The 57,377-nt window shown below is 60.6% G+C and carries 49 protein-coding genes (1 of these 49 running past the window's edge); 22 read left to right on the forward strand and 27 right to left on the reverse strand.

Annotation, left to right across the window (positions count from 1 at the left end):
* The first annotated feature begins 204 nt into the window (after positions 1-204).
* Positions 205-759, forward strand: a complete 555-nt coding sequence (locus CFE428DRAFT_RS16685; RefSeq protein WP_006980775.1) for a cob(I)yrinic acid a,c-diamide adenosyltransferase — start codon at positions 205-207, stop codon at positions 757-759.
* A 168-nt stretch (positions 760-927) separates the two neighbouring features.
* Entirely contained in the window at positions 928-1,650 is a 723-nt protein-coding gene (gene secG, locus CFE428DRAFT_RS16690; protein WP_006980776.1) for a preprotein translocase subunit SecG, read from the forward strand.
* 249 nt (positions 1,651-1,899) lie between these two features.
* On the opposite strand, the gene CFE428DRAFT_RS16700 is transcribed toward secG, so the two are convergent.
* Positions 1,900-3,384, reverse strand: coding sequence for an MFS transporter (locus tag CFE428DRAFT_RS16700; RefSeq protein WP_006980777.1), 1,485 nt, complete (start codon positions 3,382-3,384; stop codon positions 1,900-1,902).
* Between the two features lie 145 nt (positions 3,385-3,529).
* Between CFE428DRAFT_RS16700 and CFE428DRAFT_RS16705 the strand changes: the two genes are divergently transcribed.
* From CFE428DRAFT_RS16705 to CFE428DRAFT_RS16750, 11 genes are read left to right on the forward strand one after another with little or no spacing between them, the layout of a single operon-like run.
* Positions 3,530-4,876 (forward strand): peptide ABC transporter substrate-binding protein, encoded by a 1,347-nt coding sequence (locus CFE428DRAFT_RS16705; RefSeq protein ID WP_237705513.1) that lies wholly within the window; start codon positions 3,530-3,532, stop codon positions 4,874-4,876.
* Positions 4,848-5,120 (forward strand): hypothetical protein, encoded by a 273-nt coding sequence (locus CFE428DRAFT_RS35785; RefSeq protein WP_049975666.1) that lies wholly within the window; start codon positions 4,848-4,850, stop codon positions 5,118-5,120. The genes CFE428DRAFT_RS16705 and CFE428DRAFT_RS35785 overlap by 29 nt, the downstream gene beginning before the upstream one ends.
* Entirely contained in the window at positions 5,120-7,021 is a 1,902-nt protein-coding gene (gene waaF, locus CFE428DRAFT_RS35790; RefSeq protein WP_006980780.1) for a lipopolysaccharide heptosyltransferase II, read from the forward strand. The genes CFE428DRAFT_RS35785 and waaF overlap by 1 nt, the downstream gene beginning before the upstream one ends.
* 44 nt (positions 7,022-7,065) lie before the next feature.
* Positions 7,066-8,052, forward strand: a complete 987-nt coding sequence (locus tag CFE428DRAFT_RS16715) for an AAA family ATPase (protein ID WP_006980781.1) — start codon at positions 7,066-7,068, stop codon at positions 8,050-8,052.
* Positions 8,053-8,059: 7 nt separating this feature from the next.
* Entirely contained in the window at positions 8,060-8,959 is a 900-nt protein-coding gene (locus CFE428DRAFT_RS16720; RefSeq protein WP_006980782.1) for a DUF58 domain-containing protein, read from the forward strand.
* Positions 8,956-9,546, forward strand: coding sequence for a DUF4381 family protein (locus tag CFE428DRAFT_RS16725; RefSeq protein WP_006980783.1), 591 nt, complete (start codon positions 8,956-8,958; stop codon positions 9,544-9,546). Before CFE428DRAFT_RS16720 ends, CFE428DRAFT_RS16725 begins: the two co-directional genes overlap by 4 nt.
* On the forward strand, positions 9,543-10,568 hold the full coding sequence (locus CFE428DRAFT_RS16730) for a VWA domain-containing protein (RefSeq protein ID WP_006980784.1): 1,026 nt from the start codon (positions 9,543-9,545) through the stop codon (positions 10,566-10,568). The genes CFE428DRAFT_RS16725 and CFE428DRAFT_RS16730 overlap by 4 nt, the downstream gene beginning before the upstream one ends.
* Entirely contained in the window at positions 10,565-12,742 is a 2,178-nt protein-coding gene (locus CFE428DRAFT_RS16735; RefSeq protein ID WP_006980785.1) for a VWA domain-containing protein, read from the forward strand. The genes CFE428DRAFT_RS16730 and CFE428DRAFT_RS16735 overlap by 4 nt, the downstream gene beginning before the upstream one ends.
* Before the next feature lie 5 nt (positions 12,743-12,747).
* A complete protein-coding gene (locus tag CFE428DRAFT_RS16740; protein WP_006980786.1) occupies positions 12,748-14,571 on the forward strand; it encodes a BatD family protein in 1,824 nt (607 codons plus the stop codon).
* 13 nt (positions 14,572-14,584) lie between these two features.
* On the forward strand, positions 14,585-15,337 hold the full coding sequence (locus CFE428DRAFT_RS16745; RefSeq protein ID WP_131989285.1) for an SH3 domain-containing protein: 753 nt from the start codon (positions 14,585-14,587) through the stop codon (positions 15,335-15,337).
* Positions 15,334-16,122, forward strand: coding sequence for a DUF3108 domain-containing protein (locus CFE428DRAFT_RS16750; protein ID WP_006980788.1), 789 nt, complete (start codon positions 15,334-15,336; stop codon positions 16,120-16,122). The genes CFE428DRAFT_RS16745 and CFE428DRAFT_RS16750 overlap by 4 nt, the downstream gene beginning before the upstream one ends.
* A 102-nt stretch (positions 16,123-16,224) precedes the next feature.
* Here the strand turns inward: CFE428DRAFT_RS16750 and CFE428DRAFT_RS16755 are convergent, their stop codons facing one another.
* From CFE428DRAFT_RS16755 to CFE428DRAFT_RS37450, 5 genes are all read right to left on the reverse strand, one after another.
* Complete coding sequence (locus CFE428DRAFT_RS16755; protein WP_006980789.1) at positions 16,225-17,082, reverse strand: peptidoglycan-binding protein; 858 nt, start codon at positions 17,080-17,082, stop codon at positions 16,225-16,227.
* A 190-nt stretch (positions 17,083-17,272) separates the two neighbouring features.
* Positions 17,273-18,034 carry an N-acetylmuramoyl-L-alanine amidase family protein gene (locus tag CFE428DRAFT_RS16760; protein WP_006980790.1) on the reverse strand — a complete coding sequence of 254 codons (762 nt, stop codon included), beginning with the start codon at positions 18,032-18,034 and terminating at the stop codon, positions 17,273-17,275.
* A 70-nt stretch (positions 18,035-18,104) separates the two neighbouring features.
* A complete protein-coding gene (locus CFE428DRAFT_RS16765; protein WP_006980791.1) occupies positions 18,105-18,887 on the reverse strand; it encodes a 20S proteasome A and B subunits in 783 nt (260 codons plus the stop codon).
* Between the two features lie 184 nt (positions 18,888-19,071).
* Positions 19,072-19,881, reverse strand: coding sequence for a 20S proteasome subunit alpha (locus CFE428DRAFT_RS16775; protein WP_006980792.1), 810 nt, complete (start codon positions 19,879-19,881; stop codon positions 19,072-19,074).
* Complete coding sequence (locus tag CFE428DRAFT_RS37450; RefSeq protein ID WP_006980793.1) at positions 19,881-20,057, reverse strand: ubiquitin-like protein UBact; 177 nt, start codon at positions 20,055-20,057, stop codon at positions 19,881-19,883. Before CFE428DRAFT_RS37450 ends, CFE428DRAFT_RS16775 begins: the two co-directional genes overlap by 1 nt.
* Positions 20,058-20,167: 110 nt before the next feature.
* Between CFE428DRAFT_RS37450 and CFE428DRAFT_RS16780 the strand changes: the two genes are divergently transcribed.
* Both CFE428DRAFT_RS16780 and CFE428DRAFT_RS16785 read left to right on the forward strand, forming a co-directional pair.
* On the forward strand, positions 20,168-20,713 hold the full coding sequence (locus CFE428DRAFT_RS16780) for a LysM peptidoglycan-binding domain-containing protein (RefSeq protein WP_006980794.1): 546 nt from the start codon (positions 20,168-20,170) through the stop codon (positions 20,711-20,713).
* Between the two features lie 3 nt (positions 20,714-20,716).
* The gene (locus CFE428DRAFT_RS16785; RefSeq protein WP_006980795.1) at positions 20,717-21,241 is read left to right on the forward strand and encodes a GYF domain-containing protein; all 525 of its coding nucleotides are present in this window, start codon (positions 20,717-20,719) and stop codon (positions 21,239-21,241) included.
* A gap of 407 nt (positions 21,242-21,648) precedes the next feature.
* Here CFE428DRAFT_RS16785 and CFE428DRAFT_RS16790 read toward each other — a convergent pair whose 3' ends face one another.
* From CFE428DRAFT_RS16790 to CFE428DRAFT_RS37455, 9 genes are all read right to left on the reverse strand, one after another.
* Complete coding sequence (locus tag CFE428DRAFT_RS16790; RefSeq protein WP_006980796.1) at positions 21,649-23,061, reverse strand: proteasome accessory factor PafA2 family protein; 1,413 nt, start codon at positions 23,059-23,061, stop codon at positions 21,649-21,651.
* Between the two features lie 69 nt (positions 23,062-23,130).
* Positions 23,131-23,832: a zinc ribbon domain-containing protein gene (locus CFE428DRAFT_RS16795; RefSeq protein ID WP_006980797.1), complete on the reverse strand. Its 702-nt coding sequence runs from the start codon at positions 23,830-23,832 to the stop codon at positions 23,131-23,133.
* 343 nt (positions 23,833-24,175) lie between these two features.
* Positions 24,176-25,111, reverse strand: a complete 936-nt coding sequence (locus CFE428DRAFT_RS16800; protein WP_006980798.1) for a TIGR03943 family putative permease subunit — start codon at positions 25,109-25,111, stop codon at positions 24,176-24,178.
* Between the two features lie 36 nt (positions 25,112-25,147).
* Positions 25,148-26,131 carry a permease gene (locus CFE428DRAFT_RS16805; RefSeq protein ID WP_006980799.1) on the reverse strand — a complete coding sequence of 328 codons (984 nt, stop codon included), beginning with the start codon at positions 26,129-26,131 and terminating at the stop codon, positions 25,148-25,150.
* Between the two features lie 48 nt (positions 26,132-26,179).
* On the reverse strand, positions 26,180-26,962 hold the full coding sequence (locus CFE428DRAFT_RS16810) for an ABC transporter substrate-binding protein (protein WP_006980800.1): 783 nt from the start codon (positions 26,960-26,962) through the stop codon (positions 26,180-26,182).
* A 9-nt stretch (positions 26,963-26,971) separates the two neighbouring features.
* Positions 26,972-28,333, reverse strand: a complete 1,362-nt coding sequence (locus CFE428DRAFT_RS16815) for a tetratricopeptide repeat protein (protein ID WP_157447549.1) — start codon at positions 28,331-28,333, stop codon at positions 26,972-26,974.
* Between the two features lie 151 nt (positions 28,334-28,484).
* Positions 28,485-28,685, reverse strand: a complete 201-nt coding sequence (locus CFE428DRAFT_RS16820) for a hypothetical protein (RefSeq protein ID WP_006980802.1) — start codon at positions 28,683-28,685, stop codon at positions 28,485-28,487.
* Between the two features lie 117 nt (positions 28,686-28,802).
* Positions 28,803-29,519, reverse strand: a complete 717-nt coding sequence (locus tag CFE428DRAFT_RS16825; RefSeq protein ID WP_006980803.1) for a DUF1361 domain-containing protein — start codon at positions 29,517-29,519, stop codon at positions 28,803-28,805.
* A 7-nt stretch (positions 29,520-29,526) separates the two neighbouring features.
* Positions 29,527-30,150: a Cif family virulence factor gene (locus CFE428DRAFT_RS37455; RefSeq protein WP_006980804.1), complete on the reverse strand. Its 624-nt coding sequence runs from the start codon at positions 30,148-30,150 to the stop codon at positions 29,527-29,529.
* A gap of 117 nt (positions 30,151-30,267) precedes the next feature.
* On the opposite strand from CFE428DRAFT_RS37455, the gene CFE428DRAFT_RS16835 reads away from it, so the two are divergent.
* Complete coding sequence (locus CFE428DRAFT_RS16835) at positions 30,268-30,837, forward strand: hypothetical protein (RefSeq protein ID WP_006980805.1); 570 nt, start codon at positions 30,268-30,270, stop codon at positions 30,835-30,837.
* A gap of 36 nt (positions 30,838-30,873) precedes the next feature.
* Positions 30,874-32,733: a molecular chaperone DnaK gene (dnaK, locus tag CFE428DRAFT_RS16840; RefSeq protein ID WP_006980806.1), complete on the forward strand. Its 1,860-nt coding sequence runs from the start codon at positions 30,874-30,876 to the stop codon at positions 32,731-32,733.
* Between the two features lie 124 nt (positions 32,734-32,857).
* On the opposite strand, the gene CFE428DRAFT_RS16845 is transcribed toward dnaK, so the two are convergent.
* The 4 genes from CFE428DRAFT_RS16845 to CFE428DRAFT_RS16860 all read right to left on the reverse strand — a co-directional run bounded on the left by CFE428DRAFT_RS16845 (position 32,858) and on the right by CFE428DRAFT_RS16860 (position 35,621).
* A complete protein-coding gene (locus tag CFE428DRAFT_RS16845) occupies positions 32,858-33,328 on the reverse strand; it encodes a hypothetical protein (protein ID WP_006980807.1) in 471 nt (156 codons plus the stop codon).
* 31 nt (positions 33,329-33,359) lie between these two features.
* Positions 33,360-33,932 (reverse strand): tRNA isopentenyl-2-thiomethyl-A-37 hydroxylase MiaE, encoded by a 573-nt coding sequence (gene miaE, locus CFE428DRAFT_RS16850; RefSeq protein ID WP_006980808.1) that lies wholly within the window; start codon positions 33,930-33,932, stop codon positions 33,360-33,362.
* A 54-nt stretch (positions 33,933-33,986) separates the two neighbouring features.
* The gene (locus tag CFE428DRAFT_RS16855; RefSeq protein ID WP_006980809.1) at positions 33,987-34,238 is read right to left on the reverse strand and encodes a GlsB/YeaQ/YmgE family stress response membrane protein; all 252 of its coding nucleotides are present in this window, start codon (positions 34,236-34,238) and stop codon (positions 33,987-33,989) included.
* A 225-nt stretch (positions 34,239-34,463) separates the two neighbouring features.
* A complete protein-coding gene (locus CFE428DRAFT_RS16860; RefSeq protein ID WP_006980810.1) occupies positions 34,464-35,621 on the reverse strand; it encodes a Gfo/Idh/MocA family protein in 1,158 nt (385 codons plus the stop codon).
* A gap of 185 nt (positions 35,622-35,806) precedes the next feature.
* Here CFE428DRAFT_RS16860 and CFE428DRAFT_RS16865 point away from each other — a divergent pair, with 185 nt between their 5' ends.
* The gene (locus CFE428DRAFT_RS16865) at positions 35,807-39,274 is read left to right on the forward strand and encodes a pyruvate carboxylase (RefSeq protein ID WP_006980811.1); all 3,468 of its coding nucleotides are present in this window, start codon (positions 35,807-35,809) and stop codon (positions 39,272-39,274) included.
* Positions 39,275-39,534: 260 nt separating this feature from the next.
* Positions 39,535-42,342: a PAS domain S-box protein gene (locus CFE428DRAFT_RS33870; RefSeq protein WP_049975668.1), complete on the forward strand. Its 2,808-nt coding sequence runs from the start codon at positions 39,535-39,537 to the stop codon at positions 42,340-42,342.
* Between the two features lie 389 nt (positions 42,343-42,731).
* On the opposite strand, the gene CFE428DRAFT_RS16875 is transcribed toward CFE428DRAFT_RS33870, so the two are convergent.
* Entirely contained in the window at positions 42,732-43,304 is a 573-nt protein-coding gene (locus CFE428DRAFT_RS16875; protein WP_006980813.1) for a transglutaminase-like domain-containing protein, read from the reverse strand.
* 817 nt (positions 43,305-44,121) lie between these two features.
* On the opposite strand from CFE428DRAFT_RS16875, the gene CFE428DRAFT_RS16880 reads away from it, so the two are divergent.
* Positions 44,122-45,333, forward strand: coding sequence for an alkaline phosphatase (locus tag CFE428DRAFT_RS16880; protein WP_006980814.1), 1,212 nt, complete (start codon positions 44,122-44,124; stop codon positions 45,331-45,333).
* A 108-nt stretch (positions 45,334-45,441) separates the two neighbouring features.
* On the opposite strand, the gene CFE428DRAFT_RS16885 is transcribed toward CFE428DRAFT_RS16880, so the two are convergent.
* From CFE428DRAFT_RS16885 to ftsH, 7 genes are all read right to left on the reverse strand, one after another.
* Positions 45,442-46,290 (reverse strand): ABC transporter ATP-binding protein, encoded by an 849-nt coding sequence (locus CFE428DRAFT_RS16885; protein ID WP_006980815.1) that lies wholly within the window; start codon positions 46,288-46,290, stop codon positions 45,442-45,444.
* A 3-nt stretch (positions 46,291-46,293) separates the two neighbouring features.
* Entirely contained in the window at positions 46,294-47,331 is a 1,038-nt protein-coding gene (locus CFE428DRAFT_RS16890) for an ABC transporter permease (RefSeq protein ID WP_006980816.1), read from the reverse strand.
* A gap of 4 nt (positions 47,332-47,335) precedes the next feature.
* Positions 47,336-48,310: an ABC transporter permease gene (locus CFE428DRAFT_RS16895; protein WP_006980817.1), complete on the reverse strand. Its 975-nt coding sequence runs from the start codon at positions 48,308-48,310 to the stop codon at positions 47,336-47,338.
* A complete protein-coding gene (locus tag CFE428DRAFT_RS16900) occupies positions 48,303-50,246 on the reverse strand; it encodes an ABC transporter substrate-binding protein (RefSeq protein WP_157447550.1) in 1,944 nt (647 codons plus the stop codon). The genes CFE428DRAFT_RS16895 and CFE428DRAFT_RS16900 overlap by 8 nt, the downstream gene beginning before the upstream one ends.
* A gap of 44 nt (positions 50,247-50,290) precedes the next feature.
* Positions 50,291-51,043 (reverse strand): UvrB/UvrC motif-containing protein, encoded by a 753-nt coding sequence (locus CFE428DRAFT_RS16905; RefSeq protein ID WP_006980819.1) that lies wholly within the window; start codon positions 51,041-51,043, stop codon positions 50,291-50,293.
* A gap of 616 nt (positions 51,044-51,659) precedes the next feature.
* The gene (locus tag CFE428DRAFT_RS16910; RefSeq protein ID WP_006980821.1) at positions 51,660-52,112 is read right to left on the reverse strand and encodes a pyridoxamine 5'-phosphate oxidase family protein; all 453 of its coding nucleotides are present in this window, start codon (positions 52,110-52,112) and stop codon (positions 51,660-51,662) included.
* 363 nt (positions 52,113-52,475) lie between these two features.
* Positions 52,476-54,308: an ATP-dependent zinc metalloprotease FtsH gene (gene ftsH / locus CFE428DRAFT_RS16915; protein WP_006980822.1), complete on the reverse strand. Its 1,833-nt coding sequence runs from the start codon at positions 54,306-54,308 to the stop codon at positions 52,476-52,478.
* A 436-nt stretch (positions 54,309-54,744) separates the two neighbouring features.
* Between ftsH and CFE428DRAFT_RS39865 the strand changes: the two genes are divergently transcribed.
* Both CFE428DRAFT_RS39865 and CFE428DRAFT_RS16925 read left to right on the forward strand, forming a co-directional pair.
* Positions 54,745-56,247 (forward strand): hypothetical protein, encoded by a 1,503-nt coding sequence (locus tag CFE428DRAFT_RS39865; RefSeq protein ID WP_006980823.1) that lies wholly within the window; start codon positions 54,745-54,747, stop codon positions 56,245-56,247.
* On the forward strand, positions 56,225-57,377 hold the 5' portion of the coding sequence (locus CFE428DRAFT_RS16925; RefSeq protein ID WP_237705518.1) for an ATP-binding cassette domain-containing protein. It continues 1,004 nt past the right edge of the window; only the first 1,153 of its 2,157 coding nucleotides appear in the window; the start codon lies at positions 56,225-56,227; its stop codon lies off the right edge, out of view. The genes CFE428DRAFT_RS39865 and CFE428DRAFT_RS16925 overlap by 23 nt, the downstream gene beginning before the upstream one ends.

Raw genomic sequence — 57,377 nt, forward strand, 5'->3', positions numbered from 1 at the left:
GCTACGCCGTATTACCCCTGGTCCTAAATCCGAGAAAAGATGTGGGTAATGCTGAGAGACGCCTACCGCCTTCCAAAACGCAAGCGGCGGCCTCACCCTTCACCTTTTCGAAAGGACAATTCCGATCCGAACCCAGTCACGTTCTCGCCCCGGGAAAATTGGATGTTGGATGTTGGGTGTTGGATATTGGATGTTCTTCTCCCCATGAGCATCGCAACCAAAACCGGCGACGACGGTAGCACCGCCCTAATGTATGGCCGCCGCGTTTCCAAGACGGACGTGCGCGTCACCGCCTACGGCACGGTCGATGAATTCAACGCCGCCCTCGGCATGGTCCGCGCCACCGTCGTCGACTCTTTCGTCACCGACGCCGTGCTGGTCATCCAAAAGGAATTGGTCATCCTCATGGGCGAACTCGCCGTGGCGGATGAAGACCGCGAGCGTTACGCCAAGGGTGGTTTCAAATTCGTCGAAGCGCCGATGGTCGACGCCCTCACGAAGATCATCGACGACATCGAGCAGAACCATCAGGTCACCTACGACGGTTGGGCCACCCCTGGAGCCACCGTCGGCTCCGCCGCCCTCGACGTGGCCCGTACCACCTGCCGCCGCGCCGAACGAAACGTCATCGCCCTGCGCGAAGCCGGCGCCGCGGTAAACCCCGAAATCATCCGCTACCTCAACCGCCTCTCCGATCTCTGCTGGCTCTGGGCCCGCTGGGTGGAAACCAAGAGCGCGCCGCCTTCTGAGCCCTCTTGAGCACTTCCAGACATTCACCGAGACGGTAATCTCCGGAGAACGCGTATCCCCGCCGGGCATTTCACAGGGCTTCCTGACTTCGCTGCGCGCCCTCTGGGATGACAAATAATTGCCCCAAAACTTCCATTTACAGGTAGGGCTCTTTCCTCCATATTCCGCGCCCCTGCCATGCTTTCCATAGTGATCAATGTCCTTTTGGTGATCCACGTTATCGTGTCACTGCTCATCATTTTGCTGACGCTCATGCAGCGTCCGAAGAATGAAGGTCTCGGCGCGGCTTTCGGTGGCGGCATGACGGAAAATCTTTTCGGTGCGCAAACCACCAACGTGCTGGCCACGGCGACGCGCTACCTCGGCGGCATCTTTTTCGTGCTGACCGTCCTGCTCTCCTGGCTCTACGTGAAGGAGACGAATCAGCGGAGCACGCTGCAGAAGCGGCTCATGTCGGTGCCGAAACTCGCGGCCCCGGCGACTCCCGCTCCGGCTGCTGGTACGGCCACGCCTGCTCCGACGGATAAGAACCTTCCCGCACCCGTGACCACGCCGGCTTCAGAGAAACCCGCTGCGGCCACGCCCGCCCCGACGACGGAAAAACCGGCCACGGAAAACAAACCCGCAGCCGCCACGCCTGCACCGGAAAACAAGCCGGCTGCTGCCGCCCCGGCACCCGCGCCCGCTCCGGCGACCCCAGCCCCCGAAGCCAAGCCCGCTGCAACGCCAGCTCCCGAAGCGAAGCCTGCTGCGACGCCGAATCCCGCTCCTGCTCCTGCTCCGGCGACGGATGCGAAGCCCGCTCCGGCTCCCGCTCCTCAACCGGAATCCGCTACGCCGTCCAAACCTGAGTCGACGACTCCTGCCACGCCGAAGCCGGAAGACAAGCCGAGTAATTAAGTTCTCCTTTCGGAAAGCGGAAATGGAGGGAAGCGCGCCGGCGCTTCCTTGTTCACGCTTTTCACCAGCACCGACGAAGCGGTGCCCTCCGTCTCTCGTTCGATTCGAGAGCGATTCCTGAAAGCGGTGACTTTCCAGTCGCCGGCCGAAAAATCGGAGCGCGAAGCGCCTCTTTTTATGGGCATCGCTACGCGGTGCAGGGCGACTGGAAAGTCGCCCCTCCCAGTTGGGTCTGCTTAATGACCACGCCTATTCCTTCGTGTCCGAATCCGGCCGCCCGGCCTCTTGCACGCGGATGAATCGTTGGAACGCCACCAACCCGACCGGTGCGACGGTTGCGGTGAGCGCGATCATCAGCCAGAGCATCGCGGAATTGCGCGGACCATGTTCCGGGCAGTATTTCGCGAGCAGATTTCCCGCGATCATGGTGGCGAAGATCTTGCTCCCCAAGGACGGGATGTAGGAAAGCGCGCCATAAGATGCCTCCTGGCCTTTCGGTGCAATCGCGGCCGCATACTCATAAACCCGCGGTGAATAAAGGGCTTCGCCAAACGACAGGATGATAATGAAGAAGGCGATCATCACGTAATAGGGGTGAACTGCGCCGGTTAAGCTGAGGTAGAAGTGGCCGATCCAATCGCCGACCCATCCGTGGGCGATGGGGGCAAACCAAGCGGGTGGGAGGGCCATGAAGAATACGGACGCGGCGGTAATGCATCCGCCCACCACCACCATCCAGTAGGCCGGCGAGCGACGAGTGAGGGCGCCGATGATCGGGACGAGAAAAATGATGAACCAGTTATTGATCGCCAAAAGGCGCCCCACCGGGGCACCAGGCCCGAGCTCACGCACGCCCCAGGTCGGGAAGACATAGTACAACTGCGTGAACACGATTTTGATGAGGGCGATCAGCAACAGAAAACTCAGCAGTTGATAAAAGCCCGCCTGCTTGACCAACCGAACGAAGAAGCCCGCCGTCTCGCTGGCGCTTTGTCGGATCATCTCCCAGCCGGCAATTAAGATCGGCTGGGAATTCGTGGAATACTTCTCGCGAGGGGTGATCGTTACGCCCTCGTCGGTTACGTTGACGCCATCCCGCAAAAACCAGATGGCGGGCAGAATCAGCAATTCGATCACCCAGCTGACGAGGAACAGCGTGCGGTAGGTGGTGATGTGCCAGCCGAAGAACGGCACGGTCCAATATCCGTATTCTCCGAGGCCTTGCCGGACCCAGTCGTAGACATAATTTGCGGCGAGGAAGCCGAGATTCATCACGACATAAATCAGCGAAAACGCCATCGAGCGCTGCTGGGTGTTGGAATACTTGCGCGTCGCCGCGACGAGCACAGGCGTGCCCAGCGCTTCGCCGATGGCTAACAGGAACAATCCGACACTCACCGACACCCATTTGACGGGAGATAGTGCCATGACCGCGCGGGCGATCAGGCAGATCCAGACGCCGAGAAAAAAGGTCCGACGCAACCCCAACGCATCGGTGAGCGAGCCCACCAGTAGCGTGACCACGATCATGGTGATGGCCCAGGCCATGACTGTCCCTTGCGCTTCTCGATCGCTCATGCCGAGGTCGCTGGAAAGCCAGCGGACGAGGGTGACCACCGAGATTTGGAAGGCGGCCACAATGAGGAATTTGATGAGGAAGGTCAGCCACAGCTCCGGGGCCGCCCCTTTGAAGACGGTGAATGAACCAAAAAATGCGGTGAGCTTCTTCGACATCGGCGGGATAGTGGTGCAATCCGCCCTGGACGGAAAGCGGAACCGGCCAGAGATCGCCGCGCATGGACCGGCCAGCGTTTTCGCCAAGCGCCGTGGAGAACAGCTTGGAATCCCATCCGCATCCATGCCAAGCTTCCCGCCCTCTGTGACCAGTCCTTTGCCTCGCCTCATCGCTGTTTTTGCCGCTTTGGCCCTGTGTGCTTGCGGGCGTTTGGGTAATCGTGCCGATCTGGTCTGCCTCAATGGCGCGGAATCCGAAGTGCTCGACCCGCCGTTGATGACGGCCCAGGCAACCAGCCGCGTAGCCTATGCGCTCTTCGAGGGGCTCACCGCTTTTGGCGTGAAGGGTGAAGCGGAACCCGGCGTGGCCGAGCGTTGGGAGATCTCGCCGGATGGGTTGCACTACACCTTCCACCTGCGCCACAACGCGAGTTGGAGCAATGGCGACCCCGTTACGGCGGAGGATTTTCTCTACTCCTGGCGGCGTGCCCTTCTTCCCAAGACGGCTGCCGAATACGCCTACCAGCTCTACTACATTCGCGGGGCGAAGGATTTCAACGAAGGCAAAACTCAGGATTTCAGCACCGTGGCCGTCCGAGCGCCGGATCCCTATACGCTGGAAGTGACGCTGGCCAATCCGACGCCGTTTTTCCTCGATCTGTGCGCCTTTACCGCTTTGTTGCCGGTGCATCGGGCTACGGCGGAAAAGTATAACGATTGGGCGTCAAAGCCGGATCACTTCATCGGCAACGGCCCGTTCGTGCTGCACGAATGGATGCCTTTCGATCACATGCGCTTGCTGAAAAATCCGCGCTACTGGGACGCGGCGAACGTCAAGCTGAACAGCGTGGACATCCTGCCTACCGCGCAGCCCAACACCGCCTACAATTTTTACGCTACCGGTATCGCCGATCTCATGATCGACAAAAGCCTCACGCCAACCCCCCTCATTCCCTACCTGAAGAAGCGGTCGGACTTTCACGCCGCGCCCTTTCTCGGCGCCTATTTTTTTCGCTTTAACGTGAAGCGAAAACCTTTCGACGACGTTCGCGTGCGCAAGGCCTTCGCGCTGGTCGTGGACAAGCAATATCTCGTCGACCACATCACGCGCGCGGGCGAACTTCCGGCGGAGAGCTTCGTGCCGCCGGGGGCGGGCTCGGGCTATCAGCCCCCGCCGATGTATCGACGCGACCCGGAAAAAGCGCGGCAGCTTCTCGCCGAGGCCGGTTATCCCGGCGGCAAAGGTTTTCCGGTGGTGTATTATCTTTACCGGACGGGTTTGGATCTCGACCAGGATATTGCCGTCGAATTACAAAGCGTTTTCCAGCGTGAGCTCGGCGTGACCATCCAGCTAAGCCGGCAGGAGTGGACGGTCTTCCTGGAGACGCAACAGCGCATTGATTATGATATCAGCCGCTCTACCTGGGTGGGCGATTACAACGATCCCAATACCTTTCATGGACATGTTTGTGACCGATGGCGGGAACAATGAGACCGGCTGGAGCAACAAGCGATATGACGAACTCATCGCCGCCGCCGCGCGGGAAAATAATGCGGAGAAACGCTTCGCCCTGTTTCGCGAGGCGGAAAAAATCCTGGTGACCGACGAGGCGCCGATCTGCCCGCTCTATTACTACGTCGGCATTCAGTTCTACGACGCGAACAAGCTCGGCGGCATCGAGGCCAATCTCCTCGACGAGCATCCTTTGAAAGCCATGTACTGGAAGAAACGTTGATGGATCGCCTGGTCTTCGCGATTTATCGGCTCGCCTCGGCCGCAATCTGTCTACTACCGCTGACAGGAATATTCCGTCTTGGATGGCTCCTCGGGTCGCTGGCTTATTACGTCGCCAGTTCGTATCGGCAGCTCGTGCTGCGCAATTTGCTCATCGCCTTCCACGAGGAAAAATCGAGGGCGGAAATTCGCGCGCTGGCCCGGCGGCACTTCGCCACGCTGGGCGCCAATCTCCTTTGCAGCATCAAGATTCCCCGACTCCCGCGGGAGGAGATCCGGTCGCTGGTGACCATCGAGGGGCTCGAGGAGATGAAGGCGGATGGGATTGACGGCGCGGGATTCGTCTTCGTTATCAGCCATCTCGGCAGTTGGGAGCTGTTTGCCCAGCTCACGCCGATCATTTTCGAGTGCAAAGTCGGCACCATCTTTCAGGCGTTGGGAAATCCTTACATCGACGCCGAGGTGCGCCGCGATCGCGCGCGGTTGGGCCTGGAACTCTTCGAGCGCAAGGAAGGTATCGTGCACGCCTCGCAGTTCATCCGCGCGGGCGGAGGAGTGGGAATTCTTATCGATCAACATGCCGGTGACGCCGGTCTTTGGTGCCCCTTTTTCAACCGCCTCGCTTCCACGACCACCCTTCCGGCCATGCTGGCCTTGCGGACCAGCGGTTGGCTCGTGCCGGCGGCCGTTTACACCGACGGCGTGGCGCGGTGGCGTTGCGTGATCAGCAAAGGCCTGCGGGCGGAGGGGCAGAGCGTGGAAGCGGCGACGGTGAGTATCAACCGTCTGCTCGAGCAGCAAATCCGGCGTCAGCCCGAGGATTGGTTCTGGGTGCATAATCGCTGGAAGACGCCCAAGCCGAAATTCCTGCTCCAAGGTTACAAGCGTGGCGTCGCCCTTGCGCCGGGAACCACGGCGAAGGACTTGCAACCCTTCCGCATTTTGATTCGCGGCAGCAACTGGCTCGGCGATGCGATCATGAGCGTGCCTGCAGTGCGCGCGATCAAGCGCGGGCGCATCGATGCGCACGTCACGATCCTGACCCCGGCCAAGCTCGCCGACGTGTGGAAGAGCGTGGAGGAAGTCGACGAGGTCCTGACGATCGAGCGCGACGACAGCATCCGTTCCGTGGCGAAGCGGCTTCGCTGGACCTACGACGTGGCGATCCTGTTTCCGAATTCACTGCGCGTCGCGCTGGAAGTATGGCTGGCGGAGATTCCGCGGCGCGTCGGTTATCCCGGGCATCAGCGCCGCTCGTTGCTCAATCAGGTATTCGCGCCGAAGAAAAAGAAAAAGGACCTGAAACGCCCGGAGCATCAGGTGCATCACTATCTCGCGCTGGCGGAGTTCGTCGGGGCGGACATCAAGGGGGCGCTGAAGAATCTGCCGGCGAATCCTCCGGTGAAGCGGGAGCGTCCGGTCATCGGGCTCTGCCCGGGAGCGGAGTATGGACCGGCCAAACGCTGGCTGCCGGAGCGCTTCGCCCAAGTCGTGCGGATCGTGCAGGAATGCACCGGCGCGGAATGGAAAATCTTCGGCGTCGAAAAGGACCGGCCGATCGTGGATACCATCCTCACCGCCGCGAAGGTGCCGTGCACGGACCTGGTCGGCAAAACCACCCTGGAAGAGCTGATGGCGCAATTGCAGACCTGCGATCTGCTGCTGACGAACGACACCGGCACCATGCACCTCGCGTCCTTCCTCGGCGTGCCCACGGTTTCCATCTTCGGCTCCACGGAACCGACGCTCACCGGCCCGCTTGGCGTGCAGCATCGAGTGCTGCGGCATCATGTGGCCTGCAGTCCGTGTTTTCTTCGCGAATGTCCGATCGATTTCCGTTGCATGACCGCCATCGGTGTGACCGAGGTGGTTGAGGCCGTGCTAACCGCCCTGCCAGACTGAACGAAACGCCCTTGAAACTGTCTTAACAAGTTCTGCATTTATCCATGAGTACGACCCAGGAAATCACCGAGCAAGTCAAGCAAGCCAGCCAGTGGATCAAACCACTCCAGGACGAAATCGCCCGCGTCCTCGTCGGCCAAAAATATCTCGTGGACGGCCTGCTCGTCGGCCTGCTGACCAACGGCCACATCCTGCTCGAAGGCGTGCCCGGCCTGGCGAAGACGCTCGCCGTCAAGACCCTGGCCTCGTGCATTCACACCGGTTTCCAGCGCCTGCAATTCACGCCGGACCTCCTGCCCGCCGACCTCATCGGCACGCTCATTTACAATCCGCGCACGGGCGAGTTCACCACCAAGCATGGCCCGCTTTTTTCCAATCTCATCCTGGCCGACGAAATCAACCGCGCCCCGGCCAAGGTGCAGAGCGCGTTGCTCGAAGCGATGCAGGAACGGCAGGTGACGATTGGCGACACGACCTATCCGCTGCCCGATCCCTTCCTTGTTCTTGCCACGCAAAACCCGTTGGAACAGGAAGGCACCTATCAGCTCCCCGAGGCGCAGCTCGACCGCTTCATGCTCAAGCTGAAGGTCGGTTATCCGAGCAAGGAGGAGGAGCGCAAGATTCTTGATCTCATGGCGACGAGCACGCCGGATTTGAAAGTGCTCACCATCACCGAACCGGCCGACATCATTCGTTCGCGCGAGATCGTGAACAACATCTACATCGACAGCCGGGTGAAGGATTACATCGTCGATGTCGTCTTTGCGACGCGCAAGCCGGCCGACTACAAGCTGAAGCTCGATGGGCTCATCCGCTACGGCGCCAGTCCGCGCGCGACCATCGCGCTGACCCTCGCCGCGCGGGCCAGGGCATTCATCGCCGGCCGCGGCTACGTTACGCCGCAAGACGTGAAGAGCGTCGGCCCCGATGTGCTGCGCCACCGCATCATCGTGAGCTACGAGGCCGAAGCCGAGGAGAAGACCAGCGAACAGATCATTGACACCATTTTCGCTGGATTGGCCGTGCCGTAATTTGCGAATGGAATCCGCAGACGCCATTCTCAAGAAAATCCGCCGTCTCGAGTTGAAGACTCGCGGGCTTGTGTCCGCGACGTTCTCCGGGCAGTATCGCAGCGTGTTCAAGGGGCGCGGGATGAACTTCGAGGAAGTGCGCCAGTATCAGCCGGGCGACGAAGTGCGTTCGATCGACTGGAACGTGACCGCAAAATTCAGCGAAGTACACGGCGATGCCTTCGTGAAAAAATTCACCGAGGAACGCGAACTGACGGTGATGCTCATGGTCGATGTCAGCGCCTCGGGCGATTTCGGCAGCGTGGAGTTGAGCAAGCGTGAACTCGCGGCGGAGGTGGCGTGTCTCTTCGCCTTCAGCGCCATTCGCAACAACGACAAGGTGGGGCTCATTCTGTTTTCCGATCACGTGGAGCTCTTCATCACGCCGAAGAAAGGCCGGTTGCACATTCTGCGGCTGATCCGCGAGATCGTCTATTTCGAGCCGAAGGGCCGCGGCACCCAGCCCGCCGTGGCGCTCAACTACCTGAACCAGGTGTTACACCGTCGCTCGGTGGTGTTCCTCATTTCAGATTTTCAAGCGCCCGATTTTTCGCGCGAACTATCCGTCACCAGTCGACGGCACGATTTGATAGCCGTCCCGATCATCGATCCACGCGAAGAGGAATTGCCCGATGTGGGATTGCTCACGCTGGAAGACGCCGAGACCGGCGAGCAGATCGAGATCGATACTTCCGATCGCAACGTCCGCAAAAAATTCCTCGATGCGGCGGAACAGCGCATCCAGGCCCGGCTGCGGGACTTTCGCAAAAAGCAGGTGGATGCGATTTCGCTGCGCACCGACCAGGACTACGTCCCGGCGTTGCAAACCTTTTTCCGCACGCGCGAGCGGCGACTGCAACTTCGATGAGCGCCGCCCTGTTGCTTTCGCCCATTTTTGCCGTGCTTTCGACTCCGCCTCCCACGGCAGGGATTAGCCCGGCCGCCGCGCCCGACGTGACGCCTTCGCCGGTGCAGATTCACGATATTGCCCCGCCGATCGATGTCTTTCCGTATCCACCATGGATGGTCGCCACGGCCATCGCGGTGGCGGTGATCCTGCTCGGCTTGGTCATCTGGTTCATCGTGAGCCTGATTCGGCGCCGCCCGCCACCTCCACCGCCGAGCGCCTCGGAGATCGCCCTGCGCGAACTCGAAAAGCTCCGCACCAAAGTGGGCGAGATCGAGCCCTACGCCTTCAGCGTCGTGGTGTCAGATGTCCTGCGGACCTTCATTGCCAACGCGAAGTTCAGCCTGCCGGCCACCCGGCAGACCTCACCGGAATTCCTCGCCGCGATTTCCGGTTCCAAGTTGTTCAACGAGAGCGATCGCTCGCTGCTCGGGCACTTTCTCGAAAAGTGCGACATGATCAAATTCGCGCGCATGGATGCGACGAGCGCCGATAACAGCGAACTCGTCGAGAGCGCACTCGCCTTTGTGCAAGGAGGACAGGCATGAATTTTCTCCAGGACAGTCCGCTGACCTTTGCTCATCCGTGGTTGCTCTTGCTCCTGCTCGTGGTGCCGGTGGTGGCGTTGTTTGAGGGCGGCCGGGGTGCGGCGCCGGCGGTGATTTATTCCTCCTTGCTTCCCATCCGCGCCCTCGGCAAGCCACGCCGTTCTCGCATCGGCGGGTTGTTGATGAGCCTGCTGCTGCTCGCGTTGGCGATTCTCATCGTCGCCCTGGCGCGGCCGCAATTGGGCCGCACGTTCAGTCAGGTGCAGGCGAGTGGCATCGACATCATGCTCGCGCTGGACGTTTCCGGATCGATGATTGCGGAGGATTTCACCATCGGTGGTGAACGGGCCAGCCGCGTCGACGTCGTAAAACAGGTGACGCAGAAGTTCATCGAGGCGCGCCCGAACGATCGGATTGGCATGATTGCTTTCGCTGCCCGGCCATATCTCGTGAGTCCGCTCACGCTTGACCATGGCTGGCTCATCCAGAATCTCGACCGGGTGAAGCTGGGCCTGGTCGAGGACGGCACCGCCATCGGCTCGGCGATCGCCTCGTGCACCACCCGCCTCATCGAGCGCAAGGATTCGAAGAGCCGCATCGTGGTGCTGCTCACCGACGGCGATAACAATGCCGGCAAGGTGTCGCCGCTCACGGCCGCCGAAGCCGCCTCCGCGCTGGGCGTGAAAGTCTACACCATTGGTGCGGGCACCAAGGGATTTGCGCCGATGCCCGTCGGGCGGGACGTTTTCGGTCGCAAGGTCTACCAGAACGTGAAGGTCGACGTGGATGAAGATACGCTTAAGAAGATCGCCGACATGACGAAGGCGAAATTCTATCGCGCGACCGATACCAAGTCGTTGACTCAAATTTACGAGGAGATTGACCAGTTGGAAAAAACCAAGGTCGAGATGAAGCAATTCACCCAGTACCGGGATTTGTTCCCGTGGTTTCTGGGCGCCGGTCTGGGCCTGCTCGCCTTGCAGGCCATCCTGGCGCAAACCGTGGGGAACCGCCTGCCATGAGTTTCGGTCAACCACTGTGGTTTTGGGGTTTCGCGCTGTTGCCGCTCCTCATCGTGCTCTATGCGCGCAACGAAAGCCGGCGCAGCAAATTGCTGCAGCAGTTGGTGGCGACGCGTTTGCTTGATCGCCTGGCCGGGACGGTGAGCCTCAATCTTCGCCGGTTGCGCTTTACGCTCTTCCTTCTCGGCCTCGCGGCCTTGCTGGTCAGCCTGGCCGAGCCACGCTACGGCTACACGTGGGAACAGAGCAAGCGCCAGGGGCGGGACATCCTCATCGCCATCGATTGCTCCCGCAGCATGCTGTCCACCGATCTCGCGCCGAGCCGTCTCGGCCGGGCGAAGCTCGCCACGCAGGATCTCATCTCGCAATTGACCGGTGACCGCGTGGGCCTCATTGCCTTTGCCGGCACGGCGTTCCTCCAGGCGCCGCTGACGATTGACTACGGCGCGGTGCTGGATTCCGTCTCCGAACTCGATACCAACATCATCCCGCGCGGCGGCACCAATATCGCCGCCGCGATCACCGAAGCGGATGCTGCCTTCGGTAAGGGCGAGAGCGACAATCGCTGCCTCATCATCTTCACCGACGGTGAGGAATTGGAATCCGACGCCGTGGCCGCGGCCGCCGCGGAAAAGGACCACATGCGCATCTTTACGGTGGGGCTCGGGTCGGCCGATGGATCGCTGATTCCGGTTCCCGGAGAGAATGGGGGCACGGAATTCGTCAAGGACGAGAACGGCCAGAATGTCAAATCCAAGCTGGATGAAGACCGGCTACGAAAAATTGCAGAATCGACCGGTGGCTTCTACGTTCACCTGCAGAGCGGGCCGGCTGAGATGAAACAAATCATCGACGACGGCCTGGGCAAAATGAAAGAAAAAGAAATCGATGCCCGTATGTCGCGCCGTCCGATCGAGCGTTACCAATGGCCGCTCTCGGCGGCGCTGGCGCTGCTGGTGACGTCTTCGCTCCTGGGCGAGCGCAAGCGATCGAGGCGGCGCGTGCTGCCTTCGCCGATTCCGGTGCGGGTGGCGGCCCTGCTGCTCCTGCTGCCGCTGCTGGCGCAGGCGAAGAACAGCGGCCTCGAGGCTTACGATCGTCGGGATTACAAGGGTGCCATCTCGGAGTTTGATCGCCAGTTGCAGCAGCAGCGCGATTCGGCGGCGCTGAATTTCGATCTCGGCGCGGCGGCTTACAAGACGGGCGATTTCGCGAAGGCGCTGGATGCCTTTGCCAAGGCGGTGACTTCGCCGGATCCGAATCTACGCGCGGCGGCAGAGTACAATCTCGGCAACACGCTTTTCGAACAGGGCCGGGCGACGGAGGAGAAGGAGAAGCGCGTGAAGCAATGGAAGGACGCGCTGCAGCATTACGACCAGGCATTGAAAGTCACCCCGGGAAACAAGGACGCGGAATACAATCGCGACGTGGTGCGCAAGCTTCTCGGGGAGATGCAAAAGCAGCCGCCAAAATCCGAGCAGCAAAAGCAGCAGGACAAGAAGGACGAACAGAAGAAGGATCAGCAGAACCAGCAGCAACAACAGCCGCAGCAAAACAAGGGTTCGCAGAACAAGGACCAGAAGGACCAGAAGGACCAGAAGGATCAACAGCAACAGCAGCAACAGAAGTCCGGCGGTTCGCAGAAACAGGACCAAAACCAGCAACAGAATTCGCAGCAGCAGCAACAACAGCAGCAGTCCCAGAACCAGCAATCGCAGGGCTCCTCAGGGCAACAGCAGCAGCCACAGAACCAGCAGGGGAAAGAGCAACAGGACAAGGATCAGAGCGGCAAGGGAGACCAGCAGAACCAGCAACCTCCGCAGCAGAACGGCGACAAAGGTGACGAGAAACGGGATGCGCAGTCGAATCCCTCGCAGGGTAACCAGCAATCACCGCAGCAAAACAAGGAGGGGCAGGACCAGCAGCCGCAGTCGGCGCCGGATGAACCCGCCAAGAAGCGCGAGGGCCAAATCCAGGCGCAGGGCAATCCGCAGCAGAATGGCGAAAAAGCGGATGCGCAGCAGGAGGCCGCCGCCGAGGCCCAGGCTGCACAGGAAGGCAAGATGACTCCCTCTCAGGCGAGGAGCCTGCTCGAATCCTTGAAAGGGGAGGATCAGCGCGTTCAACTTCGCAAACCCGGCAAACCGCAGGGGCGCAATTTCCGGGATTGGTAAACCGCATGTCACTCTCTCGTCTCCATTTCCTTCCTCATCATCTGCGTGGCCTCGCTACGCTGTTCCTGCTTTTGCTTGTGGCCACGGTGGCTCACGCGGCGGAGGTCTCTGTGCGCGCGCATTTGAATCGGAGCATTTCGGTCGTCGGGGATCCGGTGATTTTTCAACTCAAGATCAGCGGGTCGCACCACGTTCCCGACGCGCCTGATATTTCGCCGGTCGACGGCCTGGATATCCAATATGGCGGGGCCAGCGAGCAGTCGGTCATCCGCATTGACAATGGCAACTTTGTCACCGAGCACACGAAGACCTACTCGTATCAAATCACGCCGCAGAAGAATGGTAAGTTCACCATTCCGGCGATAACGATCCAGGTGGATGGGAAAGACTACACCACGCAGCCAGCCGCTCTGACCGTGCAGCCGAGCAGCGCGACGGATGAGGACAACCAGAAGCGGGCCTTTGCCGAGTTCGTGATGCCGAAGAAGACGCTCTATCTCGGGGAGTCGATCCCCGTGGAGTTTCGTCTGTATGTCGATTCCCGGATTCGCTGGCAGTTGGAGGAAATGCCGGAGATCGGCGGTGAAGGCTGGACCAAGCAGAAGGTGCCCGAACCGCGCAGCGACCAGGTAGAGCGGAACGGCCGTGATTACGATTATGTGGTTTTCAAAACGCTGGTGACGCCGATTCGCGCCGGCAAGCTCACCCTCGGGCCGGGCAACATTCAGTTTCACGCCCGCATTCCGCGCGCGGAACGCAGCAGCAGTCCGCTCGATCCTTTCGGCAGTATTTTCAACGATCCGTTTTTCTCCGCCCTACAGGAGGTGAAGGTGAAAGCGCCGGAGGTGGAATTTACGGTCAAGTCGCTGCCGCAGGCCGGCAAGCCGGCAGACTTTTCGGGCGCGGTGGGGAACTTCACATTTAGCGCCGAGGGAAGTCCGAAGCAGGTCAAGATCGGTGATCCGGTTACGATGAAATTGCGCGTGTCGGGTAAGGGGAGCTTCGATCGCGTGACCGCGCCGGAGATCAATGATCCCACGGGTTGGCGAACGTATCCGCCCTCGAACACCTTCCAGGCGGACGACCCGATCAGCTTTACCGGCACGAAGACTTTCGAAATGCAGGTCATCCCGGAAGCGAAGAAGACGGCGATGCCGGAGTTTCATTTTTCGTACTTCGATCCGGGGGCGGAGAAATACGTTACGCTGAATTCGGAGCCCGCGTCGCTGGTGGTCGAAGGAGACGCATTGCCCGCGCCGAAGCCGGTGGCGTCCGCGGCGGATAACAACGCGCCGCCCGCGCCGAAAAAGCCGGCGGCAGCGCCGCGTCCCGACGACATCCTCGGTTTGCGTTATGACTCGGAAGAGCCGCAGCGTTTCGCGCCGCTCTACGAGCGCCGTGAGTTTTGGTATGTGCAGGGCGCCCTCGGCGCCATCTTGCTTGGCTTGATCGCTTTCAAGTTGCGCCGGCCGCCCGATTTGGCGGTGCGCCAAAGGGCGGCGTTGCAGCAGGAAAAAGAGGCCGTGTGGCGCCGCTTGCGGGGCTCCGATCTCGGCTATGTGGATTTCTTCGATGCCGCCGCGCGCTTCGCGCAATTGGAAACGGCCCTCAAGACGAACCGCCCCGTCGCGGGCATCGATGCCTCGGTGGTCCGCTCTGCGGCGGAGCTCGACGAGCAGGCCGCGGGAACAATCGAGGAGATTTTCAGCGCTCGCGCCGAAGTGCATTACGCGGGTGGCGGTGGTGGCGGCGGGCCGGTTTCCGCCGCTGAACGCGAACGCGTGATGGGCGCATTGAAACAACTGGAGAAGGGCCATGCAAAAAGCTGAACGACACCCATCTTTGCCATGCTGGAAATTCCCGCGCTGGCTCGCCGCGCTGGCGGTGCTCTTGCTCGCGCTGCTCCCGATCCGCGGTTGGGCCAGCGATTTCGATACGGCTAATCAAGCCTACGACCAGGGCAAATTTGCCGACGCGAAGGCTGGCTATGAAAAGGTGATCGAGAGTGGCGCGGGGAGCGCGAATGTTTACTACAATCTGGGGAACACGGAATTCCGGTTGGACGACGCAGGGCACGCGATCTTGAGCTACGAGCGCGCGCTGGCGTTGACCCCGCGCCATCCCGAGGCGCTGGCGAATCTCCGACTGCTGCGCGAGAAAAATGGCTCGAGACTGTTGCCGGTCTCGTGGAATAGCCGGCTGGCTCATTTGCTGACGACGAACATCTGGACGGTGCTCGTTGCGGTCTCCGGTTGGATTGTGTTGTTCGGTTTGGTGATCATTTTCACGAGCCGCCAGGCGGATCATTTTGGATTGTGGCTGCTGACCCTGCTGAGCGTTGTCGTCTGTGCGGTGGCGAGCGTTTCCTTGTGGAGTATGACCAGGGATCAAGCGTTGGCGGTGATCACGGCGAAGGAAACGGAGGCCCGGTTGGCGCCGGCGGAGAGCGCAGGCGTGGCGGAGGCCTTGCCCGCTGGCAGCCAGGTGCGGGTGCTCAGCGAGCGCGGCGAATGGATTTATTGCGAATTGCCGGGTCTTGGCCGGGGTTGGGTTCCGGAAGGCGCTCTGCAGCATGTGCGACCGGTGAAGTCATGATCCGCTGGTTGCTTCCACTGCTTTGTTTGCTGCTGGTGGTGCCGGCCCGCGCGAGTGACTGGCGTGACACGCTCACGTCGCCACAGCCGGGAAAATTTGCGCCGTTCCGGCCCCAGAAAGCGGTTTACCGGTTTGGCTGGGGAGCGATCACTGCGGCCCAGGCGACCTTCGACTTTTCGAAAGCGCACGGAGAGTATCAGTTGGACATGAACACGCAGACCACCGGGTTCGTGCGGACCTTGTGGAAGATGGATTCGCAACACATAGCGACCTGCAACGCCACGACCCTGCGGCCGATCCGGCTGCAGCAGACCGAGGTCTATAAATCGGAAACGCAGACGACGAAGACGGAGTTTTCGCCTGAGGGCGCGCGCCGCACCACGCAAGTGACGCCCTCGAAAGAGCCGCCGGACAAGGAACACAAATTCAAGTGTCCCAATGTTTTTGACCTCCTGAGCGCGCTGCTGTTTGTGCGCAGCCAACCACTGCAGCAGGGCGACAAATATCGCATGGTGGTTTTCCCGTCGAAGGCGGGATATCTGGCGGATATCGAGGTGCTCGGCCGCGAGAAGCTGAAAGTACCCGCCGGGAATTACAATGCAATCAAGTGCCAGTTGCGCCTTCAAGGGATCACCAAGCACATGGAGCTGGAGCCGCACCGGAAATTCAAACGCGCCTTCGCTTGGGTGTCGGACGATCGCGACCGCGTCCTGCTGAAGATCGAGGCGGAGATTTTCGTCGGCAGCGTGTGGACGGAATTGCAGTCGGTGGAGTTTACGCCATAAGCGGCCACCGACCGGAAAAGAGGGGCGGCGGTATCTCGCTGCCGCTGATGGGTTGATTTACGAAAAGCGGCAGGATGCCGCATCCACTGTTCGCAGACCGCTTTACCGCCGGTCCACCCAAACGCCGCGGAAGACGTGGTTGGGGATGTGCAATTCAAAGCCGAAGCGGACGCCGCTGTCCCGGTTGTCCCGCGGGAGCAGGCGCAAATCATTGAGCGTGTCCATGTCAAGACGTCCGGTGAGCGTCAAGCGCTCGGAGCGTTGGTAACCGAGCAGCGCTTCCTCCGTGGCCGGGCCGGGCAGGCCGTCGATGACGTCGCGATAATAGCCGCGTTCGGCGAGCACTCCCTGGGCCCGGCGCAGGGTGTCGCGTTGCACGGTGACCGGCGCATTGGCGAAGGGTGTGCCGGCGAAGAGCACGGGAAAATCGGCACTCGGGGCATCGAGAGGCGCCGGCGGAGCCACGACCGCGGGACTACGCGGAGGCGGCGGAGGAGCCGAAGGCTGCGGACCCGGGTCACTATAATCCGCTGCGGTGCGGTCCCGGTTCCGCACCTTGTTTTCTTCGCGCTGCAGAAAGTCCTTGTCGCTTTGTTCCACCGACGGGTCGCGTCGAAGATCCGTCGGCGGCTGGGCCTTGGTCGTATTGGCTGGCTTGGGCGGCGCCACGTCTTCCATGTTGGGCGGGGGCGGCGCGGATTTCTTTGGCTTGTTGTTGGCCGCGACCATGCCCAGAGCGGCAAGCGTTTCGTGGTTTAGGGCGCCCGTCACCTCCAGGCCATTCCGGATCTGGTAACGGCGGATGGCAAAGGCCCACTCGGCGCTGCTCTGGCCATTCGCCTCGCCGTAGTAAAAGCCCAGGCTCTTCAGTTCCGTCTGGGCATTGCGCACCTGGTCATCTGCCGAGGCGGAAACGACAAGAGCCAGAGTGGCCAGGACGCAAACAAGCTTCGTTTTCATGAATGGTGGCAATTTGGACGGAGGGCGCACCGGCTTATTCAAAGCGGAATTCGAAAGGTTGCAACTGCCGGTTGGGGGGCTTCGCCCGGAATCATAATCGTTAATCCTTAATCCTTAATCCCCCTGCCGCGCGGGAGGATTAACGATTAAGGATTAAAAATTGAGGATTAAGGATTATGAGGACCTTCGGCTACAACCCGGCCCTGGCCAGTTTGCTCGGGGTCTGGATGGGCTGCGGACGGGTCTTCTGGTAGCTCATGATCCCCTCGGCGATGGCGCTGGCCAATCGCTGGCGGTATTCGCCGTTCGAGATCAGGGCTGCCTCCAGGGGATTATTGATGAATCCGCCCTCGACGAGGACGGCCGGACAGCGGGTGTGCCGCACGACATACAGTTCGCGGCTCTTGATGCCCCGGTTCACCGCATCGGTGCGCAAGACAAGCGCCGCCTGGATGAAGCCGGCCAGCGTCTCGCCGTTGTCCAGCGGAGGGGCATCCGGCTTGTTGAAAAAGCCGACCCACGTCCAGGAGCCATCGGGCGGCACCTTGGCCGGGGCGTAAAAGGTTTCCACGCCCGTCGAGACACGGTCCTTGGCATGATTGAAGTGGATGCTCACGAAGACGGCGTTATCCAGCCGATTGGCGATCGCCGCGCGCTCTTCCAAGGGGATGAAAGTGTCGTCGCGGCGAGTCAGCACCACCGGGAAATTGAACGGCTTGAGGATCTTCTCGACCCGGAGGGCGACATCGAGGCTGAGCGTTTTTTCCACCAAACCGTTGCCGCTGGCACCCTCGTCCTTGCCGCCATGACCGGGGTCGATCACCACAGTGGGAAAGGAATTGAGCGCCGATTCGATTTTCGCTTCCGTGGATGGCCCTTCATCCGGAGCGACGATAAAGGTCAGACAACCCGCAAGAACGACGAGGCCCACACATGGCATGGCGTTCTTCATACGGAAACCCTTGCACAAAACTGCCGCGAAGCCAAACACGCTTTTGGAAAGGGGCGTCTTCACAAAGAGCTTATCGCTTTTCGAGTTGGGGGCGGATTTCTGTATCGCGCAGGGAGCGCCAGGTCACAGTCTGGGCGCCGGTATCGGTCAGGATTGCAGCTTCGATGGAAGAGGCGGCCAGTTGCTCCTCACGGGCCTTGGCGATGGCCTCGGCGGAAGGCAATTCATCGGACGGTTCCTCGGACTGCGTCAGGTGGCCCACGGTCCAGGCGTCGAGGGCGATTTCGAGGGCCTTTTCCAAGGTCGAGGCAGGCAGGCTTTGCTCGCGCAAAAACCGCTCCATTTTGGCCGTGGACGCGGCCGTCCCGGAGATGACCCCGAACTCCTCGGGCGCCCGGCCGAAAGCGCCGCCACTGGTGAAGATCGCTCCGTCATAGTCGAGGCGCAGGAAGGTATTCGACGCGCCACCGCGGCCAAGTTCGGCGAAAAGCATGCGGGCGAGATAGGGCGCGCCGTAGACCTGCTCGAAGGCCGTCTTCAGCGCGGGTGAGAGCGAGTAATTGGCCAGGCGGCGCAGCGACACATCGTGCGCCGAGCGGGCGAAACCTTCCGCGCTGGTGATCTCGATGGCGGTCATGCGCAGCCGCTCGATGTCGCCCGGATGCCCGATCGTCCCGAGCCCGATGCGATCATAAATCTCGAACAGCTTCTGCCGCTCGCGCCCGAGCGTGAAAAGCAGAATGCCCTCCTTGTAACTCAACCCCGCGATGGGGCTGCCGCCGGAGAGTTGGTGCTCGATGTATTCACGCCGATTGGCGATGGCTTCGACCCAGCGATACGGTTCCTCGATCATAAGTGGGAAATGAATTTGGCAAGGTCCACCAGCCAAAGCCCCAGCCAAAAGATGCCGGCGACGATTTGCCCGAACCTCAGGAACGCGCGAAGTCCGAGCGGCTTAACCACCCTGCCTTCTGGAAAATTTTCCCGCGACTCCCTGGCGACCTCAAGCGTTGGCTGGCTCGGCATCATGGCACACTTCACGTCACCTTCTGCTTGAAGACACGGGCGAGGTCTTTTTCCGCGAGGGTGCGGATGCCGGTCTCGGAGATGATCTTGATGATCGGATAGACCTTGCCGCGCCGATCCACGCCGCCGGTGGCAGTGTCGTTTTCCGCGGCGGTGTCGAGGGCGCGCAGGGCGAGCACCACGGCTTCGGCTTCGCGGCGTTTGGTGAGCGGTTTGCTGCCCCAGGTGTTTTCGTAATAGAGGACGCTGCGCACGGCGGGGGAGCCGGAGCCGGTCGCGGCGAAATCGGCGGCCTCGAATTGTGCGCCCATGGCGTCGTAGAAATAAAGCCGCGCGAGTTGGGCCTCCGCGTCGTAGGCGGCGAAGATTGGGACGACCACGCCGACGCCTTGCAGGACGAAGCTGAGGTTGTCGCGCAGCAATTTTGAAAGCGCGCGCACCTTGCCCTCCAGACTCATTTCCTGGAGCTGGCTGCGGCGGTAGAATTGGAACGAATGCTCGAGCACACGGGCCATTTCCCAAGCGGTGGCGGGCACGCCGGCGATGGCCATGAGCGAGTGCGAATCGATCTCCAGCACTTTGTCCGCGCGATCGTATACGATCGAGTTGCCCGCCGTGGCGCGGCGATCACCGGCCACGAGCACACCACCCGCGAACTTGAACGCGAGGATGGTGGTGGCCTGCGTCTGCACGCCGGGCGCAGGATGGCTCGCGGCAGAAATCGCCGTAGGCACTTGCGGATAAAGGCCACGTTCACGCAGCAGTGCCGCGAAATCTCCCGCCTCCGGCGAGAGCGATGGCCGCGCGGGATCGAGCTCCATTACTGCCCGGTGCGCTGGCGATAGCGCTTCGATTGGTTGGGATCCACCCGGCGCATGCGCTGGAGCAAATCCTTGGTGTCGGGCTTGGAGATGTCGGGCGACTTGGGCCCGCCTCCATCACCCTGCTGCGGACCCCACGGAGCGGGGCCGACGGGTCGTTGCGTCCTGTCAGGCATATACCCAGCTTAATGGAGCGGCGCGAAAAGAGCAAGGTCGAGGCGGCGAATCGCGCAAGATTGGGCTGAAAATTGGCGCCACGCTTGCCAGCGGCAGCTTTAAGTGAGAAATGATTTTCATGCGTCGTTTCCTCCCTTTGATCATGGCTTTGGGCCTATCCCTCGCCACCGTCCCGGGCCTGCACGCGGAAGATGCAGTGGCCACTCAGAAACTGGATGAGTTGCGGCAGGCCGTGGAGGCGCAGTCCAGGCAGATCTCCATTCTCGCCGAGCAAGTGGGGAAATTGACGAAGGCGCTGGAAACGCAGAAAGTCCCCGAACCGACGGTGAAGATCAATGAAGTCCCGCCAACGGCCGCGCCGGCGCCCTCACCGGTGCCGGCGGCTTCCGCCGAAGGGACAAAGCCCACCTCGGAAACCGCTCCAGAAGCACCTAAAGGCGAGGCAATTCCGAAAGCCGAGGCTGTTCCGGGCACGAAACATGTTGTAACCAAGGGTGAAACACTCACTTCGATCGCCAAACACTACAACATTTCAATTGCGGACTTGAAAAACGCCAACAAGATCGATAACGAACGCAAGCTGCAAATCGGTCAAATCCTTTCAGTTCCTACCGCCAAAACCCCTGAACCGACCGATAAGAAAGAGAACCCATAGACTATGGAATCCGCTCCTACCTGGTATCTGATGAAGAACGATGACGGCACGATTTTCGGGCCGATTACCTTCGATCAACTGCACGAATGGGCTTCAGACGCACAGGTATCCCCCCTGGATAAAGTCTCCAGCGACGAGAAGACCTGGATGAAGGCGCCGATGGTGCCGGAACTGGGGATGGATTACTTGATCGAAGTGAGCCCGGATCAATTTTATGGCCCGACCACGCTGGGCGCGGTGCGCGAGTTTTTGATGCTCGGCGAGGTCGGTGGGGAGACGCCGGTGACCAATTGCCGCGACGGTTCCGTGACGATGATCCGGGACATCCCCGGTCTGGAGGTCGAAGTCCAGGAAGACGACGGTATCCAGCAACCGGTGCGCACGAGTATTCGCGTCAATCTGCAACAGCGGGTGCGTGAACTCGAGGAGACGCTGATGGAAGAACGGCGCGCCCGCGAACAGGCCGAGCATCTCGTGGAACGTCTCGAAGCGAAGCTGAACGAGATCACGCGCGCGGCGTCGTTGTAAGCTTTGGGAAGCCAAGGTCGCCCGTGAGTGGCGAAGCGGAACAACGGAGGGATACGCTTCTGCGTGTTCTCCGATATCGACTGCAGGAAGAGAACTGGGCTGCGAGTTAAATCGCGTAGCGATGCCGTGCCGGTAGCCGTGGCTTTCAAGCCACGGAACCGTCCCAAGCATGTGATCGTCGCGTAGCGACGTTTGCCTTCAAGTTGGCGTATGGGTGTCGAACACAGGGGACCAACACCCTCCTTCGCCGTCGAGTACGACGAGTATATCTCTCTGGTTGAGGCAAACGTCGCTACGCGACGACCGAGCTTTCGTCGCCTACCGTGGCTTGAAAGCCACGGCTACCGGCACGGCATCGCTACGCGATTTCCTCCGCGGGACCATACTGGGATGGAATATTGATTCTCCTATCCCAACGGATCGAACTGGTCTTCCAGCAGGGTGTGGACGTGCCCGGCGTAAGTCTCGAATGGGTCGGGCATCGGGAGATACGGCGTGTTGTCGAGTGAGATGGAATCCCAGTTGATGACGTAGGGCAGCTTGCGGTCCTGAAAGATGGAAACCGCCAGGCCGCGGCCGCAGGCGCGGGTGTCGGTAGGGGGATGATTTGTCGCAGCGGGGCGACGCATGCGTTGATTGAATTCCCCGATGCCCTTTGCGGCGGTGAGGGCGAAGAAGAGTCCCTTGGCGGGATTGATGTTGTGATACTCGAGGTCGAGGCTTTGCAGCCAAGGGTCCTGCCAGGTCAGGCCTTCGCTTTCACGGAAGGTTTCGAGCAGCCATTTCTTGGAAACCCAATCGACGCCACCGAGGAGCAGCTCCGGTTTGTTGGCCAGGGCGTCGAGCGTGAATTCCCACGTGTCCATGATCCAGTCGGTCTCCGTGTCGCGACCGGACTGGGTGCGGCGCGCGTGGGCGAGAAACTCGCGCTGGATATCGAGCGCGGAGCGGGTACGGCCGTCCTCGAGTTGCACCACGGCGTGGCCGGTGCCTTCGTGCGAGATTTGCCGGGTGGCGAGCACCGCATCGAGCAGGATGACATCATCCGGCAGGCTGCCTTCCTCGAGCATGGTGAGGACGAGCGCGGTGGTGCCGATCTTCAACGCGGTGGCGAAGGGCGACATATTCGAATCGCCGACGAGCAAGTGCAACCGGCGATACTTGCGATAATCCGCGAGCGGTTCGTCGCGCGCGTTGATGATCGCGCGATTGAATTGCACCCACTGGTAGATGTCGTTGACGATGTGATCGGCGCGTTGGCTGAGCTGAAACGACACCGGGCCGGTATTGGGCATGGGCTCGAAATCAAAGGCCAGCGGGCTCGCCTGGCCCACGCGTCCGGCGCCGGTGAAGAGCTGTCGGGTGGCGAGAAAGGAGAGCAGCGTGCCGAGCAGGCGCGGGCTGAATTGCAGCTCGCGCTTCATGAGATAGTTCTCGTGGCAGCCGAAAGTCGCGCCGGTGTGGTGATCGACGTTGTTCTTGATGAAGGCGACCTCTTCGCTCACGCCGAGCGCTTCGAGCGCGGATTGCAGCAACTGATCTCCCGCGAGGTCGTAAGCGACAGAGTCCTCCACCATGCGGCATTCCGGCGAGGAATACTCGAGGTGCCCCATGTCGATGTAGAGCCGACCGCCATTCAGCAAAAAGCCGCCATTTCCCGGCGGCTCTTCGTAATCGCGATAGTGCAGGTCGATGACGCCCGCCCTGGCCTTTTTGAAAAGGTAGTTTTTCACCCGCGCGGGCCAGGCGTCGGGTCCATGCGGCGCCTCGCCGCTGACGAGGCAGCCGTATTCAGTTTCGATGCCGACGACGCGGTTCATGAAAAGTGAGGTGTGAGGATGACTGCGGTCAATGTCGTCGAGCGCAGGTCATTTTTCACGCTCACTTTATCATTCGCCCGGATAGAGAATCCGGCCGCATTGCTCGCAGTGCACGATCTCGCGGTTGCCTTTCACACGCACTACTGTCTGCGTGGTAACCTTCATATGGCAACCCATGCAGACGTCGTGCTCGAGCGCGACGACGGCTTCGTTCTTGCTGCTGAAAAGACGGTTGTAAATATCGAGCAGGTCTTCGTCGACGTCCGCGGCGAGCTTGGTGCGCTCGGCTTCGATCTCCTTGAGTTGTGAACCGACGGCATCGATCTTCGAGGTGATATGGGCGAGCTGCCGCTCGACCTGCGCCTTCACGGCCTGCGTTTCCTTGTCGGTCTCGGCGACCTGGACCTTCATCTTGTCCGCGTTCTCCATGAGCTCCAGTTCGCGATCTTCGATCGTCTGGATCTCGCCTTCGTAGCGCTTGATCTCATTGTTCAGCGCCTGGAATTCCTCGTTCTTACGGGTCTGAAATTTTTGGGTCTGGTACTTGGCGATGGTGTCCTTCTTGGACTGCACTTCGTTCTCCAGCTTCTTGCGCTCCACCTCGATTTCCTTGGCCTTGAGCTTTTCCGCTTCGAGCTTTTTCATCGCATCCACCTGCTTGTCTTCGAACTCCTTCCGTTCCAGCGGCGCGAGCTTCAACTCTTGTTTCAGCGCGCGAATTTTTCGGTCACGATCTTGGAGGACGAGCAGCTTTTCGATTTCCGGGAGCATTGGGGGTCAAATACTGCGGGAAGATGCGGAAGCCGTCAATGGGTGGGGAGGGGAAAAGTTGAGAGTTGATAGTTGAGGGTTGAGAGTCCGGAAAAGTTGATAGTGGGTGGTTGATAGTTGATAGTCCGCCACTTGGCCGCTGGCGTGACCGCTCCGCGGTGTAGTGGTGGGAGCCCTGGCCTCAGCGCGCCAGGACGGGGCGATGAATTTACTCCAAAGCAATGTATCCACCCAATGACGGCTGCGACCAGCCGTCCCCATCTAATCCGGCGCGGAGCGCCGCTAGAAAGAGGTCCCGCGGCGGACTCTCAACTCTCAACTCTCAACTCTCAACCTTCCGCGCTCAGTACAGCATCGTCTCTTCCGGCGGATTGCACTTCTCCACTTTGTCCGCCTTGAGGATAGCGATGCGCTTGCCGTTTTCGACGGGGAAGGTTGCGGTGCCGGTGATCTTGATCCAGGTCATCTCGGGCAGGGACGGCTTGTCGCCGCTTTCGGCAAGCACGGCCACCGGACGGGCGTCCGCGGCGCAGCAGGTCATGAACATGCGCACGGCCTTGAAGCGCTTGCCGTCGGGGTTGTTCGTCGCGTCGGGCATGAGCTGGCCGATGAGTTCGACGGGCTTGCCTTCGAAATCCTTGCGCAAGGCGTTGTCCTGCGCGGCGTAGAGCAGGTCGAGCACTTCGGCGACGATGTGGCCATCGGGCGTGCGCTGAAGATAATCCTGCGGGGCCGGCGGTTGCTGGGAAGCTTGCGCGGTTTGAGCCGGAGTTTGCGGCTGGGCAGCGGGAGGCGTTTGCGCAGTGGATGTGGTCTGGGCCGCGGCCGGAGCGGGCCCCTGCGCGCTATTCGGATCGTTCTTCGTCGGCAACGGCATATCGACCGGCGTGATCGGAGTATTCCGCGGCTTGAAACCGAGCTGCGTCGCATCAGTCACCGCGATGGTATTCTTGATGACGTTGGCACTGTAGCTGTCCTTGTTGAACATTGCCGCCGCGGTGATCGGGAGGAGCAGGATGAGGAAGGTGATGACCTTGCCGGCGGAGCTCTTAAAAAAACTATGGCCGCATTCCGCCGCGGAGCAGCAGGCGGCGTCGGCCGGAAAGAGCAGGAAGACCAGGGCCATGATGCCCATGACGATGCCAGCGGCGACCGCGCCAATGCGGAAATCGGGGGTCAGGAGGCTGCGCATGTGGCCGGTTGCCCAAGAGATGAGGAGAATCGCGCTCCACGCGGCGAGAGTGATGCAGGGGAGCCAGCGGCGAAAGGCAGCGTTCATAGGTGGTGCGTTAGACTAGCGGATGGTGGGGAAAATTCAAAAGGGCTTTTGCGCCATGAAAAACGGGGCGATACGCCAGCAGATGAGAAAAATGCCGATGAAGAGCCCGATGCCGAGGGCGATGACCGCGCGTTTCTTGAAAAGCATGCTGTAGAGCCAGAAGAGCTTGAAGTCGAAGAGGGGGCCGAAGACCAAGGCCGCCAGCTTGGCGGCGAAAGGGAAGGTCCGGAAGGTGGCGATGATGAAGGCGTCGGTGGTACTGCAAATCGAGAGCGCGGAACGCAGGATCATCAGGGCGACAATGGCGACAGGGGTATTGGTCGCGAAGGGGAGAATGGACGATTGATTGATGGCCGTCTTAAAAGCGGCGGCGATGACCGTGCCGATGATGAGGAAAAAGGTGACGTCGAGGAAATCCGCCGTAGCCGATTGGGTGGCGAGCAGCATTTTCTGGCCGAAACTGGCGGACTGCGCCATGCCGGAGAAATCGACCGTGCCGCTCGGCGGAGCCGCGGCCACGCTCAGGCCGGCGCGACGGCGCCCGGTCGCTTCGCCCATGGTACCGGCGACCAGGATCGAGGAAGCGGGGAGGCGCTGGACGATGAAACCGATGATGACCGCGACACCGAAGCCGAAGCAGAGCCGGAGGATGGTCATTTCCCACGCCTGCTGGCCCTTGAAGGCGGCAAATGTGCTGAGGGCCACGATGGGGCTGACGATCGGCGTGGAAAGCATGTAGGTCACTGCACTGGAAAGCGGCAGTCCTTTTTTGATGAAGCGGCGGATGACCACCACGCTGCCGCATTCGCACATCGGGAAAATCATTCCGAGCCAGCCGCAAATGAGGATCGAGAGAGTCTCATTTTTCGGCAGCAGCCTGGCAATGCGTTCGGAGGAAATAAAGACGTCGACAAAGCCCGAGATGAGCGAGCCCAGCAGGAGAAAGGGAATGCCCTCGAACAGAACGCTGAGAAACGTGTGGGCGAAATCGGGGAGCCAGATGGGAAGGTCGGCTAGCATGTGCAGGGAGAATCGACGGGAAGGGCGAAATCTTGGGAAAAGAGTGCGCTACGGTGAATTGGGGGGGACGAGGAGGCAAGCACGCCACGCGTTCAGAATGCGGCAAAATTCGCGCGCTCCCTCGAGGACACGTGGGCCGGGTTGGAGCAGGAGATCGGAGTCGATGGCGTGAATCTGCTTGTCTTGGACCGCGCGGATTTTCGCGAAACCGGGGCGGGAGCGGATCGCATCGATATCGACCCGTTTGCCGCACCAACTGGCGATGATAATGTCTGGATTGGCGGCGATGACCTCTGCCGGGGTGACCCTTCGTTCCGTGGAAGCCCGGCCGCGACGGGTGGCGAAGACGTCCACGCCGCCGCAGCGTTCGATCAGTTCGCCGACCCAGGCGATTCCGCTGATCAAGGGGTCTGGCCATTCCTCGAAGTAGACGCGGGGTTTTGAGGCGGGGTCCGTTTCCTCCAACGCTTCCAGTTCTTCGAGGAATTCTGCAGCCAACCGCTCGGCGTCTGCCACGTGGCCGATTGCCCGGCCGATGAGTCGGATGGCCTCAGCGATCTCTGCGAGGGTTCGCTGATTAGTCGTGAGCACCGTGCAGCCGCGCCGGATCAATTGCGCGGCGATCTCCGCCTGCACGTCGGAAAAGCAAATCACCAAATCCGGTCGCAAGGCTGCGACACGATCGCAATCGGTGGTCGAAAAACCACCGATTACTGGGCGCGGCGCCAGCCCCGCTTGCGAGGCAAACGCGCTAACGGCCAAGACATCGTCCCAAGCGCCGAGGCGTGCACACACGTCCGCCGCTTCCGCGCTGAGGCAGACGATGCGCACGTGGACGGTTTACGAGCCGTAGGATTGTTCCACCCGCTGGGCGACATCCAGATAGCCGTAGTCGACTTCGTAGATGTCCTTCATGCACTTGAGCGATTCGTCCTTCTTGCCCATGCGTTCGAAGACGAGGCCGAGCTTGTAGAGGATCTCCTTCTTGGTGGCGTCCATGGCCAGCATCTCGGAGGCGGCTTCCTGAAACTGCTTCACCGCGAGGTCGAGCATGTTCTTTTCCGTGTAGCACTGGCCGAGAAGATTCATCGCCTTGAGGCGGGCATTCGGGTTCTGCTTCGCACGCTGCAGTTCCTGAATGGCCTCGGTGTATTGGGCGGCACGCACGAGTTGCTCGCCGAGTTCGAAGCGGAGTTGCAGGTCCGTGGGGTTGCGCTCGACGCGCTTCTTGGCTTCGGTGATGAGCAGTTCGGCCTTGTGCCGCTTCAATTCGGCCAGTTCGTTCCGGTAGGCTTCGGCCTCATCGTGTCCTTCGCCACCTTGCGCGAGCCAGTCCTCGAGAGCTTTTACGCGCATGTCGATGCGCTGAAGCTGCAGGGTGCTCAACTTGCGCGCAACGGCCGGATCGGAGCCACCCACCAACTCATTCGTGTGGTGATAGTAGTAGTAGGCGCCATCGAGACTCTCATCGTCCTGGCGCTGCTCGAAACGATCTTCCCACAGCTTCGCGATGCGGCGGGTGAGGTCGACATTCGTCTGGGCCTCTTCCCACTGCGGGGTGAGTTCGCCGAGCTGTTCGTCGATCATTTCCACGCTCTTCACCACGCGGCTCTTCTGTTCGAGCGAGATCGCCTCGTCCTTGTTCTTCATCAAGTCGCGATAGCTCTGCGCCGTGTCCCAGCCGCCCTTCTTCATCGACGCCGTGGCCGCCGCATCCTTGCTGCGCTTCACGGCGGTGAGATCGCCGGGATTGATCTCCGCGATCTTGCTGTAAACGTTCACCGCTTCGTCGGCGCGGCCCATGGTGAGGTAATGCTCGCCGAGCTCGTGCATCGTCTTCGTGTCGGTCGGGTTCGCTTCCACGATCGTCTCCAGAGCGAAGGCGGCGATCTCGGGATAGCCGGCCGCCTTGGAAGCTTCCTTCAACAGATGATTGATCTGCACATTCGTGGGGTCGGACTCGAGGGTCTTTTCCGCCAACTCCATCGCCGCGACCGGATCCTTCTTCACCATGCCCGCTCCTTTCAGCGAGGCGGTGGAAAGACCGCTGAGAAAACTCTTCTTTCCCCTGGTGGCGATGATCTCGACCTTGCGAAGCGTTTTGCGCGCGTCAAGAAACCCGGGAGCCTCCTTCAGGATGTTTTGGATCAGCGAGATGGCGTAACCAAAGTTTTTCAGCTCAACCGCGTGGGCGGCTTTCAACCAAAGAGCGCGTGAATTTTCCGAAAGATCCTTCTCTGTAGTAATGGGCATAAATCTGGGGCCGGACAAAGTAACATCGACTTCCCAAATTTGACAATGCCTCGTGCGGCAAAAAACGCACTTCTCCTTTTCCCCTCTGAAAAACGATGACCTATCGGGGCAGCGGAGGCGTCAGCTTGTCGCTGTCATCCTTGCGACGCTCCGGTTTGGCGCCCATCATCTGCTTCAGCACGTCGGCTTCCTTTTTGGCATTCTGGACGAAATCCGTCGGACCATGCTCGAAAAGGACGGTGAAAGCGAAAGTCGACGCGAGGAAGACTGCGATCCAAAAGATATTGCGAATAAGGGCCATTGGATGGGGTATCGGAAAAACACCTAGTGCATAGTCCATGCCGCGGCAATGGACAAATCTTTCACCCTGGCACACCGTGTTTTCTTTGGAGGGACAGCTGGCGGTGCGGTCTCGAGCCTAAATGTCCGCCGATGGCTCGGGCGGCAGGGGCGGGGATGGCGGCTCGTGATGGCGCAGGTGGGTAAGGGAATAAAGCGTGGCGTAAGAGAGCAGGGAAAAGCAGAGGAACGTGACCATAAAGGCGGCCATCTCCGGGTTCGGCTTCAAGGCGGGGTGATGATTGACCTGCCCGAGTAAGCCGTCGGGCCGCAAAAGCACATCCCAGCTATTCCAGCGGGCGAAACGGCCCAGATAAATTCCGAGAGTGCCCAGCATCAGCATCAGCAGCGCGAAAGCCCAGCCCCAGCGCGAGCCGCGGCGGGCGCGGACGGTTTCCTGCATGAGCATCAGCGAGAGGTAGCCCAGGAGCAGCCCCGTCCAGGCAAAGGACATCATCATCACGATATCGAACCACTGCGGCACTGGCTGCCGGCCGAACAAGTGGAGGAAATCCGTGACCATATAGGGCGCATTCGGGAAAAACAGAAACCACAGGATCGCGCAGATTCCCAGCGACCACCAACGCGCCGGACGCTCGCCCACGAGCTGATAGACCCGAAGGGCGAAGATCAGCGGCAGCCACGCGAGAAGGAGATTCCAGACGTAGAAGCCCATGCTCAGGCGGTGGCTAAACACGATTCGACCGGCCAGCATGACGAGGCTGAGCACCGAGGCAAAAATGAGCGCCTTCACCGCGACACGCACGCGGTGGTCAGGAATCAGACGTCCATCCATCGGGGGACTATTGCGCCGGCTTTTCCACCGGTGAGGCCGGCTTGGGAGCCTCGGGCGTGGCTGAAGAAGGGGATGTTGCGGATGCCGGTGCAGGCGCGGGTGCGGGTGCGGGTGCCGTTTCCGGAGCGGGAGCCGGCGCCGGAGCTGCCGCCGCTGCGGGGGCGGCGTTTTCCGAGCCTTCGCCTGGCTTTTGGTCGAGGCGAGTGACGTTGGTATTCACCGTCCCGAAAATCTTCCATTTCCCATCGTCCGGACGCAAGGTGTGAACGCCTTCCACGACGTTCAGCGGCACGGTCCCCGCATCGGTTATTTTATCCGTCGTCTGTTTGAAACTCACCCGCGCCTCTTCCGGCGAGGAAGTCACCACTTTCAAATCGCTCACTGCCACCTTCAGGGTCACGGCCTTGAACGTCTGCGCGATGAAATCCTTCAGGTCGGCGAAATGCTCCATCTTCGGATGAATGGTCGCCATCACGCCATCGACGTCCTTGTTGTTGAAGGCCCTGGCATTGTCCTCGATCACTTGGGAAAGCACCTTGGGATCCGGTCCCTGCGCAGCAGGTTTCTCGCAGCCTCCCATGACGAAGGGGAGTAGCAGGGCGGCAAACAAAGGGACGAAAAAGAACTTCATAAAAGGAGTGCGCTCCGTCCATAGCGCAAAGGGAGCTTGTGGGCAAAGGGCGTTTACGACGTGTTGCCTCGAAATATCCTTGCCTGTGGCGAGGCGGCCTGCTCGCACTCGGGGCGCATGTCCGATCATTTTACCATTCTCGCCCAACTGCGCCGTCCGTGGTTCGATGAAGACGTCCTCAAGGAGGCGTTTCATCGGGCGACGGCGCAGCAGCATCCGGATGTGGTGGGAGGCAGTGGGGACGAGGCGTCGGCGTTAAATGCGGCTTATGCGGTGTTGCGCGATCCGGCGGCGCGGCTACGGCATTTGCTGGAGCTGGAGTGGCCGAATACGGCGCCGGCGGCGATCGGTATCGCGCCGGAATTGGCAGATTTATTTGGCAAAATCGCTGCGCTGCGGCAGGCGGGCGCGGCGTTGGCGAAAAAAGAAGCGGCAGCGCAATCGCCATTGGCCCGGGCACTGCTGGTGGGGGATCGCGCGGCGCAGCGGAAGGAATTGGAGACCATTCTCGTCGCGCTAGGAGGGGCGGAAGCGGCGGCTCGGGAGGAATTGCGGGCGGTAGATGCGGAATGGGAGACGCGCGATGAGGCGACTCGCGCGGCACTGGCCGCCTTGCAGCAACGCTTCGCGTTTTTGGCCAAGTGGCAGGCGCAGTTGCGCGAGGACCTGTTCCGATTGGGTGAATAGGTTGCATCCGGCGCCCGGCTTCCGCCATCTTCCCGCATGATCGTCGGCATCGACCTCGGTACTACCAATTCTCTCATCGGCGCAATGGACGCCGGTTTTCCTATCCTGCTCGCGGATGCCGACGGCGAGCGCCTGACGCCATCGGTGGTGCACTTTCCTGCGAGTGGCGAACCGCTGGTCGGTCGTGCCGCGGCGCGGACGCGCGCGGTTGATTCCGAGCACACGGTTTATTCGATCAAGCGTTTCATCGGTCGACGGGTGGGCGAGGAAGCCGACGACGTGAGCTACCCACTGGCTGGGGAAAAAGGCGCGCCGGTGCGGGTGCGGATGCGGGATCGCGATTATACTCCGGAGGAAATTTCCGCGTTGGTTTTGAAAAAGCTGCGCGTCGATGCCGAGCGGGCGCTCGACACTGAAATCACGCGGGCGGTCATCACCGTGCCCGCCTATTTCAATGACGCGCAACGCAATGCCACCAAGGCGGCGGGCGAACTGGCTGGGTTCACTGTGGAGCGCATCGTCAACGAGCCCACCGCTGCCGCGCTGGCGTATGGATTGGATAAGCTGCGCGATCGGGCAAAGATCGCGGTTTTCGATCTCGGCGGCGGCACCTTTGACATCTCGATTCTCGAGTTGAATCAAGGCGTCTTCCAGGTCCTCGCGACCAACGGCAATACGCGGCTCGGCGGTGACGACATCGACAACGCGCTGATCGAAAAACTACGGAGGGACGCGCTCCGGCCGAGGTGGCGGAGGGGAATAGAGGAGGATGGCCAACGGGCGAGCCGCGTTCCCACTTCTCCGGAAAAGGACGGGGACGCGCAGGAGCGCATTCCTCCGAGTATCTTCGCCCGCCTGCGCGAAGCCGCTATCGTGGCGAAGCATCGGCTCTCTTCGGAGGAGTCAGTAACGATCGACCTTCCCTTTATCGAAGGCGCACAGAGCGTTTCGCTTACCCTCACGCGCGCCGAACTCGAAACCATCGCCGCGCCGATCGTCGAAAAGACCCGCTGGCATTGCCGCCGCGCTTTGGCCGATGCCAAACTCACGCCCGCCGAACTCGATGACGTCATCCTTGTTGGCGGCCAGACGCGCATGCCGCTCGTCCGCCGTCTCGTGGCGGAGATTTTCGGCCGCGAACCGAACGTCTCGCAAAATCCGGATGAAGCCGTGGCTCTCGGCGCGACCATCCAGGCCGGCATTCTCAGCGGCGCAGTGCAGAATGTCGTGCTGCTCGATATCACGCCGCTGTCGCTCGGCATCGAGACGTTTGGTGGCTTGATGAACGTCATCATTCCGCGCAACTCGACCATTCCCATCAAGACCGGCGAGATGTTTACCAACGCCGTGGCCGGGCAGCAATCCATGCTCATCAAAGTGCTGCAGGGTGAACGCGAGATCGCCAGGGACAACTGGCCGCTCGGTGAATTCACCCTCGATTTCGAGCGCGCGCCGAAGGGCCAGGCCCGGGTCGGTGTGCAATTCGAGATCGATGCCAATGGCATCCTCCACGTCCTCGCCCGCGATACGAAGACCGGTGCGGAGAAAATCGTACAGGTCAGCAGCGCCATCGATGTCTCCGACGAAGCCGTCGAGAAAATGCTCGAGGAATCACTCGAACACGCCTTCGAAGACATGAGCGACCGCGTCTTCACCGAGGCCAAACTCAAGTCCGATGAACTCCTGCCCGCCGTCCGCGCCGCCTTGCAAAAGGTCGGTGATCAACTCACCGACGAAGAGCGCACCCAGATCTCCGCTGCCAACGCCGAAGTCGAAGCCGCCCTCGCCGCGGGTGAGCCGCACCGCCTCAAACGCGCCAACGCTGCCCTCGACGAAGCTACGCAGCGGCTGGCGACCTTGCTGATTGAGCAGGCGATGAAAGCGGGCGGGCGGTAGGATAGGCAGCGCCCACGAATTCGAAAGAGCGAGCTGCAGCGCGCGCACTCCAAAACGCAAGCGTTGTAGTTCGCTCAACGCAGTTCGTAAGCACCGGTAGCTGATGCAACAGCCCGTTCCGCGCTTACCGAAACTCTTCTCTTTTGAGCAACTCCCGCACGCTGGCGAGCATGGCATCGAATTGAGATTGGTTGGGGTAGGCGTTGCGCCCCTTGGCTTCGATCCTGACATCGCCAAAATCGGCAGTGAACTGCCAGACCGTGCCGTCGACGACGCCATCGTTCACATATTCGTTTTTCCAAGACCATACCTTGGCGGCGTTCAAATGCGCGCGGAAGGTCTTCCATTGTGTGTCGGTAACCTTGATTGTGCTGCGCTCGCTACTGTGGCTATCCCGGGAAGGAAGCGAACTGTGGCTGTAGACCAATGTGTCCGGCGCGGTCATTTCGACGACCCAGAATCCAGTGAGGAATCCTCCAATGGCGGCGGAGAATTTTTTTGGTGCCGCATCGGAGTCTGCCGCCTGTACTGAGTAGTAGAAGCAGCAGATGATCAGTAAAAATCCAAAGAGTCTGCCGAGCAATTTTACGGTCATAAGAAAGCGAGCGATGCGACGATAGCCTTGCTCAATGCAGCATCGGCGACGGATTCGGCACGCGGATGAGCTGGGCGTCGAGGTCGAGGAAAAAGTCGAGACGGCGGTCGGCTTCCGGTTCGTCGATGTGCCGGGCCATGATGAGATAGCTGGCGTAGTGATTGCCTTCGCTCTCCACGAGGCTGGCGTAGAAATCGGCCAGCGGGGCGTCGAGGTCGCGGACGCCTTCGGCGAGGATCTGGAACTTCTCGCAACTGCGTCCTTCGATGAGCGCACAGACGACGAGGTGATCGATGACCTGCTGCTTCCGTCCTTTGCGCACGGCGTTCATCATTCCCGAAATCCACGGGCTGCGTTTCGGATGGCCGAAAGGGATACCGCGCTCGCGCAGCAGTCGCAGCACGAGTTCGAAATGCTGGAGCTCTTCGATGGCGATGGCATTGAGCTCGCTCAAGTGGTCCCGCAATTCCTCGTATTTTTCGAGGTTCAGTGCGGTGGTTGCTGCCTTGCGCTCCAGATAGGCATGGTCGAGTAGCACCGGCGCAAGGTTCGCGCGGATTTGCGGCAGCCAGGTATCAGGAATTTTTTCGCGCCAAAGGAGCATGTTCTTTCCATGCCGTGCGACGCGCCCTTCGGCAAGCCGATCTATGCGCCGGCGCTACTGCAGTTTGGCGTAAATGAAGAGCAGAAGGATCGCGCCGATGATCGAAAGAATGAAACCGGCGGGATGAAAAGGTGCGCCCGGCTTCGGCTTCGAGAAAAGCCGCGCGATGAGCCCGCCGATGATCGAGCCGGCGATGCCGAGCAGGGAGGTCATCCAGAAGCCGAGATGCTCGGCCGGGTGGTAGAGGTGTTTCGCGACGAAGCCGATGATGAAGCCAACGATGATTGACCAGATGATGTGCAGCATAGGTGGGTGTGTTTAAGGTATGCCTATGGTCCGAACCGCGTTTCGGAGAGGATAAGCGATCCCACCGTGCCGTCCAGAGGATTGCGGAGGGCGAGCCGCCCGCTGCGGGATGGAATAGGAGGAATGGGAATGATAGGAGAAATAGGACTCCCATAAGTCCTATTCTTCCCTCTATCCCGGATTTCGGAAAGTAGCGCTTCGCGTCTCTGGCGCGAGCCTGGCGTCTTACTTCCGGAAGGACTTCGTAAAATCCTCCACCTGCGTCTGCACGACCTTCTTCTGGTGCTTCGAGTTGGCGATGAGCTCGTTGAGCTTCGTTTCCCAAGCTTTGCTATCCATCGGCAGGTCGACGGTCTGGCTGATGAGCGAGGAGTAGAGCAGCACATTGGCCAGTTCCACCGAGCCCATGCCATCGTAACCGGTGGCGAGCAACGGCGTGCCGTCGAGAATGGCGTCGACGAAGTTTTGCATCAGCACCGCGTGGGCGTTGGCGACCGTGTCGAAGGGGATCTCCACGTTCCAGACGTCGGGTTTGGCGAAGCCGCTCTTCGATGTCTTGCTGAACTCGATCATGTCCGCGTCGTTGCGGGTGAAGGTGAGTTTGTTGTTTTCCAGCACGACTTTGCCGCGGGTGCCGACGAGTTCGAACCGATTCGTCCCCGGTGCTTCACCGGTCGAGGAAATGAAGACGCCGGTCGCGCCGTTGGCCCACTCGAGATAGCAGGTCACGCTGTCTTCCACTTCGATGTCATGGAACTGGCCGAGCTGGCAGAAGCCGCGCACTTTCGAGGGCAGGCCGCAAAGCCACTGGAGCATGTCGAGCTGGTGCAGGCATTGGTTCAGCAGCACGCCGCCGCCCTCGCCCTTCCACGTGGCGCGCCAGCCGCCGCTCGCGTAATAGGCCTCGGTGCGGAACCAGTCAGTGATGATCCAATTGACGCGCACGAGCTGGCCGAGTTCTTCGGCGATGAGCTTGCGTAACTTGATGTAACGCGGCTCGACGCGCATCTGGAACATGCCGGCGAAGACCTGCTTCGGGTGTTCCTTGGCGACGGCGAAGAGGCGTTCGGCATCGGCCTTTTGCGCGGAGATCGGTTTTTCGATCATCGTGTGCAGGCCGTTTTGCAGCGCATCGATACCGAGGGTGGTGTGGAGAAAGTGCGGCGTGGCCACGACGATGGCGTCGATCTTGCCGGAGCGGATCATGTCCTCGCATTTCTCGAAGGTTGGGATGCCCTTGGCCTTGAATGCTTCGAGGCTCGGTGCATACGCATCGCTCACCGCCGCGAGTTCGCAGCGCGAGATTTTGCCTTCCAGCAGATAGCCGGTGTGAAATTTGCCGATATTGCCGAGACCGACGATGCCGAGACGTACTTTGGACATAAAAAGCGGAAAATGAAGACGGGTTTGAGGGGCAGTCAGGTTCGCTGGCCGGGAAATAAGGGGGCAAGCTCTTTCTTGCGTGTTGTGCCGTCCCTGCCGTGCCGTTCTGAGGACATTGAAGTTCTACCGCTTATCCGCTGGCGTTCCACGCGGGGATGCCTTTACAACCTCAGACCCCTTTTCCCATGTCCGCACCCCGTTCGTCACAGTCCGCCCAGTCGCCACGCCAGAAGAAGCTGCTCGTTGCCAACCGTTCTGAAATAGCCATTCGCGTCTTTCGCGCGGCTACGGAACTCGGGTTGCGCACGGTGGCGGTGTATGCGCAGGAGGACCGTTTTTCCATGCACCGCTTCAAGGCGGACGAGGCGTATCTGGTAGGCGAGGGCAAGGGGCCGGTGGGGGCATATCTGGATATCGAAGGGATCGTGGCTATCGCCAAGGAGCACGGCGTGGATCTCATTCACCCGGGCTACGGTTTCCTTTCGGAGAATGCGAAATTTGCCCGGGCTTGCCGGGATGCGGGGATCGAATTTGTTGGACCGAAAGCGGAACTGCTCGAGCTCATGGGTGACAAGGTCGCGGCCCGGGCGCTGACGCAGAAGCTGAAGGTCCCGACGCTGCCCGGCACCGAAGACCCCGTGAGCGATCGCGGGGAGGCGCTGAAGATCGCGGCGCATATCGGTTTCCCGTTGATCATCAAGGCGGCCTTCGGCGGCGGTGGACGCGGTATGCGCGTGGTGCACAAGGCGGGCGACCTGGATGCCTTGCTTGACGAAGCGCAGGGTGAAGCGGAGCGTGCCTTCGGCAATCCGGCAGTCTTTCTCGAAAAATACATTCCGCGCGCCAAGCACATCGAAGTGCAGGTGCTCGGCGATCGCCACGGTAATGTGGTGCATCTGCACGAGCGCGATTGCTCGGTGCAACGCCGCCACCAGAAGGTGGTCGAGATCGCCCCGTCCATCGAACTCGACGACCGCGTGCGCCACGAGCTCTGCGACGCCGCGGCACGCATCGCCAAGGAGATCGGCTACGACAACGCGGGCACCATCGAATTCCTCTACGACCTCGACACGAAGGACTGGTTCTTCATCGAGATGAATCCGCGGATTCAGGTCGAGCACACGGTCACTGAGCAGATCACCGGCATCGATCTCGTGCGCTCGCAGATTCTCATCGCCCAAGGGGCGAAGCTGCATGGTTCCGAGCTCGGGTTGCCGAAGCAGGACGCCATTCCGCGCATGGGCTTCGCGGTGCAGTGCCGTGTCACGACCGAGGACCCGGAGAACAAATTCACGCCGAACTACGGCAAAATCATCACCTTCCGTCCGGCGGAAGGCTTTGGCATCCGCCTCGATGCGGGCATGGGCGATGCCGGCGCGGTGATCACGCCGTTCTACGACTCGTTGCTGGTGAAGATCACCGCGACCGGGCAGACCTTCGAGATGGCGCTGGACCGCATGGATCGCGCGCTACGTGAGTTCCGCATCCGCGGGGTAAAGACGAACATCCCGTTCCTCGAGAACGTCATTCATTTCCCGATTTTCCGTGAGGGGCAGGCGACGACGACGATGATCGATACGTCGCCGGAACTCTTCGAGTTCAAGCCGCGCCGCGATCGCGCGTCGAAGCTGCTGCAGTTCCTCGGCAACGTCATCGTCAACGGCAACCCGCACGCCAAGGGCTACAAGCCCACGGCGCCGATGGAGCCCGCGCCGCTGCCTTCATGGGATCGCAAGCAGGAACCGCCGAGCGGCACACGCCAGCTCCTGCTCGAAATGGGGGCGAAGAAATTTGCCGAGTGGACGCTGAAGCAGAAGCGCTTGCTCGTCACCGACACGACTTTCCGCGATGCCCACCAGTCGCTCATGGCCACGCGCGTGCGCAGCACCGACATGCTGGCCATTGCCGATGCCGTGGCGCGCCGCACGCCGAAGCTTTTCTCGCTCGAAATGTGGGGAGGCGCGACCTTCGACACCTCCATGCGCTTCCTCAGCGAAGATCCGTGGCAGCGCCTGAAGTCGCTCCGCGAGCGCATCCCGAACATTCTTTTCCAGATGCTCCTGCGCGGGGCGAATGCGGTCGGCTATACGAGCTATCCGTCGAACGTGGTGGCCGGCTTCGTGAAGCATGCCGCGGCGTGTGGCATGGATATCTTCCGCGTGTTCGATTCGCTGAACGATCTCTCGAACATGAAAGCCGCGATGGAAGCAGTGCAGGATACGCACGGCATTTGCGAAGCGGCAATCTGCTACACGGGCGACATTCTCGATCCGCAACGGTCGAAGTATTCGCTGAAGTACTATGTCGGCCTGGCGAAGCAGCTCGAAAAAATGGGCGCGCATTTCCTGTGCATCAAGGACATGGCCGGTCTGTGCCGGCCCTACGCCGCGAGCGCGCTGGTCAAGGCGCTGAAGGAAGAGATCGGCATTCCGGTGCACTTCCATACCCACGACACGAGCGGCATCAATGCGGCCTCCATCCTGCGCGCATCGGATGCGGGTTGTGACGTGGTCGACCTCGCCATCGCGTCGATGAGCGGTTCGACTTCGCAGCCGAATCTCAACTCCGTGGTCGCCGCGCTGCAGAATACGCCACGCGACACCGGCTTGAATCTCGATACGCTCAATCAATTCAGCGACTACTGGGAGCAGGTCCGCGGCTTCTACGCGCCGTTCGACACGGCGCCGAAATCGGGCAGCGCCGAGGTCTATCTGCATGAGATGCCCGGCGGTCAGTATACGAACCTGAAGGAACAGGCAGCGTCGATGGGCCTTGGCGGCCGCTGGCCGGAAATCGCACGCACTTACCGCGAGGTGAACGACCTCTTCGGCGACATCGTGAAAGTCACGCCGTCGAGCAAGGTCGTCGGCGACATGGCGCTCTTCCTTTTCACGCGGGGCATCAAGCCCGTGGATGTGGTGAACCTGCCGCCCGGCACGAGCTGGCCGGAGAGTGTCATCGATATGCTCAGCGGCGGCCTTGGCGAACCGATGAGTGGCTGGCCGCCCGCCCTGGTCAAGGCGGTGCTCGGCACGACGAAGCCGAAGCGCGCGAAACTCGCGCCGGTGAAACTCAAAGAAACCAAGGCGGAAGTGGCGGCGAAGACGAAGCGCGACCCGAGCGAGGACGATCTCTTCTCGCACCTCATGTATCCGAGCGTGTTTGCCGAGTTTGCGAAATTCCAGCGCGAGTACGGCGACGTGAGCGCGTTGCCGACGCCGGCGTTTTTCTACGGCTTGAAGCCGGGCGAGGAAATCAGCGTCCCGATCGAGGAAGGCAAGGTGCTCTTCATCAAGTTGATCAACGTCGGTGCGCCGGACAAGGAAGGTCGTCGGGTGATCAGTTACGAGCTCAATGGTATGCCGCGCGAAGCTTCGGTGGCGGATAAATCCGTCGCGCCGAAGAGCAAGTCCCGCGTGAAGGCGGATGCCAATGATCCGCTGCAACTCGGCGCGCCGATTCCCGGCATGGTCACCGCGATGAGCGCCACGCTTGGCGGCAAAGTGGCGAAGGGCGACAAGCTCGTGACGCTCGAGGCGATGAAGATGCAAACGACGATCTATGCTCCGGCCGATGGCGTGATCGCCGAGGTCGCGGTGGTCGTTGGCGATTCGCTCGAAGCGAGTGATCTCGTGCTCAAGCTACGCGCTTAGGACATTCATCGAGGACGTTCGCCCCGTTGCGACTCTTGTCGGACTCTTGGTGTGGTGAATGTGTTATATAAGTTACATTGATTGAAATTTTTATAAGCGGTTTTTCATATCTGAATGTCTTTTATAACATTCTCGAGACGTTCCGTTTGCGCCTGTAGTCGACACTTTTACATGTAAGCCGTTCCACGCAACGCTTGCCTTGAAACCAAGGTCGGGCAATATGCCGCGCGCCGATGCAGCTCCCCACGGAAACACCTCCCATGAGCGGCAAGCTCAAGCTTCCCGAATATTTTTTCCAGTTGCTCGTCGAGGCCAGCGCGGATGCATTGTTGGTTGTGGATGAGCAAGGCGCGATCGTTTTTGCCAATGCGCAGGCGGGGCGGGTTTTTGGTTATCGGCCGGATGATTTGTTGCACAAGCCGATCCAGCTTTTGATTCCGGACAATCTCCACGCGCAACACGCGCGGCATCAGGAACATTCCGCGAAAAACTCGCGTGCCCGCCATGGGGGAGGCGAACTGGATCTGCGCGGGCGACGCAGCGACGGCAGCGAGTTTGTGATGGATGTGGGCCTCAGTCCGCTGGAAACCCACCGCGGCAGCCTCGTGATCGTCTCGGTGCGGGATCTCAGCGAACAGAAGCGGGTCGAACGCCGCGAGCGCGACCGTTTGCGCGTCCTGGAACTGCTGAATTCAGGGGCGCCCTTACAGGAGATTCTGGAGTTCACCGTCCGCGCCGTGGAGGCGGAAATTCCAGGCGCGATTTGCTCGATCCTCTTGCTCGATGATAGCGGGAAACGTCTGGTGCACGGAGCCGCTCCGAATTTGCCGGAATTCTTCAATGACGCCGTGCATGGTGTGGAGATCGGCGACGGCGTGGGCTCCTGCGGTACGGCGGCCTATCTGGGGAAATTGACCATCGTCGAGGATATCCACACGCATCCGTTTTGGGCGAAATATGTCGACCTCGCAAAAAAGGCGAAAGTCCGGGCGTGCTGGTCGCAGCCGGTGTTTTCTTCGGACAAAAAAGTGCTGGGCACGTTTGCCATCTATCATCGAGAACCGAGTGCTCCGGAGGCCCGGGATATCGAGGCGATCGAGGCAGCCGCGAGTTATGTGAGTCTCGCCATCACGCGCAAGCGCAGCGAAGAAGAGCTGCAGGCCAGTGAAGCGCGGTTGCACGCCATCATTCACAATACGCCCAACGTGGCGGTCGAACTCTACGACATGGCGGGCCGGGTGCGCTTTTGGAATGAAGCGGCCACGCGCATGTTCGGCTGGGAGATCGACGAAGCGATCGGCAAAACGCTCGATCAACTCATCCACACGCCCGAGGAGGCGGAATCGTTTCTCCAGCTTCTGCGGGAGCTTTCCGGCACCGGTAAATCACTCGGCCCGCTGGAGTATCATTTCCGCCGCCGCGACGGCAGCGAAGGCTGGAGCATTTCCACGATCTTCGAGATTCCCGGTTTCGGCGGGGTGCCGATGTTCGTTTGCATGGACGTGGACATCACCGAGCGCAAGCAGGCCGAGAATGCCATGCGGCAGAGCGAGGAGCGTTTTCGCCAGGTGGTGGAGAATATCCAGGAAGTCTTTTGGATGCTCGATGCGAAGGATGGGCGGCTGCTCTACATCAGCCCGGGGTATGAAAAAATTTGGGGGCGATCCAGCGAGGCGTTGTATCGCTCGCCGGCCGCCTGGTTCGACGCGATTCATTCCGACGACCGGGAGCGGGTGCCGAATCGCTCGACGCTGAATCACGGCGCGGACCAGTACGACGAGGAGTATCGCATCATTCGGCCCGATGGCTCGGTGCGCTGGATTCACGACCGCGCTTTTCCGATCCGTGACAATCAAGGACACGTCTATCGTGTCGCGGGCGTGGCCGAAGACATCACGGAACGTCGGCAGATCGAGGAACGCTTGCGCCAGTCGCAGAAGATGGAAGCAATCGGCCAGCTCGCCGGCGGTGTGGCGCACGATTTCAATAACATCCTCGCCGCGGTGATGATGGAAGTGGAGCTTGCGGCCACCGCGAAGGACGTGCCCGCCGATACCCGCGAAGGATTACAGGTGATCGGCGCCGCTGCCGACAAAGCCGCGGCGCTCACCCGGCAACTCCTCCTCTTCAGCCGCCGCCAGGTGATGCAGCCGCGCCGCGTGGATGTCAATGGCATCGTCACCACGCTCGCGAAAATGCTGCAACGCATCCTGGGCGAGGACGTGAAGGTGCAGTTGCATTTGCACCCGAGCGCGCTGGTCGTGCACGCCGATCCGGGCATGCTCGATCAGGTCATCATGAATCTGGCCGTGAACGCGCGCGACGCGATGCCGGCGGGTGGCCGCCTAGTGATCGAGACTTCCGAGCGGCACATCACCGAGGATGAGTTGCGGGCGAGTCCGGATGCTTCCTCAGGGATGCATGTGGTCCTGGCGGTGAGCGATACCGGCATGGGCATGACCGAGGACGTGAAGGCGCATTTGTTCGAGCCGTTCTTCACCACGAAGCAGCCGGGCAAGGGGACGGGTCTCGGCCTGGCGACGATTTTTGGTATTGTGAAGCAGCACCGTGGCTGGATTCGCGTTTATAGCGAAATCGGGCAGGGGACGACGTTTCGCATTTTCCTTCCAGCGTGTGAGGCGGGACACGAATTGCCTTCGGAAGCGGCGGCGGCGGCGCGCCCGCGTGGTGGCCACGAAACGATTCTCCTCGTGGAGGACGAAGCGTCGGTGCGGGAAGTGTCAAAACGCATGCTCGAGCGGCATGGATACAAGGTGCTCGAGGCGGTGAGCGGCACCGAGGCCCTGCGAGTGTGGGGCGAGCACGGCGACAAGATCCAGCTGGTCTTCACCGATATCGTGATGCCCGGCGGCATCGGCGGCCGCGAGCTGGCGGACCAATTGCGGATGATTCAGCCGAATCTCAAGATCGTCTTCACCAGCGGCTACAGCTCCGAACTGGCCGGTGGGGCGATCCGTTTGCAGGAGGGGATCAACTTTGTGCAGAAGCCGAGCTCGCTGAACGAGGTGCTCGACACGATCCGCAAGTGTCTGGACGAGCCGTTTTGAGGATTTGAGAGGAGGGCGGGTTTCTAGGGCTCCTATTCTTCCTATAGTTCCTATTCCTCCTATTCACGGAGGAGGCCCGCCTGAGCGCTAGGACCAATAGGAGATATAGGAAGAATAGGAGTAATGGGAATGAACCGCTGCCCTCCTATCTGGCGAGGTAGCACCCCTCCACACTTCTTCTCTGCGCCTCTGCGGCCTCTGCGTTTAAAAATTTCTTTGGTTGCGGCTTCGCCGCGCACCTCACTCTGCGTTTAAAATTTGTTTAGTCGCCGCTCCGCGCGGGTGCGCTCTCCGCGAATCGGGAACCTTTATGCCTAAAAATGCGAGGCGCCCGGGTCCGAAGACCCGAGCGCCAGGCAGCCCATGAAAAAGTAAGAGCTTCTGTCAGCTCAGTTGGAAGCGATGTGGCCCTTGGCCTTGCCTGCGACGTCGACAGTCATGTCGGCCTTGTCGGTGTGGCGGAAGGCGGTGTCGCGGCTGTAGGAGTAAAGGGGGACGTATTCATTGGCACCGACCTTGTCGGCAGCGACCGGCTTGCTGAGCATCGTGCAGTCCAGGATCCACCACTTGCCTTCGTGCTGCCACATCACCCACGCGTGGCTCAGCTTGGCGCCACGGGTCATCTTGCCGATCACGAAGCGGGCGCTCGGGTCTTGAATCTGATCCATCAGCCAGAGGGCCTTGTCTTTGCAGTCACCCGTGTGGCGGGCGGCGGTCTCCTGCGGCATGGCCGGGAGATAAGGCTCGGTGTGAGCGTAGTGGAAGGCGCGGCCTTCGCGCATCGCCGCCTGAACCTTGTCCATGCTGGCGGCTTCACCGTGCATGCTGCTGAGGACTTCCTTCACCGGGACCATGTAGCGGTCGTAGGGAGTGTGCTCCGTGGAGGTTCCGAGATCGACCGCCGCGCTAACGACGAGTTTGGTGAGGAGGAAGAGGGCTGCTGTAAGGAGTGCTTTTTTCATATCAAGTGGGCTTTTGATAATTGTGAGAAACATTATAGCTGCCATCATGCCAACCCATGCCCGGTCGCTATAATTTTTAGAAAAAAGACCCGGTTTACTCTGGAAAATTGTTTTGCGATGGGTTCGCAACCTTGGGGCGAAGGCCTGCGCGGAACGCCCCTTGTCCCAGCCATTTCAAATGCGAGAACGAGCCCCTTAAAATCGGCCCCGGGAAGCGCTCAAGAGTGAGAAAACGGGCGCTGATTCGCTCCGTGTAACCACGAATCAACAGAGGTTATTATACGTAACAAAAACGCGGGTAGATGGTTACGTTAATAAGAGCGATCGCGAGGTGGCTGTGGTTCCCGAATGGAAGGTAAAAGCAGAAAAGAGAACCGGAGGGGCTCCGATAGACCCGAATGCCGCAAAATGCCGGGGGGAACACGATTCTAGAACTTATAGATCAAGGCGGGCATGGCTCCGAAATTGAGAATTGGAGGACGGCGCGTTCTGGGGAGCGCACCCATCCGGGCCGTCCCGAGCGCTCGTTTCGCCTGCCCTGAGCGAAGCCGAAGGGCGTCTCGCTGAAACGAACTTCCCTCCGTGCGCCGGTAGTGACAATAGTCAAAAGTCCTCGAAAAGTTCGCGAAGGCGAGACGCGCGAGACGCCTTCGCCAGCATCCGGGACGGGATGCGCTCCCCCAGAGCTTCCCTGCCGCGCGTCCCATTCGAAAAGAACGGCCCACGGCGACCTCTTGAGGGGTGCGTGCGTTTTCTCTGTAATCCGGCATTGCCAAGCCGCGCTGCGCACTTTTGAATCCCCCCCTCCTTTTCCCTGATGAAGCTTCGGAATCAATTGCTCGCGCTCTGCTGTTTGCTGGTTTTCGCGGCTTTTGGCTTCCTCTATGTCAGAAACTGGGTCGCGCCCAAGACCTTCGGTATCATCCTCTTTGTAAGTGATGGCATGGTAGCCAGGCAGATCACCGCTGCGCGCCTCTATGAAGGAGGTGCGGACCACCGGTTGACCCTCGAATCCTTTCCCAATCTCGCGCTGCTGAGAAACCCCGCCCGGGATTTCGCGGTGCCCGATGCCGCAGCCGCCGCCACCGCGCTCGCCACAGGGACGCGCGTGGGCCATCGCCAGCTCGCCGTCGATGCGGCCGGCAAGCCGATCGCTTCTCTCCTGGAGCTCGCCCGTCAGCAGGGCCGTGCGGTGGGGCTCATCACCATGGATTCACCGCTGGCGCCCACGCCGGCCGCTTTCTACGCGCACCTGCCGGACGCCCGCGATAGTGCGCAAGTGCTGCAACAATTTCTCGATCGGGGAAATCTCGATGTGCTGATGTGCGGTGGGGCGGGAGAGTTTCTGCCGGCGGCGAAAGGTGGTCATCGCAAGGACGGCCGCGATATTCTTTCGGAGTTGCAGACCAAGGGTTGGGAAATGGTGCGGACCAAGGCGGAATTGGAAAATTCGGCGTCGTATCAGAGCGGTCCCTTCGCCGGTTTTTTCAGCGACGGTGCGCTGGCTTTCAGCAATCAATTTGAATCCGGCAGCCAGCAGCCTTCCCTCGCGGATATGGTGCGGCGCTCGATCGAATTCCTGCAAACGCACGGCAAGGGTTACGTGCTCGTGGTGGATGCGAGCCTCGCGACGGTCGCGGCGGAACGCAACGAAGGCGAACGCCTCATCTCCGAGACGCTGGCTCTCGATCACGCTATCGCCACGGCGATGAAATACGCGGGCGACAAATCGCTGATCCTGTCTGTGGGCAAGCACGCGGTCGGCGGTTTCAGTCTGAACGGCTATCCCTTTGTGCAGGATCACGGCGTGGGGTTGCTCGGGGTGAATGCCGCTGGGCAGCCGGCGATTACCTGGGCTACGGGGCCGAATGGTCCCAGCGGGAAGACCGAACCTTCGGCATTTCAGACACCGTCCGCGCTCAACACGGCGGAAGACGTGATGGCCGTGGGGCAGGGGGCGGGCTCGGAGAGATTGCGCGGGTTTCTCGACAACACCGAGATCTTCAAAATCCTGAAGGACGCGCTGTAGGCGCTCCGGAGGATCCCATACTTCCTATTCTTCCCATTCCTCCTATTTGGCCTATCGAGCAGATAGGAGGAATGGGAGGAATAGGAGGTATAGGAAATCAGGAACTCTTTACACCGCCGCTTCCAGCGCGGCGTGATCGATCGTCGTGAGCCGGTGGCGCTTTTGTCCCGGTTGCGGGATGCACTGGATGAGCGCCTTGGTGTAAGGGTGCTGCGGGTTGGCGAGCACGGTGTGGGTCTCGCCGTATTCCACGATCTTGCCACGGAACATCACCGCCACGCGATCCGCCAGGCCGCCGATGATCCCGAAGTTGTGCGTGATCAGGATGATCGCCATCTGCACGCGTTGCTTCAGCTCGCGGAGTTGATCGATGATCTGTTTCTGAATCGTCACGTCGAGCGCGGTCGTCGGCTCATCAGCCACGAGCAATTCCGGTCGGCAGGAGAGCGCCATGGCGATCATCACTCGCTGCTGCATGCCACCGCTGAGTTGGTGCGGGTAATCGTGCAGACGTTTCTCCGGGTCGACGATGCCGACCATATCGAGATACTTGATGACCTCGCCATCGATGTCGCGCACGTCCGTCCGATGCAGCTTGATCGCCTCGGCGATCTGGTTGCGAATGGTGAAGACCGGGTTCAACGATGTGCTCGGTTCCTGGAAAATGTAGGCGATCTTGTTGCCGCGAATGGTCCGCAGCTCGCGGGGCGGCATCGTGAGAACGTTCTTTCCGTCGAGCAGGATTTCGCCGGATTTGTAAATGGCCGGCGGCTCGGGAAGCAGTCGGGTGAGGGCAAGGCCGGTTACGCTTTTGCCGCTGCCGCTTTCGCCGACGATGGCCAGCGTCTCGCCGCGTGCGATGGAAAGAGAAATGCCCTTCACCGCCTCCACGGTCGCGGTCTCGGTGACAAAATCGATCGCGAGATTTTTGATTTCGAGAAAGGTCGGATCGGGCATGGCTTAGGAGCGTTTCGGGTCGAAGGCGCGACGGAGGGAGTCGGCGAAAAGATTGAGCGAAAGCACGAGGCCGAAGAGCGCCACGGTCGCGGCAGACACGTTCCACCACACCACCGGCTCGCGGCTCAATTCCCCGCGCGCGCCATCGATCATCTGACCCCAGCTGGCGGTGCCGATCGGCGTGCCGACGCCAAGATAGCTGAGGATCGCCTCGGTGAGGACGACGCCGGAAAATCCGAGCACGAAATTAATCAGCACGAGATGCATCACGTTCGGCAACAGGTGCCGGGTGATGATGTTCCAATGGCTCTGCCCCAGCGCCCGCGCGGCGGAGATGAATTGCCGTTCGGTGAGGCGCATCGTTTCGCCGCGGAGCAGACGGCAGAGGCTGATCCAGGACGTGAGCGCCAGCGCCCATGACATCGTGCCGACGCCTTTGCCAAACACCATGATGAAGGCGATGAGGAACAGGATGTCCGGAATCGCCATGATCGTGCTGTAAATGTACTGGATCGCGTCGTCGACCCAGCCGCGGTAGTAGCCGGCGCTGATGCCCAGCAGAATGCCGAGCGGCAGATAGATGAGGCTGGTAAGACCACCGAGCAACAGGGCCGTGCTCGAGCCTTTCAAGGCCTGGATGAAGGTGTCTTTGCCGATCTGTGTCGTGCCGAGGAAATGCCGTCCGGGGAACTGCAACGGTTCGGGCTTGGCCGTGGAGAAAGTGTGCGTGGCAAAAGGCGCGCTGTAGCTGGCCTTGGTCGGCTCATCCTGCAGGCCGACGACAGCGTTCGCCAGCCAGTCGAAGACGCTGGTGGTGGGAGAGATCTTGAGGAGATCGAGTCCGCCGATGATGAGATAGCCGATGATCAGGACGCCGGCCACGAGCCCAAGCCGATCGCCCTTCATGAACTTCCACGCCCGCTGCCAGCGCTCGTTGCGCGAGCCGCGCACCAGCAGCGCGATGGCTGCGGCAAAGAACGCGACGACCATGACGTCCTGCGTGATCCAGTTGGCGAAGAAATGTTGGAGGGACTCGATCATCGGCTCAAGACAGGCGGATACGGGGATCGGCGAACGCGTAACAGATGTCCGTGAGCATCAGCCCGGCGAGATAGAAAAGGGCGCCGAGATAGACAAGCGCGTTGGTCATTGCCGCGTCGCCGGTCTGGATGGCATGGATGAGCGCGTTGCCGAGACCGGGAATACCGAAGAAATTCTCCAGGAGCAGCGAGCCCATGATGAGGAAAGGCAGATGCGCGACGACGAGGGTGATGAGCGAGATCATGCCATTTTTCAGCACGTGCACGAAAAGCACCCGCGATTGCGGCACGCCCTTGGCGAGCGCGGTGCGCACATAATCCTGCGTAATCTCCTCGAGGAAGATTGTGCGATAGAGCCGCACGTCATTGCCGAGATACATGACGATCATGAGCGTGACGGGCAGCAGCACGAACTTGGCCGTCTGCCAGCCGCGCAGGTCGAAGCCGTAAGCCGGGAAATAATTGAGCTGCATGGCCAGCACCCGTTGCCCGACAAACATATAAATCATCGGCGGAATGCTCATGAGCGCGACACAGAGGAACACTCCGAAACGATCGAGCGCCGAATAGCGAATGAAGACCTGGTAGAGCGAAAGCGTCACCGCCATGATGAAGCCGATGACGAAGGCGGGCAGCGTGAGACAGAGCGACGGGATGACGCCGTCGGTAAATGTTTTCGCGATCGGCAGGCTCGTCTTGTCCGAGACGCCGAAATCAAACGTGATCAGGCGTTTCATCTGATTCACGAACAGCGAGTCGAACAGATGCTGGCCGGGCTTGGTGTTGAGGTAAGTCGGCTTGTCGTAGCCGTGATCGTGCAGCCATTGCTGGACCTGTGCCGGCCGGGCCTTTTCGCCGAGGATGGCGCGCGCGCGGGCGTACGGCGGCTGGACGACGAAGAAGAGCAGAAACGTGATGAGCATCACCCCGAAGAGAATCGGGATCGCGTAAAGCAGCCGTCGAATGAGATAGCTAAACATTGCGTTTACGGTTGAGGCGGATGGCGTAACCGGCGGCGCCGGCGATGAGCAGCACCAGCACGAAAGGTGGCCATTTCGGCGTGCGATTCCATTCGCGTTGCAGCTTGGCGCGCATCACGGGATCGACCTGCTGATACTTGAACGCGCCCTCGAGGAGCATGTTCGTGCTCGTGCGCTGCGCCCAGGGGTTGATGGTCGTGAAAAAGGCCTTGTGGAAGGTAAAGATCTGCGGGCAATCCTCCCCGATCATGTCGCGGAGATGGTTGACGATCTGGAGGCGCTCGGGCGAGTTATCCATCGTCGCCATTTTATCGAAGAGCTTGTCAAACTCCGGGTTCTTGTAGCGGCTGACGTTTTTGCCTTCCGGCGGAAAATTCCGGCTGTTGAGTAGCATGTAGAAATTCTCCGGATCAGGATAATCCGCGCCCCAGCCCGTGCCCTCGAGGATTTGGAATTTGCCGGCGTCTTCCTTTCTCAGCAGTTCGGCAAAGGTGTTTTCCACCACGTTGACCTTGATGCCGAGTGCTTCGAAACCTTTCTGCACAAACTCGGTCATCTGCCGTTCTTCGGAGCCATTCGCGCTCGCCTCCATGTTTAGCTCGAGCCGGCGGCCGGTCTTTGAGTCAATGCCGCCCGGATAGCCCGCTTCCGCCAGCAGGCGCTTCGCCTTTTCCAGATCGTAGCCGTAGGGGTTCTGGTAGTTCTTGTCGTAACCGAAAATGCCCGGCGGCATGAGCTGCTGCGCGACCGGCGAAACACCGTTCCAGAAAATGTCCACGTAGCTCTGGCCATCGTAGGAGCAGGAGAGGGCCTGGCGCAGTTTCTTGTTCGTGCCGATGACCGGATCCTCCATGTTCAGCGAGATGAAGAACGTCGAGACGTCGAGGTCCTTCTCCAGAGCGACGCCGCGTTTTTTGTATTCGGGCGTGAGTTCCTGGGCCGTCGTGACCACGCGATTGAAGGCGTCCTTGCTCACGCCCATCGAGTCGAGATAGCCCTGATTGAACAGCACCGGAATCGGCGTCTGCTCGCGGAAGATGGTGACCTGGATTTCGTCGACCAGCGGCACGGGCATGCCGGCGAATTGCTTGAGGAAATCGGCGCGGTCGGGTGGGTAGCCGTCGCTGGGGAAAACGACGGTGTGGTAATTCGGATTGCGCACCAGCCGGGCGCGCGAGGCCGGCTCGTATTCCACCAGTTGGAAGGCGCCGGTGCCCACGGGGTGCCACTTGAACGCGGGCCGCAGCACCATTTTTCCGTTGGCGTCCGGGTGCTCCTTGCCGTCGTAGTATTCGACCGCCTCGTGCGCGACGGGCGACATGAAGTGCATCGCCATCCAATAGATGATCTGCGGATAGGGCTTGAGCAGATGCACCTTGAAGGTCTGGTCATCGACGATTTCGAAACACTTCAGCGGCTTGCTATAGTCGAGGGCATCGGCCTTCTTCGCCGTTTCGTAGGCTTCGCCAAAGCCCACGAGATAATCCTGCAATGACGAAAGCGCCGGGCACTCGACCTTGGGATCGACCATGCGCTTCCAGCCGTACTCCACGTCTTGGACGGTGAGCTCGCGGCCTTTGCCGTTGGGGAAGCAGGGGTCGTTGTGGAAAAGAATCCCGCGTTTGAGTTGGCAGACGTAGGTCTCGGTCCCGTCTGGATTCTTCACCCGCTCGGGCATGGAGGCGAGCAGCGAGGGCATCACCTCATACGGGTCCGTTTTGAAAGGATGATACTCGAGCAGCGTATCCACCACAGGCTCGAGCAGCCGTCGGCTCATCTGGTCGTAGGCGAACTGCGGATCGAGCGACCGGGGATCATCCGGCATGTAGCTGTAACGCACCTGCCACGGCGAGCCGTCAGCTCGCTTTTCGTGCTCGGGCTGGAGATTAGGGTCATTCCCACAGCCCGCGAAGAAAGTCGCGGTCAGCGAGAGCAACAGGAGCGCGCAAGCGCGGAGGAGGGGGGGCCGCCGCGAGGGCATTACTTTTTATTTTGCTGCTGTTGGCGGATGAGATCGCGCAGCTCGGCGGCGCGTTCGTAGGCCTCGTTGGCGATGGCCTTGTCCATTTCGCGCCGCATCTTCTCCAGCTTGGTCAGCGGTTGCTTGGCGCGCACTTCCTCCACCCATTCCGTAAGGAAACCGAGCTCCGGGCTGTTGGCCCCAGCCTCAGGGTTTTCCATTCCTTCGTAAAAGGCGCGGATTTGCTCGATGCCTTCCTCGATCTTCTTCACCGCGGTGGCGAATTCCTCGCGCTCGAGTTCGATCGAAGCCTTGGCGCGGGTCTGCATCATCAGCACATAGGGCGTGAATTGCTCGACCGATTGGGCCAGTTCCTCGGGTTGGGCGTGCTCGGAGACGAAATTGAACATGTCGATGTTCCGCTGGGTATCGCGAATGACGCCTACGTAGTCGCTGAGCTGAAAAAGGGAAATGTAGCGGTGGTAATACTGGATGCCCTCCTGCTGGAGCTCGCCGACTTCCTCGGCATCGAGCGCGTATTTCTCGCCCTTTTTCTCGTTCCGCTTGGCGCGCTGCTGGTGATACTCGAGCAGGGATTCGCAATCATGAGGCTCCTGTCCGTCCGGGCGGCCAGACGTTTCCATTTGAATGAGGCCAAGGTCGATCCGCAGCTGGATTTTCTCCTTGCCGTCGCTGCCCAGTATTTTGCGTACCTTGATCATGCCGGGCTCATGCGGCCAATCGCGCAGCAGATCGTTCAAATCGAGACTCATGTTTGAAAGCAGTATTGGAACGCCCTGTCGCTTTGTCAATGAACGCAGGCAAGGTGTCGTGTCTTAATTTACCCGCAGAATTGGACAGAAAGTCGCGGGACGCGTTCGACCCGCTAAGGGAGATTCGCGAGTCGGCGGGTGGATGGTCGCCGGGCGGGTGTCTGGGGGGACAGCCGAAGACAAAGATGGCAGCCAGCAAGCACGCGGGGGCTAACCGTGCGGGTGGATGCGGAGGATTATTTCCGCGCCCAGTGCCGCCACGAAAAGTAGCCAGCAGCCACGAAAACGTAGCTGATCGCCGCAGTGGCGTAGATTTTAATGAAGAGGCTCCAAAGCATGGTGGAAGAGGGATTGTTTCCCCTCTGCCAGACTCAACCCGCGCGCGTGAATCGCCTTAGTCGCAAAGGTGCTGTTTTTGCTTGAAATCAAGAAAATCGCTACTTCCGGGTTGTAGACGAGTTCAAGGAAGTTGCAGCCAGGTTCAACGAAACTGGCGGTTGCGCGAGGCGAACGCGAAGGGATGCGCTCCTGCGAGTTCCCCGTTTTTCTGGGGCGCGGCTGGACAAAGTGGGGGATCGCGCAGGAGCGCTTCCCTCCGAAGATTCCGTGTGCCGCCCTATTCCGATAGCGGCACGTCGTGATATTCCAACGCCCATTCGCGCATGAAGCGGACGCGATTCGGGCGGATGCGGTAGATGATCAGCTCGGGATTATCCGGCGAACCGAGATACCGGCGGAGCAGCGCATTGTGCTCCCAGATTTCGTGCAGAATCGCGCTGTCGGTCAGGACCTCGGCGACGCCGGTGATTCGCACCTGGTCATGGTCGTCGTCCAGATAGTTGAGCTCGACCTTGGGATTCGCGGCGATCTCGTGCGTTTTGCCGTAGCTGCGCAGGTTGGCAACGTAGATGGTGAAATCGTCATCCACCCGCACGGGCGAGACTGGGCGGACGCGAGGTTGGTCGCCATCGATGGTCGCTAGTTGCGGGAACTTCGCGCGTTGGATGACATTGCGCGCGAGCGAGGGAAGCTCCTCTTTCGTAAACGGCTTGGGGGTCGGGCCGGACATGGGGGAAGGATGAAGGAGGAAGGCGGAAGGATGAAGTACCTTTGTGCGGTGATTTCATCGAATGATTCGCAAGCGATGGATGCCGGAGCTTGCCACGCTAAATAAATAAGCCGCCCTCCTCGCGGTCATTCTGAGCGAAGTGGAGGGAGTGTAACGACCGGAACGCAGTCGAAGAACCCGGTCGAACAACCAGCGATAGCCTCTGGTAAAGCGGCGTCTCGAAGCCCCGGCTTTCGACTCCGTGCCCCGCCACCTCGCCATCGGGGCGCCCCGCTCCAAATCACACACAAAAGAACCCGGAAAAAGAAAAGCGGCGCAGTTTTTCAACTGCGCCGCTTTTGAATCTTCTGATTTGTCTCCCTGCTATGCCGGGGCTTCCGTCAGGCCGGGCGGATAATCCGGCGCGATGGTCGTGCCCTGCGCGCGGGTGAGCGGCGGGGGCTCGGCGCGTGGCGGCTTGGCCGCCGGCGGCGGGGTGATGATGCGGCCGTGATCCATGAGCTCGCGGATTTGCTTTCGGTCCAGCGTCTCATATTCGAGCAGCGCCTTGGCGATCGCTTCCAGCTTGCTGCGACCATCGGTGAGCAGCTTCACCGCGCGAGCGTAAGCGTCGTCGCACAGTTTGCGGACTTCGGTGTCGATTTCCAGGGCCGTGGCTTCACTGTATTCGCGCTGGTGACCGAGGTCGCGGGCGAGGAAGACGTGGTCTTCATGCTGGCCGTACTCGACCATGCCCATCTTCTCGCTCATGCCCCATTCGCAGACCATCTTGCGGGCGATACCCGTCGCCTGGCCGATGTCGCCACGGGCGCCATTGGTCACATCGCCGAAGATCAGCTCTTCTGCGACGCGGCCGCCCATGATGACCACCAGGCGGTCGAGCAGTTCCCGTTTGCGGTGCGTATACTTGTCCTCCGTCGGCAGATACATCGTGGAACCGAGCGACGGGCCGCGCGGGATGATCGTGACCTTGTGCAGCGGGTCCATGTATTCGACCAGCTCGCAGAGCAGGGCATGGCCGGCTTCGTGGTAAGCGGTGTTTTCCTTTTCCTTGTCGCTCATGGCGAGGCTGCGGCGCTCCCGGCCCCAGCGCACCTTGTCGCGCGCTTCTTCGAACTCATCCTGCGTGATGGCTTTCAGGCCACGACGGGCGGCGATGAGGGCGGCTTCGTTGATGACGTTCGCCAGCTCTGCGCCGGAGAAACCGGGCGTACCGCGGGCGGTGACGGAAAGGTCGACATCCTCGGCGAGCTTCACCTTCTTGGCGTGCACGCGCAGGATTTCCTCGCGGCCCTTCACGTCGGGCAGCGGGACGGTGACCTGGCGATCGAAACGGCCCGGGCGCAGGAGCGCGGGATCGAGCACGTCGGGACGGTTGGTCGCGGCGATGATGATGACGCCTTCCTGAGTATCGAAGCCGTCCATCTCGACGAGCAACGCGTTCAGCGTCTGCTCGCGCTCGTCGTGACCGCCGCCCATGCCGTGTCCGCGATGACGGCCCACGGCGTCGATTTCATCGATGAAGATGAGGCACGGCGCGGATTTCTTACCCTGCTCGAACATGTCGCGCACGCGGCTGGCGCCGACGCCGACGAACATTTCCACGAAATCCGAACCGCTAATGGAGAAGAACGGCACATCCGCCTCGCCGGCGATGGCGCGGGCGAGCAGCGTCTTGCCCGTGCCGGGCGAGCCGACCATGAGCACGCCTTTGGGAATGCGTCCGCCGAGCTTCTGGAATTTCTTCGGATCGCGCAGGAACTCGACGATCTCGGTGACTTCCTCCTTGGCTTCCTCGACCCCGGCCACGTCCTTGAAGGTGATCTTGTTCTTGTCGCGCGAGAGCATGCGGGCCTTGGACTTGCCAAAGTTCAGCGCGCCCTTGCCGGCCATGCGGATCTGCTGGCGGAAGAAGAAATAGAGGAGCAGCAGGAAGAGCAGGATCGGGGTCATGCCCAGCAGCGTGCTCAGGACGAGATTGCTGTCGGATTTCGGAGTGACCGCGATCCCGTATTTATCCTCCAGGGTCCACTGAAGGTACTTGTTGTACTCCAGATTGACCTGCGTCTTGTATTTCTCCGGCTGCGTGGCGGGCGGAGTGGGCTTTTTCCAGAAGCCGAGGTAATCGGTAGCGCTGCCGGGTTCGGAAATCAGTTCGATGCCCCTGTCTTTGGCGATCTGGTCTTTTTCCAGCATCTCCTTGAACTGCGGATAAGGCGACCGTGGTTCTCCATCGGTCCGTTTTTGAAGACGTAGGCGAGACAAAGGAGACCGATAGCCGCAGCCACCAAGAGGAGCGCTCTCCAATTGAAGGGTGGTTCGGTCGGCCCGTTGCCACCATTGTTGTTGGGTGGGCGGTTGCCTTTGGGTGAGCGTGGATCGGGTTGAGCCATATTACTAGTGGTCTGGTTGCCTGAGCGAAACACAACAACGTAACTGAACGAGGCAGCGAACGCAATGGGTGACAACCGGCGCCGAAACCTAGGGCGGATCGACATTTGGTCAACCGCGAGTATTTTTTATTGGAAGGCGGCGCGAGGAAGTATGAAGGATACAGGTTGGAGTTCCAGCCCTTCAGTCTCTCCACCCTTCACCCCGCGTCCTTTCGAAAAGTGATTCCGGCCAACCCTTAATGAGCACATCAGACCACGGTTACGCTAAAACTCTCAGCGAGAAGCCGCCTGCCCTCCCGCTTTTACAACGGGTGCGCCGGATCGCGGAGAATGTGAGCCGCCGGTGGATGCGCAAGCCGCGGACGGTGACGGAGAGCCCGAACCTGCTCCCGCTGCTCATCCAGGTGCTCGCGGCCTTTTCCAAGGCCAACGGCGAGGTGCTGGAGGAAGAAATCGACTCCTCGCTGGGCTTTCTCCGCTATGACTACCCGGAGGCGGTGTATTCCGAGCTGCGCAAGCTCTTCCGCCAGGCGCTGAACGAAAACCAGGACCTCGGGGCCATGGCCAAGAAGCTGGCGGGCGAACTGAGCACGGAGCGCAAGGTGATGCTCGGGGTGCAGCTCTACGACCTTATTTCCAAGGCTGGGATGGAGCAGCAGCAGGTGGTGACGTTCTATTCGTTCATGACGCAGCTGGGGATGGCGGCACAAGCGATCGACATCGTTTATCAGCTCAATGCCGCTGAGGATACGGACAAGAATATCTATCAGCAGGGGCAGTCTCCCTTGGAATCGCTGACCTTTGGCTCCAATGGGCAGTCCGACGTGAAGCTGAAAGGGTTGGCGGGGAACGAGCGGTTGGTGGCGTTTCGGTATCACGATCTCATTTTGCTCAAGAACCAGAGCTCGAAGGGCATCGTGGTGCGGGGGCGTCCGCTGGGGCCGGGAGCGTTTTGCCGCGTGTATTCCGGGCAACGCATCGTGCTCGGCGAGCAGGTGCTCACTTACCAGGATCTCGCCTATTACTTTAACGCGAAGAAGAATGTCGCCCTCGCGCAGATCTATCTGTCGATCGATCACAACGACGAGGTGCAGCTCGAGAAGGAGCGTTCGCGCGAATCGTGTCTCGAGGTGAAATTCGGCCTCAAGGTGCAGGTGCGCGCGTTGAAGGATGTCGATGCGCTGCTCAATGGCGTTGCCTTGCGCTACGGCACGATCATCGAGGCGACGCTCGACGATAAGATCGTCTTCCATAACGACTCGGAGCTGCCGCTGAATGAATTGCGCAGGCGCGCCCGGGCGCTCGGTGGGCGTTTCCAGCTCAAGGCTTACAAGACCGGCTATCTGGTCTCGAACAACCCCTCGCTGCTTGATGTCGATGACATCCTGCTCTCCCCCGGCACGAGCGGGGATGTGCTGCTCAAGATTCTTTGCGATTACGAAAGTCGCGTGGGCAAGCTGGAGGTGATCCATGCGGATCGGCCGATCCTCGTTGATGAGACGCCGGTGCGGCAGACGGCGGATTTAAAGGACGGCGACACCATCCGCATCGATACCGGGCCAGGTGCTGCGCTGCAACTTCGCCGAACGGATCATCGAGGAGGAGCGCAACATCATTTCCAGCCTGGAAGTGCGGGACGTGACCCATCGCTTTGGCAAGCACGACACCGGCCTCGATGGCATTTCCTTCAGCGTGAATCGCGGCGAAATGGTCTGCGTGATGGGCGCGAGCGGTTCGGGTAAATCGACGCTGCTGCGCGCGCTTTCCGGGCAGCTTCAGCCCAGCCAGGGGGAGATCCTGCTCAACGGGCAATCGCTCTACGATAATGTTGAGCAACTGCGGCGTTTCGTGAGTTACATCCCGCAGGATGACGCCTTCGACGATCATCTGACGATCGAGGAAAACATGAGTTTTGCCGCGGCGATTCGCTCGCCGCACCTGTCACGCCGGGATCGCGGACGGCGTATCGAAGGCAAGCTGACCGAACTCGGGCTCAGCGAACGGCGGGACAATATCGTGGGCAGCGCGATCAAGAAGACGCTCTCCGGCGGTGAGCGCAAGCGCCTGAACATCGGCCTCGATATGGTCTCCAGCGCGGATGTGTATCTCTTCGATGAACCGACCAGCGGCCTGAGCTCGAAGGACAGCGAGCACGTCATCGAGATCATTCGCTCGATGGCGCACAACAAGATCGTGCTGGTGACGCTGCATCAGCCGACCTCGAAGCTGTTCCAGATGTTTTCCAAGGCGCTGCTGCTCGACAAGGGCGGGCGCATGGTCTTCTACGGCACGCCGACCGAGATGCTCAGCTACTTTGCGGCGGCGGAGCACGAACAGCACTTCGGCACGGAACTCGGAGGTTGCCCCGCGTGCGGCACGACCCGGCCGGAATTTATCTTCGACGTGCTGGAGACGCCGTTGCGCGACCTGAGCGGCGACATCATTTACGAGGAAAACAGCCAGGGACAACTCGTGCCCGCGCGCCGCTTCTCGCCGGATTACTGGCGGGACAAATACGAGAGCTTCCGCCTGCTGCAGGACATGAAGCAGGTGAACCTGCGCAAGCAGGGGCCGCAGCCCTTGCCGGCCATCCCGCCGCTGCGCAAGAAGGAACCGATTCGCTGGCACGACGAGTGGACGCAATTTCGCACGCTCGTCCGCCGCGCCTTCATGTCGAAGGTGCGCAACCGGGGAAATCTCATCATCACGCTGCTCGTGGCGCCGGCGCTCGCGGCGATCATCGGTTGGGCGCTCTATTTCACCGACGACGAATCGGGCAAGTACGATTTCGCCAGCGCGTTTCACATTCCCACTTACATCTTCATCAGCCTGCTCGTGGCGATGTTCCTCGCCCTGATGAATAGCGTGGATG

This window comes from Chthoniobacter flavus Ellin428 (assembly GCF_000173075.1).
Lineage (GTDB): Bacteria > Verrucomicrobiota > Verrucomicrobiia > Chthoniobacterales > Chthoniobacteraceae > Chthoniobacter > Chthoniobacter flavus.

Bases quoted from the DNA above. Each gene is read 5' to 3' on its own strand.
- CFE428DRAFT_RS16685 (WP_006980775.1), top strand. From the start codon at position 205: ATGAGCATCGCAACCAAAACCGGCGACGACGGTAGCACCGCCCTAATG.
- secG (WP_006980776.1), top strand. From the start codon at position 928: ATGCTTTCCATAGTGATCAATGTCCTTTTGGTGATCCACGTTATCGTG.
- CFE428DRAFT_RS16700 (WP_006980777.1), bottom strand. From the start codon at position 3,384: ATGTCGAAGAAGCTCACCGCATTTTTTGGTTCATTCACCGTCTTCAAA.
- CFE428DRAFT_RS35785 (WP_049975666.1), top strand. From the start codon at position 4,848: ATGTTTGTGACCGATGGCGGGAACAATGAGACCGGCTGGAGCAACAAG.
- waaF (WP_006980780.1), top strand. From the start codon at position 5,120: ATGGATCGCCTGGTCTTCGCGATTTATCGGCTCGCCTCGGCCGCAATC.
- CFE428DRAFT_RS16715 (WP_006980781.1), top strand. From the start codon at position 7,066: ATGAGTACGACCCAGGAAATCACCGAGCAAGTCAAGCAAGCCAGCCAG.
- CFE428DRAFT_RS16720 (WP_006980782.1), top strand. From the start codon at position 8,060: ATGGAATCCGCAGACGCCATTCTCAAGAAAATCCGCCGTCTCGAGTTG.
- CFE428DRAFT_RS16725 (WP_006980783.1), top strand. From the start codon at position 8,956: ATGAGCGCCGCCCTGTTGCTTTCGCCCATTTTTGCCGTGCTTTCGACT.
- CFE428DRAFT_RS16730 (WP_006980784.1), top strand. From the start codon at position 9,543: ATGAATTTTCTCCAGGACAGTCCGCTGACCTTTGCTCATCCGTGGTTG.
- CFE428DRAFT_RS16735 (WP_006980785.1), top strand. From the start codon at position 10,565: ATGAGTTTCGGTCAACCACTGTGGTTTTGGGGTTTCGCGCTGTTGCCG.
- CFE428DRAFT_RS16740 (WP_006980786.1), top strand. From the start codon at position 12,748: ATGTCACTCTCTCGTCTCCATTTCCTTCCTCATCATCTGCGTGGCCTC.
- CFE428DRAFT_RS16750 (WP_006980788.1), top strand. From the start codon at position 15,334: ATGATCCGCTGGTTGCTTCCACTGCTTTGTTTGCTGCTGGTGGTGCCG.
- CFE428DRAFT_RS16755 (WP_006980789.1), bottom strand. From the start codon at position 17,082: ATGAAAACGAAGCTTGTTTGCGTCCTGGCCACTCTGGCTCTTGTCGTT.
- CFE428DRAFT_RS16760 (WP_006980790.1), bottom strand. From the start codon at position 18,034: ATGAAGAACGCCATGCCATGTGTGGGCCTCGTCGTTCTTGCGGGTTGT.
- CFE428DRAFT_RS16765 (WP_006980791.1), bottom strand. From the start codon at position 18,887: ATGATCGAGGAACCGTATCGCTGGGTCGAAGCCATCGCCAATCGGCGT.
- CFE428DRAFT_RS16775 (WP_006980792.1), bottom strand. From the start codon at position 19,881: ATGGAGCTCGATCCCGCGCGGCCATCGCTCTCGCCGGAGGCGGGAGAT.
- CFE428DRAFT_RS37450 (WP_006980793.1), bottom strand. From the start codon at position 20,057: ATGCCTGACAGGACGCAACGACCCGTCGGCCCCGCTCCGTGGGGTCCG.
- CFE428DRAFT_RS16780 (WP_006980794.1), top strand. From the start codon at position 20,168: ATGATTTTCATGCGTCGTTTCCTCCCTTTGATCATGGCTTTGGGCCTA.
- CFE428DRAFT_RS16785 (WP_006980795.1), top strand. From the start codon at position 20,717: ATGGAATCCGCTCCTACCTGGTATCTGATGAAGAACGATGACGGCACG.
- CFE428DRAFT_RS16790 (WP_006980796.1), bottom strand. From the start codon at position 23,061: ATGAACCGCGTCGTCGGCATCGAAACTGAATACGGCTGCCTCGTCAGC.
- CFE428DRAFT_RS16795 (WP_006980797.1), bottom strand. From the start codon at position 23,832: ATGCTCCCGGAAATCGAAAAGCTGCTCGTCCTCCAAGATCGTGACCGA.
- CFE428DRAFT_RS16800 (WP_006980798.1), bottom strand. From the start codon at position 25,111: ATGAACGCTGCCTTTCGCCGCTGGCTCCCCTGCATCACTCTCGCCGCG.
- CFE428DRAFT_RS16805 (WP_006980799.1), bottom strand. From the start codon at position 26,131: ATGCTAGCCGACCTTCCCATCTGGCTCCCCGATTTCGCCCACACGTTT.
- CFE428DRAFT_RS16820 (WP_006980802.1), bottom strand. From the start codon at position 28,685: ATGGCCCTTATTCGCAATATCTTTTGGATCGCAGTCTTCCTCGCGTCG.
- CFE428DRAFT_RS16825 (WP_006980803.1), bottom strand. From the start codon at position 29,519: ATGGATGGACGTCTGATTCCTGACCACCGCGTGCGTGTCGCGGTGAAG.
- CFE428DRAFT_RS37455 (WP_006980804.1), bottom strand. From the start codon at position 30,150: ATGAAGTTCTTTTTCGTCCCTTTGTTTGCCGCCCTGCTACTCCCCTTC.
- CFE428DRAFT_RS16835 (WP_006980805.1), top strand. From the start codon at position 30,268: ATGTCCGATCATTTTACCATTCTCGCCCAACTGCGCCGTCCGTGGTTC.
- dnaK (WP_006980806.1), top strand. From the start codon at position 30,874: ATGATCGTCGGCATCGACCTCGGTACTACCAATTCTCTCATCGGCGCA.
- CFE428DRAFT_RS16845 (WP_006980807.1), bottom strand. From the start codon at position 33,328: ATGACCGTAAAATTGCTCGGCAGACTCTTTGGATTTTTACTGATCATC.
- miaE (WP_006980808.1), bottom strand. From the start codon at position 33,932: ATGCTCCTTTGGCGCGAAAAAATTCCTGATACCTGGCTGCCGCAAATC.
- CFE428DRAFT_RS16855 (WP_006980809.1), bottom strand. From the start codon at position 34,238: ATGCTGCACATCATCTGGTCAATCATCGTTGGCTTCATCATCGGCTTC.
- CFE428DRAFT_RS16860 (WP_006980810.1), bottom strand. From the start codon at position 35,621: ATGTCCAAAGTACGTCTCGGCATCGTCGGTCTCGGCAATATCGGCAAA.
- CFE428DRAFT_RS16865 (WP_006980811.1), top strand. From the start codon at position 35,807: ATGTCCGCACCCCGTTCGTCACAGTCCGCCCAGTCGCCACGCCAGAAG.
- CFE428DRAFT_RS33870 (WP_049975668.1), top strand. From the start codon at position 39,535: ATGAGCGGCAAGCTCAAGCTTCCCGAATATTTTTTCCAGTTGCTCGTC.
- CFE428DRAFT_RS16875 (WP_006980813.1), bottom strand. From the start codon at position 43,304: ATGAAAAAAGCACTCCTTACAGCAGCCCTCTTCCTCCTCACCAAACTC.
- CFE428DRAFT_RS16880 (WP_006980814.1), top strand. From the start codon at position 44,122: ATGAAGCTTCGGAATCAATTGCTCGCGCTCTGCTGTTTGCTGGTTTTC.
- CFE428DRAFT_RS16885 (WP_006980815.1), bottom strand. From the start codon at position 46,290: ATGCCCGATCCGACCTTTCTCGAAATCAAAAATCTCGCGATCGATTTT.
- CFE428DRAFT_RS16890 (WP_006980816.1), bottom strand. From the start codon at position 47,331: ATGATCGAGTCCCTCCAACATTTCTTCGCCAACTGGATCACGCAGGAC.
- CFE428DRAFT_RS16895 (WP_006980817.1), bottom strand. From the start codon at position 48,310: ATGTTTAGCTATCTCATTCGACGGCTGCTTTACGCGATCCCGATTCTC.
- CFE428DRAFT_RS16905 (WP_006980819.1), bottom strand. From the start codon at position 51,043: ATGAGTCTCGATTTGAACGATCTGCTGCGCGATTGGCCGCATGAGCCC.
- CFE428DRAFT_RS16910 (WP_006980821.1), bottom strand. From the start codon at position 52,112: ATGTCCGGCCCGACCCCCAAGCCGTTTACGAAAGAGGAGCTTCCCTCG.
- ftsH (WP_006980822.1), bottom strand. From the start codon at position 54,308: ATGCTGGAAAAAGACCAGATCGCCAAAGACAGGGGCATCGAACTGATT.
- CFE428DRAFT_RS39865 (WP_006980823.1), top strand. From the start codon at position 54,745: ATGAGCACATCAGACCACGGTTACGCTAAAACTCTCAGCGAGAAGCCG.